The following is a 56,193-nucleotide window of genomic DNA, read 5'->3' on the forward strand; positions in this document are numbered from 1 at the left end:
AATTTGAGTGAGTGTCACAACCAGTCCCGCAGAAGATGTTTGAATTCCCAGGGACTCGCTGATCAAGGCCACCAACGGCTGGGCGTAATAAAGATTCGCTGCAATCACACCGACCGTAAGGCCTAAAAGCAGAGTGATTGTACGAGCGGGAACAGTCGGAGAAGTCGTGTCTTGAGGTTGCATTTCTTGGTTATACTCCTGTTCCTGTTCAGAAAAGACCTTTGATGCATAGCGCATTTGTCCTTTCTGAGGTCCTGAAAGGATGCATGATTGGTGAAAACCTGATAAATCTTAAGGACCTATGACGAATGCAAACACTCCAAAATCGACTCCATATAGTGCAGTAAAACCTGATGTCCAACTTGCCAAGCAAGAAGAGGGCATTCTTGATTTCTGGGATCAGCAAAAAATTTTCGAGCAAACTCTAGATCCTAAGGGTAAAAAAACTTACAGCTTCTATGACGGTCCTCCGTTTGCGACGGGTCTTCCGCATTACGGGCATTTGCTTGCCGGTGTTTTGAAGGACGTCGTGCCTCGTTACTGGACGATGAAGGGCTACACAGTGCCTCGTCGTTTCGGTTGGGACTGCCACGGTCTTCCAGTTGAGTATGAAATCAACAAGACTCATAAAATTGAATCCCGTAAAGACGTTTTCAAAATGGGTGTGGCTGAATACAACGACGCTTGTCGCTCGATTGTTAAACGTTACTCCACTGAGTGGAAAACTACTGTACGCCGCGTAGGTCGTTGGGTGGATATGGAAAATCCATACTTCACGATGGACGTTTCTTTCATGCAGTCTGTATGGTGGGTGTTCCAGGAGCTTTTCAAAAAAGGTCTTATCTATGAAGGCTATAAAGTTGTTCCTTACTCTGTAGGGATCTCGACATCGCTTTCAAACTTTGAAGCGAATCAAAACTATAAAATGGTTCAGGACCCTGCGATCACGGTGATGTTTAAACTCATCAACCAACCAGATACAGCAGTGATGGCTTGGACGACGACTCCTTGGACATTGCCTTCCAATATGGCGTTGGCTGTTGGTTTGGAAATGGACTACGTGAAGGTTCAAGAAAAAGCGACAGGTCGTAAACTGATCCTGGCGCAAGCATTGCTTCCATCCGTGTTCAAAAAACCAGATGAAGAAGTTGAAGTTCTGCAAATGATGAAGGGCACAGAGCTTGTAGGTCTGACTTACGAACCTTTGTTCCCATACTTTGGTGATCGCGCTGAAAAAGGTGCGTTCCGTATTATTTCTTCTGATCACGTAACGACTGAATCCGGTACGGGTGTTGTTCATATGGCCCCGGCGTTCGGTGAGGAAGACTACTATGCTTGTGCTAAAGCGGGCATTCCTCTTGTGAATCCTGTCGACGACGACGGTATGTTCACAGCAGAAGTTCCTGACTATCAAGGTAAGCGCGTTAAAGAAGCTGATAAAGACATCATCGCGGCTTTAAAAGCTAAAGGGAACTTGTTCAAACAAGATACCATCCAACATAGTTACCCATTCTGTTATCGTTCCGACACGCCGCTGATCTATCGTGCGGTTTCTTCTTGGTTTGTTTCTGTTGAAAAAATCAAAGAACAACTGATTGCGAACAACAAGCAAACTCAATGGGTTCCAGATCATCTTCGTGATGGTCGTTTCGGTAACTGGTTGGAAGGCGCTCGTGACTGGGCGATTTCTCGTAACCGTTTCTGGGGTACGCCGCTTCCGATCTGGAGAAATACAGAAGGCGAAGTGATGTGTATCGGTTCCCGTGCGGAACTGGAAAAACTTTCTGGTCAAAAAGTTGATGATTTGCACATTGAATTTGTGGATAAGATCACGATCCCGTCTCCAACTGGCAAGTCTGCGCTTAAACGCGTGGATGGCGTTTTGGACTGCTGGTTTGAGTCTGGTTCTATGCCGTACGCGCAGTGGGGTTTCCCAGATGCGAACGTGGAAGAATTCAAAAAAGCATTCCCAGCGGATTTCATCGCTGAAGGTTTGGATCAAACTCGTGGTTGGTTCTATACTTTGTCGATCATCGGAACTGCTTTGTTCAACCAAGCTCCATTCAAAAACGTTGTTGTGAATGGTCTGGTGTTGGCTGAAGACGGTCGTAAGATGTCGAAGTCTTTGAAAAACTATCCTGATCCAATGGAAGTTCTAAACCAACATGGCGCGGATGCATTGCGCTTGTACTTGATCGATTCACCAGTGGTGAAGGCTCAAGAATTGAAATTCTCTGAAAAAGGTGTTTACGATATCGTTCGTAAAATCCTGTTGAGATGGTGGAACTCGTATTCGTTCTTTGCGAACTATGCGAACATCGATGGCTTCGTTCCAAAGGGCGATGCTAAGAAATCTCCAAACATCCTGGATCAATGGGTTCTTTCTCGTTTGAATGGTTTGATCGCGAACACTCACAAAGAGATGGACGCTTATCGCTTGTACAACGTTGTTCCTCACTTGCTTTCATTCATTGAAGATTTGACGAACACGTACATCCGTTTCAACCGTTCTTTGTTCTGGCAAGAAGGCATGCCTGAAACAAAACGTTTCGCTTACGAGACTTTGCATGAAGTTCTTGTGACGTTGTCACGTTTGATGGCGCCATTTGCTCCGTTCATGTCGGAAGTAACTTATAAAAACTTGTCACAGGTTTTGCCGAATAAAAAAGACTCGGTTCACTTGGAAAGTTTCCCACCGGAAGATCTTTCTATGCTTCGCCCAGAGCTTGAAGAAGCTGTGAAGGCGATGGACACGTTGGTAACGCTGGGTCGTAACCACCGTGAGAAAATCGGTGTGAAGGCGAAAATCCCACTGAACGAAATCAAAATCATCCACAGAAGTGCGGCGTTGCTTGAAACTTTGAAAAAGTTCGAGCCGTTCTTCGTGGACGAATTGAATTTCCGCAAAGTTGTTTACAACTCCAACGAAGACCAATTCGTTCAAGTCACTGCCAAGGCCAACTTCCCAGTATTGGGTAAGCGCTTGGGTCCTAAGATGAAATCTGTGGGTGCAGGCATCATGGCTTTGCCTCTTGAAAGCATCTTGAAACTTGAAACGGGTGGTTCAGTCACTGTTGACGGTGAAGAAATCACATTGGCTGACGTTGAGATCCGCAGAGCCCCTAAAGGTGGCAACGCGAACTTGTCAGTTCACCAAGTGGTATCTATCGAAGTGGATCCAACAGTGACGCCAGAGCAAGAACGTGAAGGTTTGGCTCGCGAAATCATGCGTAAGATCCAAGTTGCTCGTAAAACAGCGGACTTCAAGCTTGATGATAAAATCACTCTTGAAATCGCTTGTGACGGCGCTTTGCTTGACGCTTTGAACGCGCACAAGGACATGATCACGTCTGAAACTTTGACTCACACGTTAAACATCCTGCCAATGTCTGCAACGCCAAAGGGCGCTCACGTAGACGACAGCGATATTGACGGCGAGAAAATCAAAATCGGCGTACAGAACTAGTATGCAAAAGCATGGCGAGAGTTTTGAGTTTTCAGCGATAGGGCATGTGCAAACGCCCTTTCATGATAAGTTTGGAATTCCTCGCCAGCCGGGCCTGGCAAATCCTGCCAAGGGCATTATCAAAATACTTCCTGATCCTGATTTACTGACGGCTCTTCGCTCGCTCGAAGAGTTCACTCATTTGTGGATTGTCTTCGTTTTCCACGAACACGGTGGCAAGAACTGGAAGCCCAGCATTCGTCCACCGCGTTTGGGTGGCAATCGCAAGGTGGGTGTCTTGGCTTCGCGCTCTCCGCACCGGCCGAATCCGATTGGGATGTCTGCGGTAAAAATTGAAAAAATTGATTTCGATGCCAAAAGCGGTCCTGAGATTCACGTTCACGGCGTGGATTTGCTGGATGGGACTCCGGTGCTTGATATTAAGCCCTATATTCCGTACGCAGACTCGATTCCTGAGGCGAACGCAGGGTGGGCCAGTGATCCCATCGAGCGCACAGATGTGGTGTTTTCTGATGAGGCTGAGTCTGAAATCAAAAAACGCGATCCGAAGAATGAAAACAATCTTCGTAATCTGATCATCAGCATTTTGGAGTTGGACCCTCGTCCAGCTTTTCAAAAACGTCAGGATCCGATTTCGGATTCCAAGAGCTGGGGACAGCGCTACGGGTTTGATATTCTGGGATGTGATGTAAAGTATGAGCTTCGCGAAGGTCACTTCTATGTTCATGCAATTATGGACTTGAAATAGGTCCCAGGACGTCAGCAAAATAGAATTTCATCTGTAAACAAGGAGGCTCCTTTGAATTTGAAGGGCGCTATCAATTTCCGCGATCTGGGCGGTCATGTTTCCGTACAAGGTCATAAACTAAAACCCGGTCAATTTTATCGTTCCGGGGCTTTGAATAAGCTGACAAACGAAGATGTGGTGTTATTGCAAACCACAATCGGACACGTCATTGACTTCCGTGATCCCTCTGAGGCCGCTCATGACAAAGATGTCTTGTGGGATGGAGTGGTGTATGAGAACTGCCCGGCAAATCCTGTAGCCTATCGCATGAGCGCGAATCTGGGTTCATTTTTCACCAAAGAACATCTGGAAAATATTCCGCCACATTACATGGAAAAACTTTATCGAACTCTGCCATTTGATAACTCAGCCTATCACCGCATGTTTGCTGTGATGGACGAGATGTCAGGCAAAGGCATGCTTCAGCACTGTGCTGTAGGCAAAGACCGCACCGGGGTTGGTACGGCTTTGATGTTGTTGGGATTGGGTGTGGATGAGGGGCACGTCATGCAGGATTACCTGCAAACGCAGACGGGCCTGGCACCTTTCCGTAACAATCTGATGACCCAGTTTCAGGGGATTTTGTCAGGTAAAGCCATGGAAGGATTTCAGTACATGATGGGGGCTCACGAGAGCTTCTTAAGTGCCGCTTTGGAGGAAATGAAATCCAAGGCCGGTACCGTACAGAAATTTTTACTTAGCGAGTATGGCGTAACCGACCAGCGCCGGGCTCTGTGGCAGCAAAAGTTCTTTGAATCCTAAAGACCTTTGAATCATAGGCGCCGATATGGGATAACCTTGCCATTAAAAACGAGGTTTTCCCATGGCGTCTTTGTCTGATTATATCGACACGGCTTTTGATCTTAGCTATCTGAATTTTCAAAAATTTCCCACAACAGAAATCAAATCCATCGGCATTCTGGGCGGCGGGACGGCTGGTTACCTTGCGGCCTTGGCGCTTAAAAAAATGCACCCTAAAATCCAAACTTCGGTGATTGAATCCAGCAAGATTCCGGTGATTGGCGTGGGCGAAAGCACCACCACAGAAATCGTTCCCTTTTTGCATAGAACTTTGGGGATTGATCCTCAGGAATTTTTCCGGGAAGTACAGCCGACATTGAAACTGGGCATTCGCTTTGATTGGGGCTGCCCGGGGGACTATCACTTTAACTTTAACTTCTTTGCCGGTCACCAGCAGGAAAGTCATTACTACGAGGACTCTATCAACAATGCCAACTGGGCATCGGTGTTGATGGATAATAACAAAATCCCAGTGGTGCGTGAAAAAAGCGGGGAGATGGTGTCCTTGCTTCAAAGCATTCCATTTTCTTACCACATCGATAATAAGAACCTGATCCGCTTCCTGAACAAGACACTTAAACAGCGCCAGATTCCTATCGTGGATGCGGTGGTTGAAAAAGTTCACCTTGATGACAATGAGTTTGTGACTTCGTTGGAAACAGACGACGGGAAAAAGCTGTCTTTTGATTTGTATATTGATTGTTCGGGTTTCCGTTCACGCATTTTGGGTCAGGCTTTAAAAACCGAATTCATTCCATTCACCTCCACTTTGCGCAACAACCGCGCGATCACTTTTGAAACGTCCCATAACAACGTGATCAAGCCCTACACTCAGTGCTCAACTATGGATAGTGGCTGGTGCTGGACAATCCCGATGAGGCACGAGAACCATCATGGCTATGTGCACTCCACAGATTATTGTGATGAAGCTACGGCCTTAAAAGAAATCGAAGCTAAATTTGGCCCGATTAAAAGTCACAAGATCGTGGAATTCCGTTCCGGCCGTCACAAGCAAGCCTGGAATAAGAACGTTTTCGGCTTGGGCAATGCCTACGCATTCGTTGAGCCATTGGAATCCACGGCAATTCAAACCGCTGTTCATAGCATTATGACTTTGTGTAAGTTGATGCCGAATAATATGCAGGACACATCCAGCATCGCAGGGATCAATCAGGAAATTGCCGCCACTTGGGATACGTTCCGTTGGTTCCTGGGAATTCATTATAAATTTAACAAACAATTGGATACGAAGTACTGGCAGGATTGCCGCGCGAATACCAATATCGGCGACGCACAGCTGGTGGTGGATCTTTTCAATCAGCGTCCTCCTTTGAGTGCCAGCAACTTCGGCACAAACTCTCCATACACAGCTTTGGAAGCTTTAGTGTTTAACAGCTACAGCTACGATACCCTGTTGTATGGCCAGAAGGTTCTGGAACGCCCTCCAGTGCGTCCTAAGATGTCGAAGGACGAATATGTGCAACGCACTTTGTCTTACCAAGAGCTGACTAAAAAGGCCCTGACAATGCATGAGCTGTTTACTGAGGACTATTTAATTGAAGGTGGCCTGCTGGAACAGTTGTTCGAGGATCAGGATACCTGGATCGTTGAAACTGAGGCGTAAATTTAAGGCGACTTTTGGGGTGGCCTGAGGTAAGGATGCCCCATCAAAACAAAGGATTAAAAAATGAAATCTGCAATCATCGCATTCACTCTTCTTTTTGCTTCCGTTTCTTTCGCTAACGAGCGCATTTTTGATTGCTCAGTGACTCAGTTGAATAACAAAGCTGAAGTTCCATCTGAATTGGATCTTAAAAGCAATCCCCAAGTGTTGTTCCGCCACGGCCTTAAACAATGGTCTTTGCAAGTGGGCAACTTGAAATTGGACACTCGTGATTTGACGGGTCCGGCTTTGTGGTTGGATGTTGATTCCACTCCATCTTCTGTTGAATACATTTTCTCTGTTGAAGGTTCCACAGAGTTCGAACTTTCCGTAAATGTAAAAGACCACTCTGCTCAGTTGTACTACTGGGGCTTGGGTGAAAAAACGGCTGTTGGCACTTTCGCTTGCGAAGTTGTCGAGCAATAAGGTCGCACCAAGGTACGGACACACTTTGTCCAAAGGGAAAAAGGCTTCTGAATTTCAGAAGCCTTTTTTTTATTTTCTGATCTATTGCTTGTTGCGCAGATCACGAAGGTACGTGAATTGCGATACGGATTTCGCCAGCAGGAATGGATTGACGTTTAATTCAACCGCAAGCTTCAGTGGTACTGATGGCAAGTCCATTTCCCGGCGGGAAAGTAACTGGTTTTCGTACATCTCCAGCTCTTCGCTGTCGCCCGTGATGGGGGAGTTGTCGAGGTTCGATAGCATTTTGCAGAATCTTAAGTTGGCTTCCGTGTACTCGTGAGTGCAGTACACCAGGGTTTCGGAGGGAAGCTTTTTGAATCGCTGCAGACTTGTATATGCTTGATCGTAAGTACCTTCAAAGATGCGACCGCAGCCAAGTCCAAACAGAACATCTCCCGAAAAAAGCCATTTCAATTTTGGCTCCCAGTAGGCAACATGACCCAAGGTGTGTCCCGGGAGTTCCAGCACTTCAAAGTTAAACGGTCCCAGTTTCACGGATTCGCCTTCAGTGACCCAGGTGTCGGCTTTGCCAATTTGATTTTTATTTTTTGCCGGAGCAAAAATCGGAGCCGGGTGTTCGCTGACCAATGCACTCACGCCGCCAATGTGGTCGTTGTGGTGGTGGGTCAGCAGGACGCCTTTTAGTTTTAAATTATTTTCTTTCAGAAATTGCGAAGTCTTTGCGGCTTCACCGGGATCGACAACAAGGACCTCTTGATTGTCTTGATCAATCAAACAGAAGACATAATTGTCTTCAAAGATTGGAATCAGCTCAACGCGAGGTCTGGTGCTGGTCATATAGCTCCTCCGCAAATTGAATGATGCTGCTTGCAAGGTTCTTCTGACTATATTTTTCTATGCCTTCAAGGCCCGGACAAGGGTTGGCCTCTAAAACCAGACTGCCTTTGCGAGTTCGCAATAGATCGACACCAGAGACCTGCAGACCCAAAAGCCGGGTTGTCTTTAAAATCAATTCAGATTCGCCGGGTAAGAGTTCGCAAGACTCTGCTGTGCCACCCAATGCGAGATTACTGCGAAACTCCCCATGTTGGGCAGTTCGCTTCATCACCGCATGAATTTCACCACCGATGACAAAAGCTCTGACATCGGTCCCAAAAGCCTCCGGGAAAAACTCCTGAATGATTAAATGCGCATCGCCAGAGGTTGTGAAGATTTTCTGAATCTCTGATTCGTTGTGCGCTAAGTACACGCCCTCACCCTTGCTTGATTCAAGCTGCTTCACAATAACCGGGAAGGATAACGGACTGCGAATTTCATTGGGTGAAATCAGATATGTGAGGGGAGTTGCGATGCCCTCTGTGGTTAGTGAGTTGTGTGTCAGCCACTTGTTGCGAGCCACCGTGTAGTATTGAGACGGGTTGAGGGTGATGACAGAGCGACTTTGAAGGCCTTCCAGAACTTTTACAGCCTCGCTAAATTGAAAGCTGCTGATGCGGGGGATGATAATGTCTGGCTGGATTTTCAAACGCTCTAAAGGCCATTCCGGATCCCACAACAGTGGTGTGTGACCACGGGATACGATCTCCTCGACCAAACGACGGCTGCTGTAGATTTCAAACTTTCGACTGAGCAGTAGTATTTTGAGATTTAACATAACTGGCCTTGGGGCAAGAGGGATCTTCCTCTAGAATTGTAGCTTATATGAAGATTAAAGTCGAACTCGACGGTCGTGATTTTATTGAAGTTGAAACTGAGGGGGAGGACCCTTCAGCACCTGATAAACCATTGGGCCGAACTTTAAAAGTCTCTCATGTGGGATGTACAGAATTTATGGATATGATGAAGAAAATGCGCCGATCCTTCGGTGCGGATATTTCAAAATGGCCCGTACCAGAAGGGCAGGATCACAGCAGTTTACTTCTGCGTGAGACAGTTCTGCGCCTGCGTGGCGAGTGGCAAGCCGTTGCGCCAGACACAGAGATCTGTCATTGCCGCGGTATTTCTGCGCACACAATTGATCAGGCTATTATTGCAGGAGCCCGTACTCCTGAAGTCGTGACTCGTCAGACCTCAGCAAGTGCTCAATGTGGCACGTGTCGACCGGAAGTTCACAAAATGATTCAGTACCGACTGAATCAGCAAAAAGCGTCGTAGTACTACTCTTTAGTTTTTTTCTCGCTGCCTTCATCCTTCACCGAATTTTTACCCGAAAGATCTTCCTGAATTTTTTCAGGAAACTGACCGGTACTTAGATAGTGATCGAGAAGGGGCGCGAGTTTGCGGCGGCAGGAACCTCCACAGGGGCCAACGCCGGCGGTGGTGGTGTCGAAGATTTCATTCAGGGTCTTGGCACCATCCGTAATGGCTTTCTCAATGGTCGCACGGGACACATTGTTACAGCGGCAGATGATTTCGGTTTTCTTTTTTTGACCCATGAACGTATGGTACGCCTGTAGAATATGCGGCTCAATGCATTATCAAAATGCGGCGCGTCGAGTCTGGGGCGGGGGTGCGGGTTGATAAACTCCGCGAACTCCGGTAAAAGTAATGTCCCTTTAACAGTGGAGATAGACATGTCTGTAGGTACAAACGACAAACTTCCAATGACAGTTCGCGGAAAAGCGCTGCTAGATGCAGAGCTTAAGAAGCTATTGTTAGAGGAAAGACCCACTATTATCGCCGCTATTGAAGAGGCCCGTGCTCAAGGGGATATCTCTGAGAACGCGGAATACGAATCCGCTAAAGAACGTCAGTCCATGATTGAAGGCCGTATTGCTGAAATCCAGGGCAAATTGGCAGGCGCTGAAGTGATCGACGTATCCACTATCAAGGCGGATCGTGTTGTATTTGGTGCACACGTAAAAGCAGTTGAAACTGAATCTGAAGAAGAAGTGAGCTACCAAATCGTGGGCGTTGATGAGGCGGACGTTAAAAAAGGCATGATCTCTGTGCTTTCTCCTCTTGCACGCGCTTTGATCGGTAAAAAAGTGGGCGACACTGTAACTGTGCAAAGCCCTAAGGGTGACAAGGAATTCGAAATCCTTCACTTCGAATACCGCTAATCACGCCGAAGCTTTAGCGAAGGCGGAAGGCGAATTCTCTTGGCGATCTGGACCTTTCGAATAAGAATAGGTCATGGATCGCCGCAATCGCTCTGATAAATATTTGATCTCTGAACAGCCAGGAATGAAAATCTTCTTAACGGGATTGATCCTGGCTTTTTTAATTGGCTACACCACCAGTTCTTTACTTTCTCCTCAACGAATCAAAGCGCAACTGGAGAAAGCTGCAAGCCACATTCACAAAGATATAAAAGTCTCGTTCGATTCGGCGGAGCTAAGTCTTGCGAATGGCATTTTACCGCGCTTCGCAGTTTTGATTAAGCAAGTGCGTATGGAGTCTGATCAGGCGTGCTGGATGTCTCCGGTGCTGGAGATTGATGAAATGCGCCTGCCGCTTTCATTGTGGGGACTGATTACCAAAGAATCCCCGGTGAAGAAAATCAACGCAGACAACGTGGTTCTGACTTTGCGCGGAACGGTGGAGGCGTGTGAAAAAGAGAAACAAAAAGCCTCTGAAAACTATCATCGTCCCAAAGAGGAAACACCGCTGGTGAAGTTGTCGCCGGTGGAGCAAGCGCAGAAGTATCGAAACGACATCAGTGAATTGAATATTCACAGTTTCAAAATTCTTTCAGCGCAGTACCCGCAATATCCCTTTGAACTTTCCAGTTTCAAGGCCCAGGTGAAATCCTTCGAGCCTCGCGTTGTGGAAGTTCATGCGAAGACCAATTTCCTAAAGGATGACACTGTCGGGGATTATCTGTCCCACGCAAATCTATTTCTTGAATATAAGGAAATGCCCGAGCAATCCCTGCAGGCGCATTTTTTCGGGAACTGGCGTGAGGGTCACTACAGCGTGATCACACACTACACTTTGAATGATCATATGCTGAATGTGGAAACCGACGTGAAGCACATTCCACTCAGTCAGGTGCTGCAGGTTTTACAGAAATACGATCTGGTGGCCAAAAATCTGAATGGCAAGCAGGTGTGGGTTTCAGCCAAAGCCCGCATGCGGGGTGAGGCGGAGAAGTTAAAGTCCGCTCCCTTTGAAGTCAAAGATCTGCGTCTGGAAGGTGATCTAGGGGAGATGAGCGTCGACAGTGCCTCGTTCACCTCGGTGGATCCACTTCGTTATAAGCCCTTTCTGATTGATATCCAAAACATGCGCATCGATAAGCTGCTGGCGTTCATCAATCGTCCGCAGAAAGCAAAAATTTTCGGCAATTTGGGAACCTTTACCGGTCAGGCGGAGTTTGTGTCTGAAAAAGACATGCGTATGGTGGGTGAGCATCAGGGCTTGCAGTTTGTATTTTCAAATAAAAGCCGCCGTGAAAATCAAGTTGTGGATCGCATTGCTGGCGAAATTTCCCTTAAAGGCGACACGTGGAATATCGCGGTCAATCGTGCTGAGCCCAAGGGCGGCAGTTTCGTGGGTTCCATTAAAGTAAAAGCCGATCGTGATTTCAAGGATGTGCAGCTAAGCTCCAACATCGACGAAGTCACTTTGGACCCGGCAATTCAATCCCTGATGACCAATGGTGGGGAGATCGGTGTGCTGGGGCTGGATGCGGAAGCTCGCCTGAGTGCAGGCAAAGTTTCTTATCTTAAAGGCTCCGCACAACTGAATACCCTGGATGTTGAAGGTATGACGTTTGGTAAATCCAAAGCCAAATTCGATCTGCGCCAGGGTGAGATCGTTATGCAAGCTCAGGTGCAAAGTCTTGTTGTCGAAGAGGAAACTCCGGGGCATCAGATTTTACAAAACGTAACTCCGACCACCTGGTGGGTGGATAAAGTTTTGAATCTCAAGGACCTGCATGGGGACTTCTATTGGAAGAACAACCAGAATTTAAAATGGCAGGGCTTTGAGGCAAAGGCTGGCAAAGACTCAAAAATTACCACCTCCGGCTCCTGGAATGAGTTTGGTGAGCTATCAGGCACCGTGCAAACCAAAGATGGCAAGTCCACTCGCAAGTATCAAATTGATGGAACTCGCGATGTGCCGACTTTCAATGAGAACTCAGGCAAGGCCACGAGATGATTTATCTGGGTCTGTTAGTTTTCGCTCTGGTGGTTTTTCTTTTGATCAAACATCGGTTTTGGAAAGCAGACCCCTGGCCGGCAAACGCCATCAAGCCTCCGCCGTTTCAAGGTCACCGCGGCTATTGGCAGGCGGGCGCCCAGGAAAACACTCTGGCCGCCTTTAAGGCCGCCAAAGACCGCGGTCTTGAGATGGTTGAAATGGACGTGCGCTTAAGCAAGGACGGGCACGTCGTGGTTTTTCATGATGATGACCTAAAGCGAATATCAGGCGATTCGCGCCGCGTGGATCAGGTCTCAGCCGCAGAGCTAGAACAAATTGCAAATATCCCGACACTTCGTGAAGTGCTGTTAAGTTCCGGCGTGCCAAAGTATTTAAACATTGAGCTTAAAACCAATAAAGCCACCGATCACCGGTTGGAAGAAAAAGTCGCCCGCGTCGTGCGCGAGACAGACTCGTTTCACAGAATTCTATTTTCCAGTTTTAATCCCCTGGCCGTGCGTGAGTTGCATCGCCTGCTTCCGCAAGTGCCGCGGGCGTTACTTGCTACTAAAGAGCAAGATCCGACCAATCGTTGGTATTTAAAGATGCTCTTATTCGCACCCTACATTCACGCCAGCATTCTGCATCTGGATCATCGCTATGTCTCTGTGGCGGATCTTCGCCGTTATGTAAAGCGGGGAGTGCCAGTTAGTTTTTGGACCGTGAATGAACAAGCCCGGGCCGAAGAGTTGCTCGCCAACGGCGCCCAAAGCATTATCTCGGATTGCCTGAGGTAACTGCGCCTGAGGTAACAGGGTTCCCTTTTCGTACTGCGATGCGGAACCGATATCGGTTCCGTTGCGGGTGTGAAAATTTCAGTTATTTGATTGTCTCTGGAAAGATCTTTTCGAATTCTTCAAAAACAATGGGCATTGATTCTTCAAAGTTGAGATCGAGAGTTTCAAATTGTCTTTTATAATATTCAGCATGAACCCTCCGCCAATAATCAAGGGTTCGATCTCCTTCCCCTTCGCGATAGGCCTGAGATTCGGTGATTTCATTAAAGGGAATAATGGAAACTCTGGTTGTTTTGACAATACAAACAGCCTCACCATTGCCGTCGACAACCAGAAAAATACCGCCGACTTCAGGCAATTGAGTACCTGTTTTTTCAAATGCCCAAAGGGCCGGAACCGTTGCGCGCTTGATGCCTTGGTTCACTAATGCAGACAGTTCGGTTGCTTCCATCTTGTTGTCAGAAAATGAGTCGGCGACAATCTCGGGGATCGGAATTCCCGATGCCACATGATAGTCTCGCCACATTTTTATGACCGAATTTGAATGCACCATAAGTTTTTCTATTTCAAATTGGCAGAGATGTCCATACCCTGAGGTAACAGTTCCTTTTTCGTACTGCGATGCGGAACCGATATCGGTTCCGCATGATGTCAGGCGGGGAGTTTGCGTAACTCTCAAAGGCTTTTATTCAGAGCGGAAGTTCAAGAGTATACTGTCTGCGTTCGGGATTGAAATCCGTTTCCCTGAATCCCAGCGAAGCATAAAGTTTCCGCGCAATAGCGTTGTCATGATAAACGCACAGTCTCATTTTATCGACGGGCCGTTGTTTCATAAGCTCAATTCCGCTGACCAAGGTCTTACGCCCAAGTCCCTTGGATCTAAACTCAGCTTCAATGAAGAAGTCATAGATGAAAGCTTCTTGTTTCTTTGGTTGAATCTGAATCCAAATAAAACCGACAGGTGAGTCCTCAGAATGAATCACGTACCAGAGATCATTTTCGGAAGGGCGATTTGGTGGGTCACCGAATTTCGCTCTTAAATCCTCGATGCTTTGTCCTGACAACTTGGCAGTATCGTTCAAGAACTTCTCGAATGAAAACTTGCTGTAGTGGTTCAATTGATCTGCTGTCATGGGTTCAAGGCGAATCATGGGGTAAAGCTATCCATTAAAGCGTGATCCAATATCGGCGGATCATTTCATTATCTTCATCGTTCCAAACTCTATCTTCAAGTTTGCCACCGAATCGCTCGATAACCTTCCATGATGGAGTGTTTGAATCTGAGCAGGTAACCATAATCGATTGAAGCCCCAATGATTTGCAGTAGTCCAACGCCTGTCGGGCCATATCAGTTGCATAACCTTTATTTCGAAATTTCTCGGCAACTGAGTAGCCTATGTGACCGCCGCGATGGCGAAGACGTTCATTAAGTTCGTGGCGAACACTGACTCGTCCGATGATTTTCCCGTCCATAAACCCATAAAGCATGGTATGCGGAACTCGGTCGGGTGCTATATCAATACCCGCTTTTTCTTTTTTTAGAATTTCAAGCATTTGTGAGAAGCTCATTCCGTCTCGCCAAGCAAATGTATACCAGCTAAGCTCGTCAACTTTCCACTCTTTCATTCCTTCGAAAAAAGCTTTCTCATCCAACATAGTCAGTTGTCTTAGTTCAACCGTCATGATTTTTAGTCAGTGCTTTCTGATGCTATGATTGTCCAAGTTATAAGGGGTTTATTCAGGCAAAAGACTCATCGAAAAATGCGTTTCGGATTCGCCATCAATTTTAAACCCCAAGGCTTCATATAAACATTTTGCGCGGGTATTAATTTTAAAGACTCCAAGCTTTAGCGGAACACCCTTAGCACCATATTTTACAATAAGATCCTTGATGATCGCCGATCCTAGTTTACGATTTTGGAACTCTGGAAGGATCAAAATGTTAACGATAAAAAGAGTGCCATTTTCCTCATTTAGCTGCAGGTAGCCTACTAATTGATTAAAAGCTCGAAGCAATTGAATCTGTCCGGATTCAAAATCTTCCTTGAAAAATGCGTCCTGCCTTGTCTCTTCCCAACCCCATATTTTTTCGACATGCGGTTTTAAAGTAATGTGATGTACATTCTTCAGAAATTCATAGTCAGTGAGATTTGGTTTAACGATTTCATACAAAGACATAATTTAAGTTTATCCATAAGACGGAGGGTGGTCATTAAACAAATAGTTCAAAGTCATTCAGTGGCTAAAAACTCAGAGTCAAGGTGGTCAAAGGCGTTAGCAGAGCATTCACTCCGTCGCGCTGCCGCACCCGTAGCGGGTGTGGAAATGAGGTTCGTGCAATAAAAAAAGCCTTCTGGGATTCCCAAGAAGGCTTTTTGAAAAACTAAATTTGCAGCTAACAATTAAGAGTTGTGTGGCTCTTTGTTAGTTTGTGTTTGGTTCACTTGCTGACCTTGTTGCTGTTGGTGAGACACTTGTTGCGCCTCTTTAACATCTTTTACGTCAGCGTCGATTTCGTTCAAACCTTTTTTGAAGCCACGGATTGCTTGACCCAAAGATTGACCCAATTGAGGCAATTTGCTTGGACCAAAGAAGATCAAGAAAACAAGAGCGATTAATAGTAAGTGTGTAAGACTCAATGAACCCATTTTATTCTCCCGCAACTCTTATGAGTTGTGTGTTTCTTTCTGGCTTTGTGTTTGATTAACAGATTGATTTTGTGATTGCTGATTTTGATGTTGCACTTGTTGGTGCGTATCTTTGATGTCTTTTGGATCCACATCAATTTCGTTCAAACCTTGTTTGAAACCACGGATCGCTTTACCCAGGGAAGAACCCAATTGCGGAAGACGGCTTGGACCAAAAAATACCAAGAAGATCAAAGCCAATAATAGTAGATGTGTAACGCTGAACTCACCCATGAAAACTCCTCCCAGAGCTTTATTAAAGTCTACACGTTTTAGACCGCTCAGGGAGGAAAATCAATACAAGACTGGGGCTTATTGGGCTGTAGTCTCGCTAATTTCGTTCTGGTCCATCAAGTCGCTTTCAACACCTAGCGGCACGTCGTTGGCTGGCTTCAGGGCTACCACTGGCTCCTCAGAAACCGGAGTGATAACTGGAGTCGCCTCAGATTGAGTCACAGTCTTCGTAGGAAGCTGTTTTGCGACTGTAGAAGGGGCTTTTGGTGTGTTTGCAGTGTTATTCGCATTCACATTTGCTGGGCTGCCTTTTTTAAGGGCCTTCAACTTCTTATCGTACTTGGCTTTCACTGCAGCCAGGTCTTTTTGGTAGGCTTCACGGATCGCATTTACTTGGGCCGTGTTGTATTCATTCATGCAACCAGCATATGTGGAAGCCGCAATTTCCTTCGCTTTAGAGCGACACATAAGTTCGCCGGATGCAGGCACCTGGCTGGAATTCGCTGCCGCTGCAAACGTGTTATTGGCAAAAAGAATGGTGAAAACAAAAGACAAAACCGTTTTCATAAAGTCTCCCATGGAAAATCTGGAATTTCCTATTCCAAGTTCCATGCCTGGGGGAAAAGCCCCAGATTTGAGGAGGGGGCGGTGGTCGGGTGTTTTTTTCAGGGGTGAACAGCAAATTGGCAGTCGTTAGTAGGGCAAAAAAAAGCCCCCGAAGTCGGAGGCTTTTGAAATTAACGACGAACGGAATTTGGATCGAGAGCGTCTTGCAGGCCGTCCCCCAAGTAGTTGAAACTGATCGTGGTCATCAGGATCAGAATACCCGGCAGGATTGCTAGGAACGGAGCTTGGTAAATCAGCTCTTGAGCGTTGTTTAGCATATTACCCCAGCTTGGTGTTGGCGGCATGATACCTAAGCCCAAGAAAGACAACGCGGCTTCAAACAAGATGGATTCGCCCACACCTAAAGTGATGGATACCAGAATCGGTGCGATCACGTTCGGGAACATGTGGCGCACGATGATTGTGCTGTCTTTGGCGCCGATGGTTCTTGCAGCCAAAATGAATTCACGCTCGCGCAGGGAAAGAATATTTCCGCGCACCAGGCGGGCTACAGTCATCCATGAGAAGATACAAAGAATGATCACCATTTTGAATACAGACTCATTCTGAGTACTGACGATGGCGTTTAAAACCGGCAACTTTGTAAAGTCGATGGCTGCCATTACGATCAGGACCGGAATTGTGGGCAAGCTCAATAGTGAGTCTGTCACACGCATCAGAACCGTATCAATCCAGCCGCCGTAGTAACCAGCGATACTGCCGATCAAAAGGCCGATAAAAGCAGAGGCGATAGCCACCAGAACACCAACACCCATGGAAACACGAGTGCCATAAACCAGACGGATGAATACATCGCGGCCCAATTCATCGGTGCCGAACAAGTGGAAGGTGTCAAAGCTGCTGAAAGTTTTCAAAAGCTCTTTGGTTTCCGGGATGTCCAGGGACTTAAAGACTCCGATGGCTTCAGGAATTTCCTTGGCACCAACTTCATAGATAGAATCGATTTCTGGAACAGTGACCAGACCTTTTTCAACCAGGGCTTTTTGGATTTTATCAGCCGCTTCAGGATTCGCATTGATGAATTTCTCGATTTCAGTTTCGCGTATATCGGGTCCTGCTTGAGTGGATGTGAACGGTGCTACATAGCGATTCGCCACATTTTGCGCGTTCGGATCCAAACCTGTGATGGATTCAATTTGATTTGCAAAGATCGCAATCAACATAAAGAAAATAATAACAACGGCTCCAGCCACAGCCAGGCGGTGGCCTTTAAATTGGCGCCAGACCATTTTCCACATCGGCATGGCTTTGTCGATTTCGGCGCGGTCCTTGTCTGTTAATGTTGAGGCTACATTCACTTTATTCATAGTTAGTTCACTTCCTGACATCTTCAGACCTACTTGTAAGCGATACGCGGATCAGCGAAGCCGTACATAATGTCAGCCACTAAGTTCATCAATAAAACCATGCTCACTGAGATCACGAAGGAAATCATCGCAACGTTGTAGTCGTTACCGATGATGGAGTCGTAAACCAATTTACCAACGCCTTGGTACGCAAACACTGTTTCAGTCAGCAATGCGCCCGAGAATAAAGTTGAAATACTCAAAGCCAGGATGGTGATCAACGGAATCAAAGCATTGCGGAAAGCATGTTTCCAGATAACTGTTTTGTTGCTAAGGCCCTTGGCGCGCGCGGTGCGAATAAAATCATTGCGCATGGCTTCGGTCATTGCCGAGCGAGTGAAGCGCGAGAAACGACCAATTTGTTGAATGGACAAAGAAAGCACCGGAAGTACCAGGTACTTCGCACGGTCCATCACCTCGGCCCAGAAGCCCATATTTTCAACACCAATGGTTTGAGTGCCGCCGGCAGGGAAGATTGGGAATTTAACCGCGAAAATAATAATCAAAACGATCGCAAGCCAGAATGAGGGAATGGAAATCCCCGCGAAAGAAAACAAATTCATAAAGTAATCTGTTTTGGAGTTTGGTTTCAAAGCTGAAACCACACCCAGTGGAACCGCGATCAAAATAGACAAAGTCAAAGACGCTGCCGACAGGATGAAGGTGTTCCACAAACGGGGACCCATCAATTCCTGAACCGGCACGCGGTAAGTACGGCTGTAACCCAAGTCACCAGTCACAACGGATGCCATCCAGTTGCCGTAACGTTTGTAGATCGGTTGATCCAAACCATACAAAGACTTCAGACGGGCTACGTCCTCAGCTGTGATTTTGGGATTGGAGGCCACCATCATGTCCACCGGATCGCCGGGCATTAGGCTCATAAGTACAAAAACCACGTAGGATAGAACAGCTATCACAGCGAGTGTTTGCAAAATGCGACGAGTGATAAAAGTAGTCATGGGTAGCCTCTCTTAAATACGAATTACAAAGACCAATCTTCGATATAGTTAGTTTCGTAGAATTGGTGGCCGGACATTTTATAGTTCTTAAGGTTCTTAGGAACGATGGAAATGTCAGAGCGGTAGTACAACGGAAGTACAGGAACATCTGTCGTGTATTGTTTCAAAATATCATGAACCAAAGCCGTGCGTTTTTTCGCATCAAACTCCAGGTCCAAAGAATCCAGATCTTTATCAACCTGTGGATTTACCCAACCCATGTAGTTTTGACCAGACCAGCCGTTTTTATCAGAAGGAATAGCTTTTGAAGAAAGAGTGGAGCGCGGGGAGTTTTCCGGAGAAGAAACCCAGGCAAACAACGCCAAACCTTCAAACTTACGCTTCGACATAGTGTCACCGAAGAACACGCGTGCTGGTTGATTTTTAACCAGAACTTCAATGCCGTTTTGTTTCCATTGGTTTTGCAGGTAAACCTGAACCAACTCACGAGTTTTGTTGCCCGCAGTCGTTTGGAACGTCAAAGAAAGGCGTTTGCCATCTTTGGAGCGGAAGCCATCAGCACCCATTTTCCAGCCAGCTTCATCCAACAATTTACCAGCAGTACGTTTAGAGTACGGGTACAAAGTCACAACTTTTGGATCTTTGGTGAACCAAGGATCTTTAGGGGAGATATTGTGAACAGCTACTTCTTGGCGTCCTTCGAACAAAGCTTTTACCAAGTCGTCACGGTTGATGGAGTTCAAAAGAGCTTTACGAACGCGAACGTCCTTCAAGATTGGATTGTCCAGGTTCAAATCGATGTGTTCATACGTTACAGAAGGAACGAAGGTCACAGCGAAAGGAAGGCTTTCTGCTTTTACTTTCTTTTCGAAAGCCAGTGCCTGGTCGAAGTCCATACCCAGTACTGAAACCATGTCGATCGTGCCAGAACGAAGATTTGCTTCCATTGTTCCAGTTGAAGCGATCAATTTCACGATCACTTTTTGAATCACAGGTTTTTTGCCATAGAAATGTGGATTCGGTGCAAATGCCACGTGAGAACCCAATTTTACTTCCGTGATCACATAAGGACCGCTGTAAAGACCTGGGTTGGTTGGGTTACGAACGTAGTTAGAGTTCTTTTCGTAACCTTCTTTGGCTTTGCTGTGCTTTTCATACACTGGAAGTTCCAAGTGCGCTGGCACCGGGAAGAACTGAGCCAGTTGGTAGAAGCTCCAGATGGCTTTGTCGTATTTGAAAGTACATTTTTTTGGATTTTTTGGATCAACGTCGATTTTCTCAACCTGTGTCCATTGTTCTTTTTCGCCCACCGCTACGTTCGGGGAGGTTGCGATTTTTTGAGAAGCGATGAAGTCAGCACAGATAACTGGTTTGCCGTCGCCCCATTTAGCGCCGTCGATGATTTCCCAGTTAGCGACGATTTTCTTTTTGCCGCCTTCTTCGATGATTTTAGCAGTGCCTTTTTCAAGGGAAGGGATTTCCTTCGCCAATTGTGGAACCCATTTTCCATCCGGAGTCAGGTTCACCAAGGAGCGACCCACCATGCGGTACATGTAAGCAGAAGCAGACATGGACATGATGATCGGGTTCATGGTTTCAAATTCCTGAGAAATACCGATTTTAAGTTCGGCATTTGAAGGTGCTGCTACAGCTTGGGCGCTCAAACCCAACGCAGCTCCCAGCAACAATCCTTTTGCAAGTTTATTCAACATTCATTTCTCCTTGTTGATTTCTAAAACCGAGGGGCCGCAAACCTTAAAGGAAGCGGCGAGTTTCCAATTCTTCAACGATCGACAGAGCGCCTTTTTTCATCGCTTTGCCCAAAACACCTGTCAGCTTGTCGCTGATGGATTGTTTTTGTTCAAACTTCACTTTGATCACCTGGTGTTTATCAGCCAAGGTCATCAAATAATCATCGCTGGTACGAATTTCATCCACCAGACCTTTAGTGATTGCCTGTTCGCCGTACCAGTATTCACCAGTGGCAACTTCTTCCAGATTCAAGTTAGGGCGGAATTTGGATACGAAGCCTTTAAACAGAACGTGAGTGTCTTCAAGCTGTTGTTTGAATTTCTCTTCACCTTTTGGCGTGATTTCGCCCAAAAGACTGACCGTGCGTTTGTATTCGCCGGCCGTGTATTCTTTAAAGTCCACGTCGTGCTTTTTTAGAACGCGGTGAAGATTTGGAATTTGCGCCACAACCCCGATGGAGCCCACGATCGCAAATGGAGCGCACAAAATCTTGTTGGCTGTCACAGACATCAGGTAGCCACCGCTGGCAGCGACTTTGTCGACGCAGACTGTAAGAGGAATGTTTTTTTCACGGACGCGCAACAGTTGGGATGCTGCCAGGCCGTAACCATGAACCACGCCGCCCGGGCTTTCCACGCGAACCACAACTTCATCTTGTGGAGTTGCGATGGTTAGAATCGCAGTGATCTCTTCACGCAGGTTTTCAACTGCTGAAGCTTTCACGTCGCCTTCAAAGTCCACCACGAAGATCTTTTTCTCGTGTCCTTGCGCCTTTGAATCGTGAGCTTTACGTTCTTCTTTAAGTTTTTTCTTTAGCTCTTTGCGTTCTGCTTTAGAAACGGTGTGAGCTTTAAGGAGATTGCGGAAACCCTTGTATTTCTTATGTAAAAGCTCCACTTCAACTTCTGTTTTGTGGCCTGCTTTAGCTGCGAGGATGGCGATGACAATGATGACCGCCAAAATAGCAAAGAGGATAAGAAAGGTCTGTGCTGCGAAGATTCCGATGCTCTGCATTGCGTCCATTGTGACTCCTTGATGCAAGGGCTTACGTTATTAAGTATTCAGACAAAGGTCGAGCATCTTTTTTTGTTTGCTCAAAAAAAAGGAAGCATCCTGATAGACTGGGTCAAGAATGAATCCTCCTCGTAGTCTTCTCATTATTTTGTCCCTCACTTTATCTGCGACTCTTGCGCATGCCTTGGATGCTGAAGAGACTCGTTTGCGTGGTTTTGCTGAGCATCAAAAACGCCAGTCGCGCTTCGAGGAAGCTCGTCAGGGTTCCAAGCTTTCCTATCAGGAAGAAGAAGAGCAGTGGTTGATCGAGAAGGATCGCGAGCGCGAAGCCTATATTCGCAATAAACCTAAAGCGATAACGATGGATGAGAACTCTCCCGAATACCGAGCGTGGGAGCGCGAGAGAAAATCCGAAGAGCAGGCCTACAATCAGGCTCGCAACGAATACAGCGCGAAAATGCACAAACAGGAAAAGTTGGATCGTGAAGCCAAGGGGCTGCCAACACTGGCGCAAGAGTTGGGTTTGGATGAGGAGCGTCCGCGTTTTGATTTCGCAAAGCGTAATTTTGGAACGAAGAGTGCTTCATCTGGCTCCGGATCGGGGCGAGGTTCCAGTTTTGGTGGGGGAGGTTCTTCATTTCCGCCGCCGCCAACATTTGACGACTTCAGTGATGGCTACGTTCCGGCTCCAAACATTCAACCCGAAGACTTCGGCGACGTGCCGCCACCACCTCCGCCACCGATGGTGCCAGATTTCGATGGCAACTTCAGCAACGGTAGCGAGTTCATTCCACCACCGCCGCCACCTCCGGGAAATTTCGACGGGGATTTCTAAGGACAACAGTTCCCTTTTTGTACTGCAGCGCAGTTAGGAGTTCATAAGTTCTTCGGTGGTAAGACCGGAGTGCTTTTTAACTCCGTTCATTAAATACCAAAAGATACCCATCAGGAAAATCATCGAAGGCACCATGATGATCGCCATCGACCATGTGGTCATCTTGGCGATTTGCTCATTCAGGATCACTGATTGTGCATCGGCGGTCAGTGTGGTGTCGATATCCAGGAAGATGGATCTAGCCAGGACAAAGTTAAGAACGGCACTTAAAGCGAACGATAATGAAAGCAACATGGTGGATTTTCTCATGTGCTCGTGGAACTCGGCTTTCTTGCCGTGCTCGGCCAGTTTTTGCTCAAGCAAATCAACTTTCATCACATTCGGATTCAAGAAAAGACTTTCGATGAATGGCTTTTTGGTAAACGCCGAACCAAATACGAAAATACCTACCAAGGCAGGAAAGGCAGCTTCTTTAACTGCAAACCAGAATCCATGAATGCCGACAAATGCCAGTCCGCCGGTTAAGCCCACATTCAGAAGACCCAAAATAGAAAACGCATTCACTTTGCGGCGTTTGATCAGATCATAGATTCCGTAAATAAGCGGGAAGGCCAAAGCCAAAATCAGAGCGTAGCCCGGTCCGATATGCTTCGTAAGTTTGTTTAAAATCAAAACCGGCAACAGGATATTAAAAATCAGGTTCAGCCAGCTGTTTTCAGGTTTTGTTTGTGCTTTGGTGTCAGTCATCGGGAACCATCTTTGTCGGCTTCGCAGCAAAATGCAAGCACAGGCGCCTGGCGCTTTTTTGATACACACTGCGAAACCGATGTCGGTTCCGCAGTGCGACAGTATCTTTTGGTTAAGCGTGGTCGTACATGCGATCTTCGAAAGCCGCCAAGGCAGCTTTCGCGCCTTCGCCCATGGCAATCACGATCTGCTTGTACGGAGTGGTCGTCACGTCGCCGGCAGCGTAAATGCCTTTCACGTTCGTGCGGCACTTTTCATCGGTGATGATTTCGCCAAACTTTGTCAGCTCCACGGTGCCTTTTAGGAATTGGCTATTGGGAACCAGACCGATTTGTACAAACACACCATCCAGATCCAGTTTTTCCAATTTGTTAGAGGTGCGATCTGTGTATTCCAGTTGATGAACCTTCGCGCCATCGCCGACAACTTTTTCAGTTTTAGCTCCTGTGATGACAGAAACGTTGGCTAGGGATTTTAGCTTATCAACCAAGATGCGATCCGCTTTTAGTTCGTTATTGTATTCAATCACAACCACTTCGCGAACGATGCCGGCAAGGTCAATGGCCGCTTCAACGCCAGAGTTTCCTCCGCCGATAACCGCAACTTTTTTACCTTTATAGAATGGACCATCACAGTGCGGGCAGTAAGCCACACCGCGACCCATGTATTCCTTTTCGCCTTCAACACCCAGTTCGCGCCATTTCGCACCAGTGGTCACGATGATGGAGTCCGCGACAAGATGCTCGCCACTTTCAAGCTCGATCGTTTTGATCTTGCCCTCAGTTTTGATGGATTTCACACGGCGATTTTCAAGTACGCGTACCGGGTAGCTGGAAACGTGTTGATTTAACTGCGCCGCCAGTTGAGGGCCTTCAGTGTAAGTCACGCCGATCAGGTTTTCGATACCTTTGGTTTCTTGAACCTGGCCACCGATTTTTTCAGTGATCATCGCAGTGCTAAGGCCTTTGCGAACGGAATAGATCGCAGCAGAAGCCCCTGCAGGACCACCGCCAATAACCAATACGTCGAAGTGACCCAGGTTTTTGTTCACAGGTTCGGAAGGTTCAGTGGAGGCGTTTGCATCCACACCGAATGTTTTTTCAAGCTTTTCAATTAAATCCAAAACCGAGATGCGACCGGAGTGGAACATCTTGCCGTTGCCAGCCAAACTTGGAACACCTTGGATGCCCAGTTTTTGAACTTCGTCCTGCACATAGCCACCATCGATCACTTCGTGCTTCATGTTTCCATGAGCCAATGTGATCAAATTCAGCGCCTGAACAACCTCAGGGCAGTTTTCGCAAGTCAAAGACATGAACGTTTGCACGGTGATGCCTTTGTTCAAACGGCGAACGCGATCCACCAGCAAGCTATCAAGCAGTTTGCCTTTGCCATCGGTATTCAGGATGGCCAGGATCAGTGAAGTGAATTCATGACCGCCGGGAATACCTTTAAAAGAGATGCCCGTCGGCTTGCCTTGGTAAGCGATGTAAAATGACGGAACCGGGGAGTTGTTACCGGATTCTTTAACTGTGATGTTTGCAGAAGTCTCGGCCACGTCATTCAACATTTCAAGAAGGTCTTTGTGATCGTCATGAGTGCTGTTGTCGATGATGAGTTCAACTGGATTTTCAAGTTTGCCAAAAACTGAAACAAGTTGTTCGCGGAGTGAAGAGTCTAACATAAGTGCCTCCTTATAAAAAAACGACTTTAAAGCTGCCATCCAGAAGCTGAATAGTACCTTTAAAATCGCCACATGGAGAGCTGGTGCGGAGGAGAGAGTCCGCCGCACCAACCGTCAAAAACGTTCAGGTTAAAACTTAGATTTTACCAACTAGATCCAAGCCAGGTTTCAAAGTAGATTTACCTGGAGTCCATTTAGCTGGGCAAACTTCGCCTGGGTTCGCAGCGATGTATTGAGCCGCTTGAGTTTTGCGGAACAATTCATCAGCATTACGGCCGATGCCGTTGTCTTGAACTTCAGCCAAAACGATTTTACCTTGTGGGTTGATCAAGAAAGTACCACGGTAAGCAAGACCAGCTTCTTCAATGTGAACACCGAAAGCGCGAGTCAAAGTACCAGTTGGGTCAGCCAACATTGGGTATTTGATTTTTTTGATAGTTTCAGAAGTATCGTGCCAAGCTTTGTGTGTGAAGTGAGTGTCTGTAGAAACACCGTATACTTCTACGCCCAATTTTTGGAAATCAGCATATTTATCAGCCATGTCACCCAATTCAGTAGGGCATACGAATGTGAAGTCAGCTGGGTAGAAGAAGAAGATAGCCCATTTACCTTTAAGGTCAGCTTGAGAAACAGTTTTGAAACCGTTGTTGTGGTAAGCTTCTACTTTAAAGTCAGGCACTTGTGTGTTGATCAATGTTTGCATTTATTCTCCTCAGAATAATGGTGTGTTAATAGGGAATCCCCTGGGGGATCAATCCTTGGTACTTGGTTAGACTAGAAGATCTGAGAAGATTAGTAAAATAGATTATAAATATACCTTGATAGATTTTCTCTATTGACCTAGAATCCTTATAAGACAAGGGGTTTATGGTGAAATTAAAGGTGAACTTTTCTTTGACGCAGCTCGAATATGTTATGGCTGTCCATAAGTATGGACACTTCGCCAAGGCCGCAGAAGCCTGTTTTGTAACCCAGCCCACTCTGAGTATGCAGATTCAGAAGCTCGAGGACGAGCTGGGTGTTGTTATTTTTGATCGTACCAAGAAACCCATCTTGCTGACGGATGCTGGTAAAAAGCTGATTTCTCAAATGCAGACGGTTCTGTTTGAAGCGCGCAAAATTGAATCAATTCTTTTGGAAGGAACCAAAGGGTCCCGCAAGGGGATTTTAACTGTGGGAGTGATTCCAACGGTGGCGCCTTATCTATTGCCGCGTCTTTTGCCGGTGTGTGTGGAGACTTTGCCGGATCTGGAGTTGAATATCAAAGAAATGCAAACGGATCATATCATCGAAGCGCTTAACAAAGACGAAATCGATGTGGGTGTGCTTGCGACTCCGACAGAGGTGGCGACGATGTTCGAGTATCCACTGTACTACGAACCGTTCTATGTTCTGTGTGATAAGAATCATGATTATGCCCAGCAAAAGAAAGTCAAATATCAATCCCTGGCTATGGATGACATCTGGCTTTTGGAAGAGGGCCATTGTCTGCGCAATCAGGTTTTGGATTTGTGTTCAGTGAAAAAGAAAAAAGGCATCGAGCGCAAATACAAATTTGAAAGTGGCTCTTTGGAAACACTTAAAAATCTTGTGGATCTGTATGGCGGCTACACGCTACTGCCGCAACTTGCAACTCACACCATAGGCGAGCGCAGCCAGGTCGTGCAATTTGAGCGTCCGATTCCCGCACGCGAAATCGGCCTCGTCTGCCGCCGCGAACATTACAAATCCGAACTAGTAGAAGCTCTCGGCGAAGCCATCGTGAAAGCCATCCCCGAAGAACTACGCAAAATAAAACAAAAAGACCTCGACGTCCTCCCTATCACCTAAACGCACCGCTCCGTCCAAAAGGCGCCAGCCGGTTTTTGGGAAGTTGCTATTTTAGAGTTGTTCACTGAACATGATTTGGTTGAGCTAATTAAACCAAGGAGTCTTCGGTGAAAGCATTCGGATTGATGGTAGGGATCTTATTTGCAACTTCAACTTCTTTTGCAGCGGCGGCGTATCGTTGTCAGATTACGAAAAGTGATTTGGGCACGGCAGAGACCGTGACCCTGATTGAGGATTGCAAAGATGGTCTGACCATGAAGATCACGGGGGCCGGCGAGACTCTGGTTTCAAAAGAAGTGAAGTACGATTGGCGCCATTCTGATGAGAATGTGAAGCTGTTTAAATCTGCGGATCGCAAAACGCTAGTATACGTGCAAAAGCATAACGTGGGTCTCACGGCCGAAGTTCATGATGTTAACTATATGATTAGAACAAACTACTGCCAGCAGATCGCTTGGTAGATCGCAATTCGTCTAAAGTTTAAACAATCAAGTAAGCATTGCATGGACCTCAGGGGGAACTCTGAGGTTTTTTTACACTGTGGTATAAGGTAGACGGTTTGTTTTTCTAACTTACTGTCGGAGTGGCCTTATGAATACAGTGAAATCGGTTCTTTCGGTGATGATTTTGTCCCTTGCTGTTGTCGGTTGTGATTCCAATTCCAACAATGGTGGCAACGCGGCTCCTTATCCACAACCGGGTGTGATCGGGCCTTACGATCAAGGTCAAATGCCTCCAGAGGGACAGTACGGTCAACCAGGCCAGCCTCAAATCAATCAACTGACAATCCAGCCGGGTAAATACCAGGCGACAATTCGTTGTGAGAACCAAGTCTCTCAAAAACAGATGCAGGATGTGACAATCGAGATCAGCTTCAAACGTGACGGCACTTACGTGCAGGATATCAGTAGCAATGACTATCGTTGCAGACAGAATTGCCTGATGGTTGCAGAAGGCAGTTACAGTTCTAATTCTGGTGCAGTTACATTGAATCAGACGAGTTTGATCAATGAGTATGGCAACATGTTGCAAGGTGCGCGTAACAACAATTTGCGTATCGAATCTGTGGTTCAAAATCCAAAATCCAGAAAAAACCCGGATGTTGTACTAAGAGATGGTGGCACTGATAACGTGTGTGCAGGTCCATTCAAAATGTTCCTTAAAAAGCAAACTGCGCGTTCCCGTCGCTAGTTTCTCTGCTGTTCCGGCGTGTTCCCCCTGAACACGCCAAGGGCCTATTACGGTCAGGGTGTCTATTCCCTTTACAGGTAAAATCTATAGGGGCCAAATTAACATATTTTAGGACTGGGCCAAGCCTTGCAACTGCATCGTTAGAATAATCTAACGTGGAGTTTACCTTATGAAAACGGTAGCATCGGTGCTATTGATTTTGAGCTTTAGTCCCGCACTTTTTGCCCAAGAGGGCGGAATTGCCTCTGCCTATTCCTTTGGTGGAGCATGTGCCTCCCAAGGGGTGTGGACCCAGTCGGCTCTTTCAGCCACGCAAAATCTGCGTAAAGTGACTCTGCAATTAAAAGACGATCCAAACTGTAAAGCCTTGGGCAACTCTGTTCAATCAGCGATTACCAGCCTGGAGAATGCTGTTCAAGGGGCTTCCGACACTCCGGCGAGAGTCAGTCGCTTGTCGCAATTACCTCAGGAAATCAATGCTCTTCGCACTTTTCTAAACAGTGCTCCCGATATGAAGCAACAAATTCTGCGCACGATGATGGATAAGTCCATCGAGAGCGCCACCCTGGGAGCGCAAGTGGGTCAAAGTCAGTCGAATATGGCGGTGAGTGATGTCTCCCAAAGTATTGGTGATTTTGGATCGCGTTTACAACGTAGCACTCAGACAGGTCTGTCCATGTTGAATCAGGTTGTGGATTCAATTCCACAATTGGATCAATGTTTAACTGGTGACAACCAGATGGTTATGGGAAACCTGATCAGCTCCGCGGTGAAAATCGCTTCGTCTTTTGCTTCATCCGGTCAGGATATGACGGGCAGTCAAATCGCCACGACAGTGTCTAAATTGACAAATCTGACTCGTGAAAGAAAGTACACAGCAGTTCTAAGAAAATTGAATCAGCAGGAGTTCATGTCCTCCATGGCCTGCTTGATGGAAGTGACAAGTGAGTCCTACTGTCAGGCTCGCGATGGTATGAGACTTTTTCAAAAAGGCATGAACGATCTTAAAACTCAAAAGAGCGGTAAGTTGGATGCTGACTCCGGCAATCCTTTTGTGGGCTACTATGTTTTGAATACGCATGTTCCGAATATCACCAAGTGGTTGCAAAAAATCCAGATCGGTGTGGATCCAAAACTTCCAACGGATGCGACTTTCCAAAATAAAATTCAGCAGGAAGTTGTGGACTTCTATAAGGGTGTAAAAACCTTGCTGGGGGATTTTAACTCCAGCGTTGCGACAATCCGTACTCTTCCAAATTTGCAAGCCAAGCAAAATGCGGTGTTGAAGCTGTTGATGCAAACGACCAGCTCCATGGTCGGTAATCAGGGCTTTGGGCGCAATGAAGACGTCATGAACTTCTTCCTGATGAGTACGAACTCCATGAAGATTCCTTTTGCTTTGTTGGGGATTCCTGTTCCAGATCAGGTTTCCGGTAAAGCGATGCCAATCATGTCCTATGACGAGTGGTTGCGCGCCAATATGGAAAGCATTCCCAGTTTCAATGACCCTGTGGCTTTGACGGAAACTATCGGTCAAAACATGCAGGAGATCATTCGCACGGCAAATATCTCTGCAATTGAGTACTTCAATCGTTGGTATATCGTTGATAAGGCGGCGTTGGTGAATGAATCCACGATCGATATCAACTACACCGTTCAAGACAGTTTGAAGGCGATCAATCAGTATTTGGAAGCACAAAAAGGTCGTATCGCACAATATAACAGCAATGTGAATGTGGTTCCAACCATCCTGGATACACAGATGCGTATTCAAAAGGTTTTGAAAGCTTATGAAAATCTGGAGAATATCGGCCGCGGTGCCCTTATTGATACGAAGAATGTGACGGCATCCCAGGAAAGTCTGCAGGCGACGGCGGATGCCTACGAGAAATTGGTAACTACAGTTTACGAGCAGTTCAACGTGATGTTGTCACGCTCGGGATTCCTTGCGAATCGTATGGTGAACTTTGTGTACCAGGACTACATCATGCTTCTAAAAAACAAGGTGGACTTCACGCCTTACCAGGAAGACCTTTTCTCTGCATCAGGTATGGCGATGCTGGATAAGATGCTGGCGATGTACAACGGGAATCCTTCCAATATTCAAACCGATTTGAATATGGCTCTAAGAATCAACAAAGGAAACTTGGAGGCCCTGGATGGCTTGATTAAAGACAATGTCATTGGAACGATCTCCAATTTGAAGCAAATTGAAAATGGCGAGAAGGTCGGTTTGATGTCTCGTGTGGACCGCATGTTGGGCGATAGCTCTGAAGACTGGGTTTCAACGGCTAAAGATAAAAATCCGACGGTCAGAAAAGTGCTAAAATTCCTGCATAAGTATTCATTGACGAATTTGATTGGCGGATACTTCTACGGTAGCAAGCATTCGGATCGTTATGGCAGCGAGTTGGATCCAACAACGGCTCCACAAAGTGAATTCGACGATGCGGAAAATGTGCGTGCTCAGTTGTGTATTCAGGCACTGGCTTTCAACAACCAAAACGGTCTTAGCAACTTGTGCCGTGGTGTTGTATTGAAATCGCCACTACCTTCAACGATGAAGGGCATGAATGTCGCTTACGATCAAAAACTGAATTCTTACTTGAATGACAAATCAATGAACGTGCAGAAGCAGCAGTCGTTCAATCACTCGGAACGCATCTGTGCTTTCCGCGATTTCAATATCCGCAATATGGCGGTGTTCATGTCCTTGAACCAAGGTCAGAAATAAAAAAAAGCCCAGGAGAGATCCTGGGCATTTTGCATTTTAAAGCAGAACTATTTAAAGACTATTTAAAGACGAATGCCTTCAGCCGCCACAGCTTCTTTCACTGCGGGGCGCTCGGCCATTGTCGTCATGAACTTCTGTAGGGAGGCGTGTTGAGTCATGTCAACGCCAACCAAGCCAGTCCAGCGCAGAACATTGTAAGCGTAGGCATCTGCCACAGAGAAATTCTCACCAAGAATATACGGATTGGCATCCAAGTGTTGATTCAAAACCGCAAGACGCAAACCAAGCTTCGCTTTGATTTGTTCTTTGGTTTCTTCGTTCATAACAGCTCCACCAAACAAGGAGCCCAGGCCTTTATGGATTTCAGTGGCAATAAAGTTCAACCACTCCATGGCTTTGTAGCGTTCCATCGTGCCGAATTTTGGAAGAAGGTTTTTGTCTGGTGCCTGGTCTGCGATCCATTGCAAGATGACCGCACCTTCAGTCATCAAGTGACCGTTGGGCAGTTGTAGAGCGGGGATGTAACCCTTGGGATTGATTTTTTTGTAGTCGCCACCAGCGTATTCTTTGGCTTTAAGGTCCACTTTAACCAGTTCGAAATTCAAACCGGCTTCGCGAAGTGCAATTTGAGATGCAAGGGCGCAGGCGCCTGGGGAGTAAAATAGATTCATATTGAAAATTCCTTTGTTGAGGGACGCCGCTATAATGTAACAATGTTAGGTACTATAGTAAAGAGCCTAGGACCAATAATAGTAAGCGACGCCGCACAACAAGGCGCCGACGACATAGGTATAAAGAGTGCTGCTCACAAAAAGCGGATAAAGCATCAAACCGACACCCACCCAGATGTTCGGTGAGTGGGATTCGCGACGTCCTTTGCGAAATAAATAGATTCCAATGATTCCAAAAATCGTCCCGCCGATGAGGGCGGCAACGCTATAGTCAAAACCAAGGGATTGCATCAATTCTAAAGGTGAAGGCGGCTGTGAGAATTCATCCATACGTGGATATTATCACAGCAGCCTCCCGGTTTCGGCAAGAGAGATTAGTTGTGCTTGGAGCAGCCTGTGTCCCAATAGGCCTGAAGGCTGCATTGGGTTAAGCCATTTTTTGGATTTGGGGTGCAGTTGAGTCCAAAGACCGGGTAAATCAATTTATCACGTTCCAATACTGAGTGTCTCGCGATACCAATTTCTTCCAGAGTTTCGATCACTCGTTCAAAGGATTGCTCTGATAGTTTGGGAGTGAAGTTACAAAAGAAAAAATCAAAACCCTGGAGGTTTATTCCAGTGCGACATTCAAAGTCACCCATGCTGACGGGTTTGGTGAGTTTTGTTCTGGCAGGTTTTTCCAAAATCGCGTTAATCAAAGTGTCGGACTGTTGGGGGGGCAAAGTGCGCTTTTCTTTGCAGGCCGGGCGGTACCCCAGGTCCCAATTAATGCCGATGTACGCCAAATTCATAAGTTGCTGGGAAATCTTATATTGAGTGTCGGCCACTCGGGCCAGACCCAGAATCTCATGCAGGACGAGTTGATGTTTCTGTTGTTTTGACTGTCGGTCCCAGGACTCACCATAAAATTCAATTCGATTCACGTCCGGATAGTTGATTGCATCCACCAGCGAACCGTCTAAATGAAGCTGTTTGTCGGAAACAACGATTGTTGTTTTCTTAAATAGTTCGACCACTGGTTTTACGACGAAAATCTTACCCGTGGAAAGTGGGATTTCTTTGCGAAAATTAAGGCGATCCAGAATTTGCACGCCGATATCAAAGAATTCGGATGCCTGGGAGTTGCCACCGTTGCGCGTGCCGAAGGAATCGTCGCCACCGGCCATGGTTTGCAAGGGCAACAGATACAAAAACAGAATCAGAAGCAGGTTTTTCATTTTAGGTCCTCAGTCAGACGGAACAATTGGATGCCCATATGATAGACGTGTTTTTTCTCCGGGCGGGTTGCGGCAAGACGAATGATTTTTTGAAAGCACTCTTCCATGATCTCTGCGGCCTTGGGCAGATCCTGCTCATCAAAAGCTAAAGTTTCAGAACCCACAAATTTTTCCAGTGCGGTTTGTGTCTCCAACGATTTAATGGCTTTGTTGATCATTTGGCTGTGGAATTTGCGTAGGGCTTCGTGCTTGGGCACATCAGCGACTATTTGGGGAGTGCCGCATTTTGGATTTCCGTTTTCATCATTAATCAGCAGTCCCAGTCTGAATAATCTATCGACGGCCTCAGTAGCTTGCGTTGTGGTGATGCCCAATCTTTTTGCGATGGTTTCAGGTGTGATCTCCGGCGTCGTCGTCTTGGTCATCTTCATGATGGCCACATGGTACCAGTCAGAAATAAGATTGAAGATATCCATATCAATCTTTTGCGGTTTTTCCGAAGGAGCAAGGGAGAAAATTGTTTCCAAAAGTTCTGTGCGGGCATCATCGGACTTTACAGAGTCTAATTGTACCAACGCCATGAAGTAGTCGGTTTTCTTTTTGTTGAATTTAAGCCCTTTGGCGATTTCCAGCGCACGTTTTCCGGAAAGATTTCTTTTTCCGTTCAAAATGGACGAGAGCATAGCTGAGGAAAGGTTTAACTGCTTTGCCATGGCACGCATCGAGTATTGGTCGTTGTCCTTGATGCGCGCGTCAAGTTCCTGTTTTATGAGCTGTCTATAAGTGATAGTAACCATGCCCAGTGCATAACAAAGGCAGTTTAAAGATTCATCTCAAAAGCGAAATGAACTTATAGTAATGCGAGGCGCCTTTCTGCTCACAGATGTAAACGAAGTTCTAATACCTGAAATTTAAATTGTTTGCTAAAAGCCCCCTTTACGAGGGATTTTTTTTAGAGGAGTGGTTATGCCGGAATTGCCAGAGGTTGAGGTTGTTCGCCAAGGACTTGAAAAGATCCTGAGCAAACAACCAACACTTGAAAAGATTGAACTGAAGCGTCCTGATTTGCGTGATCCTATTCCTTTGAAGCAATTGAAGACTCTAGTAGGTCAGAAAATTAAGAAGGTTGAGCGTCGTGCGAAGTATCTTTTGTTGTGGACCGACAAGGGCGGAATGCTTTCGCACTTGGGGATGACCGGTACCTGGCGCGTGGCCCCATCAGGGGATGAGCGGCTGCATGATCATATATATCTTCATTTTTCCGGTGGCTTGCGCTTGGCCTACCGCGACCCGCGTCGTTTCGGAATTTTTGACTTTGTGCCGGCGCACGATGTTGCTGCGCATCCAAGGTTGCGTGTTTTGGGACCCGAACCCCTGAGTTCTGAATTTTCAGGCGAATCGTTGTGGCAAAGTTTGCGCAACAAGGAAGTCGCGTTGAAGGTTGCGATCATGGACCAGAAAGTTGTCGTAGGGGTGGGGAACATCTACGCCAGCGAGGCACTTTTTGCGGCAAAAATTAAGCCTTCTTTGTCGGCAAAAAAACTCTCTCTTGAGAGAGCAAAATTGCTAGTTAAGGAGATCCGTAGAATCCTTGCTGACAGCATCGCAAAAGGTGGTTCTTCCATTAGTGATTTTGCTCAAACTTCAGGCGAAAGTGGTTACTTTCAAAATACCTTCAAAGTCTATGATCGGGCGGGTTTGCCCTGTGTTGTTTGCAAACAACAGATCAAGTCCAAGGTTATGGGTGGACGAAATACTTTTTGGTGCAGCCACTGCCAGAAATAATTTTTAAAATTTCGTTGCTAAGCCATAATAATTTTGTGTAACTTAGCCCTTAGTCGAGATTAACAAAAAAATCAGATAAGCCAATTACGGTGAGTCTGGAATTTATTTACGAAGGGACACAACAATGAAAGCTATCGTTATCGCAGCTTTGCTAGCACTTTCTTTCACAACTGGTTTCACTTGCTCTAAAAACCAACCAGCTGAAACTACAACTACTGAAGCAGCTCCAGCTACTGAAGCTACTCCAGCTGAAGGCACTGCAGTTCCAGCAGCTGACGCTACTGCTACTCCAGCAGCAACTGAAGCAGCTCCAGCAGCTCCAGCGGGCGAAACTAAGTAATTAGTTTTTCTCTAGTTGAGAACGAAAAAGCCAACCTTGCGGTTGGCTTTTTTTTGCCTTGTGGGCTGATGAAAAAGGCCCATCTCCTTCGTTGTCGGGTGCGGTCCTCGCTCCGACGTGCCTGGGGCACGCCTGCGCTGCGGTTCGCCCCCTCCGCCTCGGATCTGGACCTTTTTGATCAGCCCTCGTGTTTGTCTGTTTTTTGGCTGGCCCTTTGGGCGCCGCTTTCTTCTGGCTGGCGGTCGCCTTTGGCGACTTCGCGCCGCTGTGGGTGCGGGTTTGGGGGCTTTTGCCATTGCCTGCGGCGGGCGAACTAGTGGGGGTATCGGTCAGAATTTGCCGAGGGAATCTCTTGAGAGTTGGTTGTAATTAGAGTTGGGGCTCTGGTTTTGACAGTACTTAAGCCCGCGTATTTGTTAGGAATTATTCGAAGTTCTCTTGCTTGCCCTCGGATTTAGGAGTGTAATTAATGGGGTAAGCAATAATAAGGAGAATCATCGTGGATTCAATCAACTCGTTGTATGGGTATTTCTTAGAGTGTTGCACTTGGGCTTGGGTTTTGGGCTCGATTGTGGCGCTTTTGTTTGTTGGCTTCTTTGGAAGTCCTTTGATCGTGTGGACGATCGTTTTGGCGGCTATCATGGTGGGCTTTGCGGCTCCGATGTGGCTTTGGATCGTGTTCGCTGTTGTGGCAGTGATCTTTAACGTTCCGCCGATTCGTACAGCACTTGTTACTTCAGGTGTGTTTGCGATCTTTAAAAAGTTCCAGTTTTTGCCAAAAATTTCTGACACCGAGAAAGCCGCTCTGGATGCGGGTGTGGTGTGGGTGGAGAAAGATCTTTTCTCTGGTAAACCAAACTTCCAAAACTTGATGAATGAGCCTTACCCGGATTTGACGGCTGAGGAAAAAGCGTTCATGAACGGTCCGGTTGAAGCTCTTTGTAAAATGATCGACCACTGGGAGATCTACAAAACCAAAGATATTCCTCAACCAATTTGGGACTATATCAAAAAAGAAAAATTCTTGGGGATGATCGTACCTAAAGAGTACGGTGGTCTTGGATTCTCGGCGCTGTGTCACTCTGAAGTGATTATGAAGCTGTCATCACGTTCTATCGCGGTTGCGATTCAAGTGATGGTTCCAAACTCATTGGGTCCTGCAGAGCTTTTGGCTCACTACGGTACTGATGCTCAGAAAAATCACTGGTTGCCTCGTTTGGCTGAAGGTAAGGAAATCCCTTGCTTCGGTTTGACAGAGCCAAATGCAGGTTCTGATGCGGGCGCGATTGTTTCCACTGGTGTGCTTTTCAAAGACACTGATGGCAAAATCAAAATCAAATTGAACTGGAACAAGCGTTGGATCACGCTGGCTGCGATCTCTTCTGTGATCGGTCTTGCGTTCCGTTTGCGTGACCCGGAAAATCTTTTGGGTAAAGGTGAGGACCTGGGCATCACTTGTGCTTTGATCCCTTCCAATACACCAGGCGTGGTTCTTGGTAAACGTCATGATCCTCTAAATACTCCGTTCTACAACTGTCCTACACACGGTAAAGACGTGGTGGTTGACGCTGAAGACGCTATCGTTGGTGGTCTTGCTAACGCTGGTAAAGGTTGGATGATGTTGATGGAGTGCTTGGCTGCAGGCCGTGGTATCTCTCTTCCAGCTCAGGCAACAGGCGGAACGAAATTGGCGGCTCGCGTGACTTCTGCACATGCAGTGGTTCGTCGTCAGTTCGGTGTTTCCATCGGTAAATTCGAAGGTGTTGAAGAGCCTTTGGCACGTATTGGTGCTGCGGCTTACACACTTGAAGCGATGAGAAAGTACTGCTTGGGTGCTCTTGATAAAGGTATCAAACCAGGCGTTATCACAGCGATGCAAAAATACTATACGACTGAAATGGGTCGTAAAGTGATCATCGACGCGATGGACATCATGGGCGGTGCGGGTATCTCCATGGGACCTCGCAACGTACTTGCTGAAATCTATATCGCAACTCCAATCGGTATCACGGTTGAAGGTGCAAACATCATGACTCGTACGTTGATCGTATTCGGTCAAGGTGCTCTTCGTGCGCATCCGTTCGCGTATGCTGAAGTAAAAGCTTACGAGGCTAATGACCTTAAAGGATTCGACCGTGCATTCTTCGGTCATATCGGTCACATCGTTCGTAACACGTGCCGCGCGATCTTGTTGTCATGCTCTCGCGGTTACCTTGCTTCCACTCCGGATTGTCATCCAGAGATGAAAGTATACTTCCGTCGTATGTCCTGGACTTCCGCTACTTTCGCATTGCTATCTGATGTGGCAATGGGCGTATTGGGTGGTTCTTTGAAAATGAAGGAAAAAATCACAGGTCGTTTCGCGGATATCCTGGCTCATATGTATATCGCAACTGCGATCCTTCGCCGTTTCGAAGCAGAAGGTCGTCGCGAAGAAGACTTGGCATTTGCTCACTACAACTTGAAAATGTGCATGGTTGAAATCCAAAAAGGTTTCGACGGTATCTTTGACAACTTGAAGATCCCAGGTCTTCGTTGGTTCTTCAAAGGTTGGATCGGTGCTTGGTCTCGTATCAATTCCATCGGTTCCCAGGCTTCTGACGGTTGGACTCACGCTATCGCTGCTGAAATGATGAAAGAAGGCGGTATTCGTGATCGTTTGACGGATGGTATCTACCTTCCAAAAGAACGTGATCAAGCCATCGGTCGTTTGGATTACGCATTCACAGTTTCTTTGCGTGCTGAAGCAGCTGAGAAGAAAATCAAAAAAGCGATCCGTGACGGCGTTCTTCCTAAGAAGAAAGCAAACATGCTGATTGACGACGCTTTGGCGAAAAACGTGATCAATGCTGAAGAAGCTGGCTTGATGAAAGAAGCTGATGCTGTACGCTACGACGCGATCCTGGTGGATGAGTTCACTGAAGAGCAATACCATGCTAACAAAGTGATCCGCTAGTTACCAAGATAACTGAAAAAACGAAAAACCCCGGTCTATAAAACCGGGGTTTTTTATTTAGAGAGAGTGGGATCTTAGCGTGCTGCTTTTTTAGACGTCTCTTTTACGTCGATGGACGCATTGATTTGGCCGTCGCAGAAGTCGTAGCCGCAAGCTTCGCGCATTTTGTGGTCTTGAACATAAAGTTCAGTTGCGTCGATGGTTTTAGTAACTTTCAGCATGCCACCTTCGTCTCTGTAAGTTACATAGCTGATTTCAAAAATTCCTGGAGCAACACGTTTAGCTTCCAGGTTGTGGAAAACATCATCAGCTACAAGGAAAGAGGCTGAAAGGTTGCCCATCTCGGCGTTGCTATTATAGGTAAGATAAACTGTGCTGCTTGGGCTTATGTCAGTGCTCATGCCAAGATCAGTTACAACAACAGTCACTTTTCTGCGTACGCTGTCTTTTCTGGTGTCAGCAAGGCGGATTGCCTGGTCAACGAAGTCAGGGGTGATTTTGTCTTCAGTAGGTGCAAGAGGTGCGGCGTGAGAAGTAGTGGCTGCGGACAAAGCGATTAGGAACATAACGATCTTTTTCATTTGAAACTCCTTAAGTTAAAACAGTGTTCTTGATATGGGCCAGTTTGTAGCAAAGTATTTTTCAGAATGAAATAGGGTGGTGACCAGTGGGCACCACTAAGCAATTAACTGTGACGGAATTTTAAGAAACGCTGATTGGTGACCGATTTAATTCGAATTGGACTGAGTTTACACACTGGAAAAACTTCATGAATGATTGTTGGCAAGGGCACTGGAGTGCGCCCCGAAAGCTCATTAGGATTGTATCTTTATCGGAGGTGCTAGGATGGTGGATTTGGCGAAGGTACTTATGATGGTTTGTATTTTATTTGTGGCGGGGCAGGTAAAAGCAGATCTGCAGGTTACGGCAAATACCAACGTTTGGGCTGTGCCGTCGACCTCGAAAAGCTGCAAAGCATGGAAGCAGAATAAGGAAGAGAACGACGTTCCATCCAAGTACATCAACCTCGGTAATCTTAGTTTTCTATGGTCAGACAGTGATCTGGATTTGCAAATCAAAGAAATCAGGGTGTCCTTGCGGGATCCAGTTTTGAACGGTGGAGAGTATCTTTGCCGGGTTTCAGGAGAGGATCTGAAATTCCTGGGGGAGGGTGATTGGATGACTGTCAGAAAAGCCGCCAGTCATCAGTACACTTATGTCGCAACAGACTGCCCGATGTTGTGTGGTGGTATTCAATTCCAAAAAGACGTGGCGGCAACGATCAACGGAAAGATCGAAGTCATTGGTGACGTTGAAAAGGATGGAAGATTGGAAGAGCGCGTTTACGGTCTCACCATCTCTGTCGATAATCTGGAGTTTTAGCGGTGCACCGGCATGATGTTGAAACCTTTTGGGCGTAACGACCAGCAAACATGCCAGATGATTCCAATGGCAATATAGTGCGGATCATAAACATAAGACAAAAAGCTTAAAACCTGTGGGTTTTGGTAATACCAAACTCCGACAACCTGAATGGGCACCCAGAAAGCGGCAATCTCCAGCGCGGCTCGTTGGGGTCCCTTGCTTGAGTTTCTGACGGTGTATTCGTACCAGTCGAAAAAATGCACCAATGCAGTATATGTGATCAGCGCACTGGCCCGGGTTTTAAACTCTCCCATGAAAAGTAAAACCGTCAGCAGGGTCAGAAAAAGCAAATGCTTTTGAAAGCGGCTGATTCCAATCTTGTGAAGTGCCAGAGCGCTTAATAGTGCCAATGTGGCGCAGCCCAAAAATAAGTATCCCCACAATCCAAAGTCGGCCAAATGCAGGGCTAAAAGTGCCAGGGGTAAAACCAAAATTTCCGGCAGACGCTTCAGTGAATAGGGTGTGTTTTCAAAAAAGAGTTCATCCAGGGCAAAGTGAATCACAAACAATATTTGGGAGACGGTGGCGACGATCAACTGGGTCCTTGTGCCTGCGGGGCCAAGCAATAACAAAAGTGCCAGAAGTCCAAGTAGGGCCATTGCTACAAACAGTGGCTTGCGGTTGGACTGTGCACGTTTGTAGAAACCGTGAATGCCGTGCGCGACAATAAGCGGACCGCCAATCGCTGAGAACATCACATTGGGCGGCAGCAGAAAAACAGCTGCCAGGGCCAAGAGGCGTGTTAGAAAAAATATCCAAGTATTCTCGAGTTTCATTCAATCATTCTGTGTTGCTCTATCGTTGCAGTCATTGCTGTTGTTGATTTCGCAAATTTAAAACGTGGTTGTCTTTAAAATTGAAAAATGAACGCAGCCAAGAACAACGCACAGCAGGGTTGTGTTTCCCAGCATAAATGGAAACAATCTAACTTCAAAAGAAATTTTAAAGCGATAGGTTATTCGGTATGTTTTGGATTTTAATACCTTTGCTCTTTAAGAGCCTTTTTGTATTGGCGCAACCCACCTACAATACGGGAGCCTTCTGGCGCGCCATCGATACGGCGAACCCCACTTGCACAATTTCATCAGCACTTTCTGGTTGGCGCAGTTTTTCAGCGGAGACCATTAACTTCAACTGTACCGATGATTATCGTGTTGCCAAAGCCGAGTGTCGCCTTAATGGAGGCGCTTGGGCTAATTGCACATCTTTGACTTCTTATACTTCTCCGACCTTGGCGAATGATACAACCTACACCTTTGAAGTGCGAGCTACAGATTATTTCGGCAAACTGTCGTCAGTGGGGGCAGGGCAAACTCGTACCTGGTCCGTGGATTTAGGAACGCCATCAGTCAGTATTACCAGTTGGACGGGAACCAATACGGGATCATCCCGGGTTTACTTTTCAGGCACCGACAATGAAAGCGGCGTCGCGAGCTATCAATGTTCCATTGATACGGGCACAGCATCTTGGGCGGCATGTTCTGGTTCTTACCTTGAGGCCACTGGTAGCGCCGGTGTGACATATTATTTTCGCGTGATCGTCACTGATAACGTAGGTCGGGTCAGTGGACAAGTGACCACCAGTTGGCGCAATGGCAATTGGGGTGGCTGGAGTGGCTGTTCGGTTTCCTGTGGCGGGGGATCCATGACTCGCGCTTGTAACAATCCTTCTCCGTCAGGAAGTCCTCCGGGGATGGGCTGTAGTGGTATTTCCTCGCAGGCATGCAATACCCATTCTTGTTGTACGGCTGCCAATAACACTTCGAACATGTGTCCTGGAAATTACTATACGCTGCAAGCTTACAACAACTCGAACCCTTCTTGCCCAACGCCTTATACGCAGCCAGCAGACGGCACCGGTGCTGCAAAAGTTGATTCAGATCCGGCAGTACCAGCGGGTGGAGTTGTTTCTTGTGCCAGCGGTTCCATATCTCGCTCCAATTTGCAGTCTTCTGAGGTCTGTGCTAAAGAGTGCACAACTTGGTATACTGCAACGTGCAGATGTAATTAGGTGGATTATGTACGAAGCGGTAGAGGTTACCTTCAGTTATGCTGGAAATCGCGATTACCTGGATATCACCCAGATTACGGGTGTGATTTGGGATGCGCTTTTTCAGAAATATCAGATTCAAAAAATTCAACAGGTGCACTTTAAACTTGTCAGTCCGTTGTTTCGGCAAGGGCGTTTGGAGGAGATTGATCCCTTGTTAGCGCCGAAAGATGCTGCTGTGACTTTACGTTTTATCGACGATGAAAATAGACAACGGCATTTTGTCGTCTATGCAGATCGCACACCGATTGTCGCGCGTTTTCCTGAGGAATTCAATGAGGACGACCATTTTCAAATTTCCAAGGATTCTGTCAGATACAACGGCGGATACCACCATTCCAATCGATTGGTATATTTAATTACCAAAATGTGTCGTGCCCATGTTGTTCGCTATCTGCAAGCAGTCAGGCCTCAGGCCGTGCAGTTTTTTATTCCCACATACGATTTAAAAAAAGATCCCGTTGAAGAATTCATTTTTGAAATTCGCCCCAATGGAAGACCACGCAATGGATTCCAGCGCTATAATTTTACTCGCGACGGACAGGACTACGGCTATGGATACGCGAGGTTCCAGACGTGATCAGGTCTCAGGGACGTGTCATCTTTTGGCTTTTACTGATAGCAGGTCTTTGGCGAATTGCCTTGCAGTTTGTTTTGCCCCAAGTGGAATCCAGGCGGGTGGCAGTGGGGCCGTTTGCCCATGCATTTATTGGTGATGGTCATTTTCAGAAAATTCACTGTGAGGTACAAACACCCCGCGGAATGGAAGTCGTGTCCTTGGAAGAACTCAACAATAATCGTTCCCTGTTGTTGAGTGAAATTACCATGCGGAGCTATTGGGCCGCGGTCGAGGGATTTATTTTACCTCCTGAGCGACAGCGTATCCTTAAGAAAATGTTTTGCGATGAAAACATCGCGTCTCGACTAAAGTTACCGGAAGGAATTCAAAAAGTTTCCCTGTGGAAGGAAGCCCGCAGTCTATTTCCAGAAAGGTTAGAGCAAATTGAAATACAGTGCCTCTAATATCTTTCTAACCGGGAAGTGTTTTTTAAGTTTTGCGCTGCTATGGGATTTTAGCAGGGTGTTGGCGGATCATGCCAACTGGGTGCTATGGAACCACCCAACTGTGTCTTTGCTTTGTGCAATGATGGTAGTCTTGGGCAGTGTCGCATTCTTATCGGAATCGCAGCGAAGAGTGATGGGGCTTCTTTGTTTTCTGGGCTTTATAGTTTTTTATTTTCTAAATCCGGCGTCGATCTCTGTGGCGACGGGAATGGTGGGCTGGTTACTACTTTGGATCGTCGCTCAACCCCTAAATGCCAAGTGGGATGATTCTTCATGGAAGTTTCACCCGTGGTCTCAAGAGATTCTTTGGATTGTGATGGGTATCACCTACGCTGATGGCGGAGTGGCAAAACTGCTTCAACCACTATGGTACCAGGGACAGGCATTAGAGACGATTGCCCAAGTGGGACCTTCTATGGTGCCGGGGTTTGGCAGAAAGATTTTGGCGGAAAGCAGTCTGGTCGCAAAAGTGGCGACTTGGTCTGCGATAGCTGTGCAGTGTGGGGCGGTTTTGCCTATTTTTTGGAAACGAAGTCGGGTTTTTTTCTGGTGGGCGCTAACATTGATGCATCTATCAATTGCCGGGCTGTTTGTGTTGCAAGTGTTACCGGTTTACATGCTGGCCTGCCAGGCGTTGATGTTTGATTATAAATTTCTTCCTGAATTGAAAGCAAAGAGAGTTTTGGCGTGAAAAGTATAATTTTGGTTTTATCGAGCGTTTTGCTATTGAGCTCTTGTTCCTGGTTTCACAGAACCAAGATGATTTCAATTGGTATTGCGAACCTTCCTGAAACGCTGGACCCGGTTCAATATAGCATTAATCCTGAAGCCAGTATTGTCAGACTATTGCATCGGGCGCTTTTCACCTTCGCAATGGATCCCAAAACCGGGGAGTATCGTATTGAATCTGCTGTCGCGGAGCTGCCGGTGATTCAGGGGAAAAAGATTTCAATCAAAGTTAAGGATGGCGCAAAATTTAATTTCCTGTCCGGTGATCAAAAAATCGTCAGGGATATTGATTCCGAAGATATTGCTGCAACAATTTTGCGGGTTGCCGACCCTGATTCGCATTCTGTTGTGAACCAGGACTTGGACGGCATTGTGGGGCTTCAGGAATGGAAAAAGCTTTCTCCGGAAAATCGTCGTACTAAATATCCAACAGGTATTTCTTTTCCGGATAAAAAGACTGTGCAAGTGGAATTAAGAAATCCAAATCCATTTTGGCATCAGAATCTGGTGAAAACACAATTTCTGATTCTTCCTAAAGAGGCTTATCAAAATAAAGAATTCACCTCCTGGCAAAAAGGCACAGGGGAATTTCACATCCTCACTCAGGATGCAATATCTTTGACGATTGTGAAAGATGGCCAAAATTTGAAGCTTTTGTTTATGGGTAAGTTGTCTAATTCTCAGCAGCTTTTTGATGCCGATAAAATCAGTGTCTTGTTTGTTCCTGATGGTGTTCGTCTGGGGGATTTCAAGTTTTCCGTTTTCACCAAAGAACTTGAACGGCAGAAGGGTGTATTGCTGGTCGGTCCCGCTTTAAACCTGGGATACTTAAGACTGTCTTCACAATGGATGAAGAAAAATCCTGATGGTAAACTGCGCGTTTCACAGGGCTTGCGTCGTGATGAGATTGTCAGTGCATTACTTCCGATGACCGGAAAACCGATGCTGGAAATCGTACCCGGAATCACCGCACCTTCCGCTGCTGAAAAGACGGTTACAAATGGTAAGCCATTGAACCTGCGCTTGGGCTTGCCGGATATTAGTGAATCACGGTCGTTTGCTGATGCCATCACGGGGCAGTTGTCGCGTCACGGAATCACTGTGCAAACTCAGTTTTTGCAACCTGAGATTATGGAAAAGGAATTTTCACTTGGACGGTTTGATTTGATTTCCCAGTATTGGGTGATGGATGCACCGGACTGGACGGGCTTTATGAATTTCCTGGCTGACGGATCGACAGGTGTGACTACCAAGTGGAATCAAGCCGTTTCCAAGGGGTCTTTGCCAGAAGCTTTGCAATCCATGAATAGTTCTCTGCAAACAAACTCGGGATGGATCCCCTTGGTTTCTTCAGGCCGCATGGTGATTCACAAAAAAAATATTCAGGGGCTCCGCTTTGATGGGTTGTTTGTGGACTTCAGTCAGGCACGAATTGAATAGATGATGAAGTGGATCTTAAGTATTCTTATTCTGATTTTCTTGGTGGTCGCTGGCGACCAGGTATTGTTGCGTTGGTTGAAACAGGAAAGCCTGGATAAAGCCATCGTCGACTATCAGAATCTTTTGCTGGATTCTGAAAAGTCAGATGTTTCAGGAGTTATTTATAAAAGACAAATGATTCTGGCCAAGAATGGCCTGACCAATCAGTTTCGGGAAAACTCTTCGAAAGAACCGGGCGAATACCGGATTTTATTTATGGGTGGTTGGCCCGTTTTGGGGTTGGGACTAAAACCCTGGGAGGGCTTGGCAGAAAGTTCGGCTTTCACATTAAACCAGTCCTTGTCGCAAGTTTCTTCAAAGTATCCACTTAAAAAGATAACGATCTTAAGTGTTGCTCGTGGAGGCGTTTCTTTACAGGCACAGGTTGCAGCCTTTGAAAAGCTGCAAGGCGATTTTCAGTTTGATCAAGTGGTGTTTGTGCTGTCACCGGACCTGTTGATTAAACAAAATATCCCCCAGCAAAAAATCGAATTAAATCAGACCAGCGGTCTTCTGATGACTTGGCAATTGATGAACCTGAATCGCCAACAGATTTTAGTCCCCATACAAACCACGGCCGAGTTATTTACCGATCAAAACATAAAAGTTTTACGCGATACCTTGGCGCAGTTTAAGGGCGAAATCGGGCCACGACTTCAAGTGGATTCTGTGGTGCTGATCGCGCCCATATTCGGAGTAACAGCGAGTTTGGAAGATGCCATGCAAAGGGCCTTCGTTCGCAGTGCTGATGAGGCAGGCTATCTGACCGGGGCATTGTCGCTAAAAGGCGTTGTAACCCCAAGCTATGATAAAAATATTTTACTACCGACGATTTCAGCATCACACACTTTTGCTGAGCAAATTAAAAACTACATCATTCGAAGAGGGATTCGTCAGTGAATAAGTTTAAAGAGTATATTCCAAAAAAGCAGTGGATGATGGGGTTGATTTTTTTGGGCGGAATGCCGAATCAGCCGCAGTCGCATTTTTCTTCAAGTCCCATGGCGGCGTTAAGTATTCCGGGGCCTTTGACGGCGCAACCGGTTTTCTCCAGCAAGACTGCGGAAATTTACCTGTCACGAATGAATCTTGCGCAAAAGCTGTTTTCCGTAGCTTCCGCCGTTCCTTCAGGGGTGGATGCTGAAATCACACCGTCCCTATATCGCTGCATGACTCAGCAGACGCGGGAATTGGGTATGATGATCGAACTTGATCCCAAAAAGCTTTTACCACGTAGAATCTTTATGACCTTTGTGGAAACCTTTGACGAGGCCGGTGCTGCGAACTGCATCTCGATGACCAATCGAATTGATAAAAATGCCATTCAGTTTTTGGTTTGCTTTGATCACTCCCGCATGAACAGCTGTCGTGCATTGACTGTGGAAGACTTCAAAAAAGAACTTAAAAATGTTGAGACCCAGACTGCGGAACGTGAAAGCGCCCATGGCGAATTTGTGAAAGCCATGGATACGCTGCTAAATAAGGTTTCAAACTGATTTATTTTTTCTGTGAATCAGGTAAAGGCAGATCAGATTGAAGACCGTGATTAAAATCGGAATCGGAAAGAACGCACCAGCGTCTTTGTACATGCGAAGGGCAATATAGGAGTCATTCAGTCCGGTCCATAATAAAAGGACCAAAAGCTGCCACCAGATTTTGCGGGTGGAATTTTGCGAAGCGGCCTGACAAAGAAAATACCAGGCGCCAGCAAACCCGATGAGGGTTGAGACATTCAGATGAACGGAGAAAAGCACTCGGTAAGGGAGCGGCTGAGGTAGATAGACGGCTCCCAGATAGATCGCAGAGAAAAAGGGTCCTAAGGCAGAGTACCCCATCCAGGAATAAAGTCTTTTCGCAGTCAGAGTGTTTTTCATTGTTTTAGTTTAGAGAGAATCAGAAGAAAGTGCAAAAATGAATTTTAAATGGAAAGAAAGTTTGAAGGGACCACTGATCGCCATTGCCATTTTGGGGGTGGGTTTCTTTTTATTTAAGCACAGACTGACGATCCAAACTGCCAATGCCCGGGATGACGTTCCTTTAAAGGCCCTTGATAACTCCTGGGCCCAAGGGTGGCATCCGCAAAAAGCCCAAGTTGATTGGAAGGTAAAGCACGTTGCTGCCTACTTAAGCTCTGGCGGAACTTCCGTCGCCGTTGCCGACGTGAATGGGGATGGTTACCTGGATCTTCATTTTACGGATCCGGGCGGGGATCCGGCGGGTAAGCTGTATCTAAACAATCAAGGTAAAGGGTTTACCTTGAATAACGAACGCATTCATTTATTACCGGAAAAGTCCGTGATCAACAGATCTGCATTGTTGGATTTGGATGATGACGGTCATTTGGATTTGTTTTTACTGGGATTCTGCCCACGTATTGCCTGGGGTGAATCCAATGAAGGCTTTAAAGAATCTGAAACTCAACCATTGGGATGCGGTACATTTGGAACTGGCTTTAATTTAGCGGATCTGGATGGCGACGGGCAGTTGGAAATTCTAATTGCCCCTTATGTGGATTTGGATTTCTTTGGTGATCTGCAAGACACTAATGTCATGCCCACAAACTTCAGTCATGCGATGAATGGAACAAAGCCTTCGGTGTTTCGCCGATCTGGACGTTCTTTTCAGCGCATTGAGACTCCGATACAACATCGGGGATGGGCGCATTCCGTGGCCGTATGGAAAATGCCAGACTCCAAAGACACCCTTCTTTGGTTTGCCAACGACTACGGGATCGATAGAACTTATTTTGTCGGTCCTCAAGGAGTGATGAAGGAAGTTTCTGATTCTATGATCACCGATGCTTTCAGTCGCAACGGCATGAATTCAGAAATCGTGGATATGGATGGGAATGGGCGTCCTTCTGTTTATGTCAGTCAAATTTATCTGGGGGCGCAAAAGCTTGCGGGCAATATGTTTTGGCGCTGGTCCGGGGGCCACGAATTCGTAAATAAAGCATCCGAGATGGGAATTCATCGTTGTGGCTGGTCTTGGGGCGCAAAATTTTTTGATTTGGAAAATGATGGGGATCTGGACCTGTTTGTCGGGAATGGTTTCTTTGCCGGAGAAGTCCCAGGTAAATCCTACTGGTATTTTTTAAACGTGATGGATGCAGCTGATAAGCACGTATTGAGTGATGCCCTTCGCTGGCCCGCGATCGGCGGTGGTGCACTTTCCGGAGAAGAAAGAGCCTGTCTTTTCGTTAAAGACCATGGTCAGTATAAAAACCGCAGTCAGGACGTGAAAGACTTAGCCGACTTTACCGCCAATGAGCGCGGTGTCGCCCTGGTGGATCTGGATAATTCCGGCAGACAAGCCTTAGCAACAATCAGTTGGGAGCAAGGCCCCCGCATCTATCGCTGGGAAGGTGCCTTCGGATCCTGGATAGGCTTTGATCTTCATCAAGCCGCCCCCAACAGAGACGCCTGGGGAGCGTCAGTCATTTTGAAACTGGCTGATGGCAGAACCTTGGGACGACAAAAACAGCCCTTAAATGCTTACGCTGCCCAATCGGACGCGCGCTTGCACTTTGGTTTAGGAGCAGGTGAGTTCCCTGAAGGGGTAACAGCTTTGATAACCTGGCCGGATGGAACTCAAATGGAACTTAAAAACCTTAAAGTGGGTGAATATCATTCGGTGGTGAAGCCATGAAATGGTTTAATCTAAAAGACCCGCGTCTTCCTATTTTGATTTTTCTTCTAAGCTTTGTTGTCTATGCTTTGCAATCTCCAGGGTTTGTCAGAACGCCGTGGCAGTTTGTGGGATCCTTGGTGACTTCTTTGGCTGTTGATTATGCATTGATTCGCTTTTACAAGAAGGCGAACTTCTTTCCCTTAAGCGGATTGATATCTTCATTGGGTTTCTTTTTACTTTTGGACAGTCCCTACGTGTGGCCATATATCGTTGGTGCCGCCTTGATGAATATCTCCAAACATTTTTTTACCGCTTATGGCCGCCATATTTTTAATCCGAATAATTTCGGTCTGGTTGTGATGGTGTTTTGTTTCCCAATGGCTGCGACCACGACGGCGGGTCGCTGGGGTGGGGGGACAGAGCTTGCGTTCATACTCATAGCTTTGGGTTTTTTTGCCGCCTATCGCGCGCAGCGCTGGGTGTTGTCAGTGACGTATATCTCGGTATTTTTTCTAGGCGCTTTACTGCGGGCTCATCTGCTAAAATTAAGTCTGGCACCACTTCTGGCTCCCATGACCGGCGCGGCGTTTATTTTGATTTCTTTCTATATGATGACGGACCCTGCGACCTCGCCAAAAAGCAAGAAAATGCAGGTTCTACAGGGAGTGTTTATTGCTTCTCTGGATACTTATCTGCGCATGCAGCAGTTTAAATACGCACCTTTTGTGACGGTGTTTGTGGCTTGTGCTCTGTATTCAAGTCTGCGCTTTTTAGATCAACCAAGACGGGAACTTGCAAAGCCGTGAAGAAGATCATCGTCCGCTTTCTTCATCCGGCTGTGTTTTTAGTTCTATTATCGATGGGAAAAATCGAAATAGAACTTTGGCCGTGGACTTTGCTGGCATTTTTCTTGTTCTATGTAGTGGGTCTTGAAATAGGAATGCATCGCTACTATTCCCATCGAAGTTTTGAAATGGCGCCTTGGAAGCTCGCTGTGATTACTGTTTTAGCTTTGGGCGCAGGGACGGGAAGTCCCATGGTTTGGGCGGGCCGCCATCGCAAGCACCATGATAAGTCGGATACTTCCGAAGATCCCCATTCCCCCGAGCATCTTGGGTTTTTCAGAGTTCTGACCTTGACGGTCTTTGGAACTAAAATTGAAGGTCGTTACGTTCGGGACTTTGTTAAGGATTCCCGCCAGCAGTTCCTGCATCGCTATTACACGGAGATCTTGGTTGTATCCGTGGTGTTGTGGGCGATTCTGGCCCCGGTCAGTTGTGCCATGCTGTACTGTCTGCCGGTAGAGCTGGCACGTCTTGCATCGGGTGCCATCAATGCGTTTGCCCACTCGCCTAAGTGGGGATCGGTGTTTTATGATCGCAGCGATCGCAGTCGCAACTTAAGTGGAGCGATAGGAAATGCCTTCGGAATCGGGCTGCATCACAATCATCACGAAAGACCCCAAAGTTATCGTCAGAATCATCGTGAAGGTGAGTACGATCTGAGTGGCTGGATTATCGAAAGATTTTTAAAATCCAAATAGATAAGCAAAATATTCCAGCGGAGACGCTGTGGCGCCGGTGTTGTGCAGGGTCAAAAATCCATACATCAACACGGGAGTTAAAAACAAACTTGCCACGAATATTCTTAAAATCCCCAAAATTCGGGGCACGGAATTTTTCTTGGATGGTCTAAGGAAAAGCATCGTCAAAGAGAAAGAAACCACCAGGCATAGGTAGACAGAGCGATTTGCCACAACATGGTAAAGACTTGTTCCCGGAATGGTCACATCACGATTGATGATATACATCAGCCCAAACAACGGCACACTGAAAGAGATGGCGCAGGCGGTTCGCAGCTTACGATGTTTGATGAAGGAAAAACTTTTGATCAAAGGTCGATAAAGCAGAATTAAAATCAACCGATTTAAGTAATGCATGATTTTGGACCAGCTTTCGGCAAGCTTTGCATCTGTAAATACCATGGCCCCTAAAGGCAGATGATATCCACTTAACCGGGCAAAGCCCACGGCCGTATTGGCGATTCCTGCGGTCTTAATAAACATCCAATAAAGTTTTGCGATCAATGAAGCCCAGCGCATGGGAACGGACATTTCGGCATGAATAAATTCAGTCATTTTAATTGGAAACTTCATGATGGGAAGATGTTCTGTCATGTCGGCAATCCAAAGACACAGAATGCCACTGGCCAAGATCAATAATGACTTTCGGGTGGTGCTGTCATTTTCAGGAAGGTCCGAGTAGACCGAATTCAGCTCCTGCGATCCGGCTCCGATGGGAAGGCCTCCGAATAGTTTTACATTCCAGGCTGGACTGGAAAGAACACTTTCGGTGAAAATATTTTTTGTGGCAGGAAATATCGATATCCATAAAAAAGGCCAAAGCAACCATTGCAGATTCACAGCGATGGGGATGGCATTGTTACGGAACAAATAGATGACTGATTCAAATAGCGCAAAGATAAATAGAACGCGCCATAGAGGTTGGCGAATTATTTGTCTTGCCACCCATAAGATGGCCGTCGCGATAAGCAGGGAAGCCGCATAATACCCAATGGTAAAAACCGTTTCAAACTGGGCAGGGGTTTGCATTAAAGCGGCGGGGGCCGCAAGGTAAAAACAAGAATGCCCAAAGGAGGCAATCAGCAAACTTGCGAATTGTTTTTCCCGCCAGAAGAAATAAGAAAAAATCGGAATTAAAATCCACGGTGAACTAAGGGCCGAGCCGGGCCATTTGATGAATATGATAATCCACAGGCTAAGTGTAATTAGAAAGAATAAAATTCGGCGGCCAAGGCTCATGCCTTAATTAGTAACCCGTTATCCAGGTCACGTAAACTTTATTTCCTGCGCGCAGCAGGGTGAAAACAGTTTCGCCATTTGTGTTTTGCAATGTCGGTACGAACTTAAAGTCACCAGCAGCCAATGCCGTCGGTGAGGCTTGGGAGAAACTGCACATTGCTGGAGTGGTGCCACGCACTATTAAAGTATAAGAACCACCGTCATACATATTGGAAAAGCTGAAGCTTCCACAGTTGGCCGTGGTGTACTGCAGATTTCCATTGTTCCAGTCAATCGTGGTTGCAGCACCCGCATTGTAAACCTTGGATAGGACTTGTCCTTGCACTTCGATGGTAGCGTTAGTGGTCGAAGTTGTGTTGGCGATCATTCGGTCTGCGACCACGTTGCCTGTAGCTGTGATGTTGCCAGAAGCAGTAACGTTACCGCCACTGACGGCCAATTGATTGGTTCCAACAGTTAAACCATTTGCCGGCAAATTCAAAGTCCCAGTCATGGTGTCACCAGCTTTATTTACTGGCGTATAACCCAAACCTGTTGTCACGTCAGAGCTTGAAAGGTTGACGTTACCTACCACGCGACCTTTGCTGTCGACAGTTACTTTTGCATAGGAACCAGCAGTCACTGTGTCAGGAAGACTGACCACGCCGGCCGCGACGGAAAGGCCCGCGCCGACTTGCAATACACCTTGCACTGTTGTTGATCCCACCGGGAAATCCGTGCAGGCAAAAGCGTCGGTAGTCGAAGACCAAGATAGATACTGATTCGCAAGGCAGCTTGTCGTGGGCCATGGGCTGAGTGCTGTGTTATTTATTAGATCCGTATAGCGAAGCTTCGTAATTTCCCAGGTCGTGGTTGAGTTATTCCAACGCAAACCCTGGCCTGTGATAGTGCCGGAGCCAATGGCGATATTCGGAGTGTTGTAAGTTCCGTACTTCACCAGAGGAGAGATTGCAGTCAATCCCACCATAACATTGTCTGATAGAACAGAATCCAGAATACGACCGCCCGAATCCAACTGCACCAGATTTCCCGGAGCAGTACCAGCATCCAGTGTCGCCGAGTTGCCCAACCCTAAGTTGTCGCGGGCATCTGCGGGGCTTGCGATATCCGAAAGATTGCTGTTTGGATCCAGCGGGATCAAAGTAAATGCTTCCCAGGAAGCTCCAGTCCAACGGTATGTTTGGTTCGCGCTGAGTGTTGGCAGCGGTGCTTCGTTCAATTGATTTGGCTTTTCGTAGCGATCATAGGTGCCGGCTAGCAAATGCAGGAACTTATTGTAATCATCACTATCCATTTCATTGGTGGTCACATCAGGAGAAAAACGCAAAAGCTGTCGGGGCTCGTAACCGCCGACTTGCATGGATTCAACGGTGTAAGGAACATAAGACAGGTTTTGATATTCAAGGGTCTGCACACCCATACCGTCGTTGAAGGAAATAACTAGCCTACGATTTCCACCAGGTGTTGGAGTGAATGTTTTTGAAGAAATGATGGATACATGTGTGACCGGGTCGATCTCCTCACAAAATGGAAATGGCCCCAGGACTGCCGGGCGATTGGAGAAAATTTCTGAAAACGCCACGCCACCGTCGATGCCGGGATCTGATCTAACACCAGAGCCGATATCGATGTTGAACACACCCTTGGAGTTGACCATGTTCAGAGTGTGCATCTCTTCGTAAAGCAGACAGTTTTCAATACCGGAGGAACGAATTTGCACTTTCAACATTACGCTGGGTGAATTCACGGGCTTGCCATCAGGTCGGATGATGCGACCCTGATAGCTCATGCTGTTTACTCCAGCAAATGCTGAAGGAGTTCCTGCGATCAACGCAGAAAATAAAAGTGCAAGCCTCCAAAGAAAGTTCATGACTCGAGCTTTCATGGTGTCGCCGCCGGCAAAGAGTGGGAGGTGTGGAAATCCAATACGAACTGATCTTCAAATAAAGTTCCTTGAAAGCTGGTCATGACCGTATAGCCGGAAACTGTACGTGTTGCGATACGATCGTTAAGCATGCTGATGGAAACCTGACCGGTGTATCCGTCTTCTGTAATGACATTTTGATTGCTTAAAGGGGTCATGCCCAAGGCTGTTGGGAAGCGACTGTTGTCACCACGAATAGTCACGTCCATTGAGCATCCTGTCAGTGTGGATGCCAAAAGAAGTGCTATGAAAAGTGTCTCAAACAAAGACGTTCCAGTTGTTTCCATTTTCATATTAACTAAATCGGAATAAAGTTACGGGACCTTAAGTTCTGGCCTCCTTTTTGGAAACACCAAATGGAATAATGACGATATGAGTGGTTACAAAAGCAAAATTATCATCGCAATTTGTATTTCAATTTCAATCGCGACCATGGTCTATCTGATTTCGAAGAACTATCATTTGTTCGTTTCAGAGGTTGTGAGTCCCTCTCAGGGACCCTCTTGGAACTGGTGTCCCTTGGATGTTGTTGAAATCAGAAATTTAGAGGAAGGATCCTTGACCGCGGAGCCGAAGGATCTTGCTTTGCTGTGTGATGTGGTGATGGACGAAGAATCAACGGGCCAGCTTGTCGGGATGAAATTTAAGCCTCTCTTAATGGCTCGGGGTAAGTCCGCATCCAGCAGTATATTGGAAGCGGCTGAGGATAAAGATCACTTCCGTGTTGATGGTCAGGTCTTCAAGTCGCGTCGATTGCAGGCAGTTTTGGTCAGAACAAATTTTAAAAAGCCATAATTCCCACAATGAAGGACAGACTGTAGGCAGCGCTATGTCCGTCCACATTGCGATCTGAAATTATCACGGGAACCTCGCCGGCCATGCCGATTTCAGTTTGCTGTTTAAGTTCATGATAGGCGAAGGTGATTTCCGTAAACCACACCTGTCCTTTGGTGGTCATATGTAAAGTGCCCAATGCGCCTCCCACCAGCGGGCCGTCCCATTGAATGCGATCCACATTGCCATTGTCGACTTTGCTATGATCGCCATTTAAAAACATCACTGTCGGTGCGCGACCAATGAACAAGCGACCGTAAGGCTGACCCAGTTGATATTGCGTCAAACTTGGCAGTGGGGTGCGCACGCCAACAGTGAAAAGGGTGTCCCACAGCAGGTGATTGCCCACTCGGTTGAAGCCGACGGCGGACCCAATTTCAATTGCCCAATTTTCATTCAAAAAATATGTGACGTCGGTCTTAAAACTCAGACCTAATCCGCCATCATAGGTACCTTCCTGATCAGTGAAGAGGGAGGAGTTTGCACCAATGCCCGCAAATAAATGCATGCCTTCCGTCCAATTGTAAGGAAAGAATTCTTGCGCCTGCGTGCTTAGGCTGGTCAGAAGTATGATTACAGTCACAAGGAGTGTTTTCTTCATAATCAAAACCCCCACGAAACCATCATGCCGACACTGTCGTTGTTGATCAGTGGCATGGAGGTCATCTTGCTATCGTGGCTTTTCAATAATTCAAAAGGATTCAGAATATAACCGACGACGTGAGCCACGCGGGATTCTCTTTCCAAAAAGTAGCGACTGGCGCGCTCAGCTCCCATGCCCAGCAGTGTTCCGTATATAGGGGTTTGATACATATCCTGAAAGCTGGGGCGCTCGGTGAAGCTTTCAATTGCAAACTCAAAGGCCAAAGAGGAGAGAACGGTCCATTGAAAGGCTTCGACCTCGGTGTATCCCCGGGAGCGGTAAAACAAGTAGTAGTAATTTCCAGAGAGGGCGTGTTTTACGATGTTGTAGTCAAAGCTGTCTTTATCAAAATCCGGGCGCAGGGGATAACTTAGGAAGTTATCCCAGGAACCGTGTTCCTTGATGGTTTCGTGTTGGGTCAGAAGGTAAACGGTCCATTGGGCTCCATACATCATTCCAAAATTGATGGCGAGTTCACTGGCAGATCTTTGCGGAGGTGGGGGATATAGCTTTTGCTGAAGCTGTCTGAGTTCTTCCACCTCAGTGGCAATTTGGCTTTCAAGTTCCTTTTGCCGGGCTTTTAGTTCTTCAAGCTCCTGAAGGTGCTGCGGAAGTTGTGATGCGACCAAAGGTGCCTGGGGCACCTGCGCCACGGCGATGGGCTGCGTGCTTAATGTGATTGTGAGTATAATTAGTGAAATTCCAAGTAAGTTCATAAGTCAGATACTTTCTGTATCTAACTTATCGCCTGTTTTTGATTGTATTATGAGGGGACACTAAGGGAAATCATTGTTCCATTTAAGCAACAATGATCCTGCTTAAATTCTGCGGCGGGATTTCGAAGCCAATAGCTTCTTAACGAAGCCGTCATCGTCTTCGTCGAAAATATCCCCGATGATTTCTTCGAAGATATTTTCCATCGTCACTAGACCTACGATATTGGCACGCTCATAGATGATGGCCATATGGGATTTTTGCTGCTGCATTTGCATTAGAATGCGGAACAGCGGCTCGAAGGCCTTGAATTTCAAGACGGGACGGATCAGTGTCTGCCAATTCACGTTCTTGTATTTAAGGGCCGTGAAAAATTCCTTGGAGTTGATCAGGCCCACGATCTCGCCGTCTTGCATGACCGGAATACGTGTGTGTCCAGAGTTGACGATGATCGTCTCAACGTCTTCGATGGCATCATCTTTACGAACAAAGACCACCTCTTCCCAGGGAACCATAATGTCCCGGGCCAGCATCTTGTCTGCGCTGACCAGGTTCATCACGTATTGTTTGGTGTGATGGGGGAGGTCTTCAATTTCAATTTCCTGATCAGTGGTGCTGTGGGTGTGAGAGTGCCCAAATATTTTCAAAATCCAGTGTGTGGATTTTTCCAGCACATAGACAAATGGCGAAAGAAACTTTTCACTCGCCGACAATCCACGTGCACTCCATAAAGCAATGCCTAGTGAGTTTCGCAGCGCTAGGGTCTTTGGAACCAGCTCTCCGATGACCACGCTTAAATAAGTGATTGGCAAGACTACCGAAGCAATGGCAAGGGCGTCAGCGGTGTTCGGAGATACTTTGAACAAATCGATGTAAATCGGCGAAAGAGCTTCCTCGGCTCCAGCACCACCCACTGCGGCCGCGATGGCGCCTACGACCGTGATACCGATTTGAATGACGGACAGGGTGCGCTCGGGATTCGCTTTAAGTTTTAAAAGGATTCTTGCGCGACCGTCTTTACTGGCAATCTTTTGCAGCTGCACTTTTCGTACAGTTACAAAAGCCATTTCGGCTCCAGACAGCAACATGTTCACAAATAGACAAAGAAGTACGACTATCAACTCAGCCATTTAGACCTTCAAGGTTAAAGATCAAAACGGTATTCATCAGGGGCATGGGTAAGGGATCAGGATTCATAGATGTTGAATCTACCAAAAAACGAACCCGATTCAAAGA

General features: G+C 46.7%; 60 protein-coding genes (1 of these 60 cut by a window edge). 29 read left to right on the forward strand and 31 right to left on the reverse strand.

Features of this window, described 5'->3' with window-relative positions; translation table 11 throughout:
- Positions 1-183, reverse strand: the 5' portion of a protein-coding gene (locus AAAA73_RS05150) for an MFS transporter (RefSeq protein ID WP_445292024.1). Its footprint begins 1,029 nt before the window's first position; only the first 183 of its 1,212 coding nucleotides appear in the window; the start codon lies at positions 181-183; its stop codon lies beyond the left edge, outside the window.
- Between the two features lie 118 nt (positions 184-301).
- Here AAAA73_RS05150 and ileS point away from each other — a divergent pair, with 118 nt between their 5' ends.
- The 5 genes from ileS to AAAA73_RS05175 all read left to right on the forward strand — a co-directional run bounded on the left by ileS (position 302) and on the right by AAAA73_RS05175 (position 7,143).
- Entirely contained in the window at positions 302-3,466 is a 3,165-nt protein-coding gene (gene ileS, locus AAAA73_RS05155; RefSeq protein WP_340597114.1) for an isoleucine--tRNA ligase, read from the forward strand.
- Position 3,467: 1 nt separating this feature from the next.
- On the forward strand, positions 3,468-4,214 hold the full coding sequence (gene tsaA / locus AAAA73_RS05160) for a tRNA (N6-threonylcarbamoyladenosine(37)-N6)-methyltransferase TrmO (RefSeq protein WP_340597115.1): 747 nt from the start codon (positions 3,468-3,470) through the stop codon (positions 4,212-4,214).
- Between the two features lie 51 nt (positions 4,215-4,265).
- Positions 4,266-5,015, forward strand: a complete 750-nt coding sequence (locus AAAA73_RS05165; RefSeq protein WP_340597116.1) for a tyrosine-protein phosphatase — start codon at positions 4,266-4,268, stop codon at positions 5,013-5,015.
- A 61-nt stretch (positions 5,016-5,076) separates the two neighbouring features.
- Positions 5,077-6,678: a tryptophan halogenase family protein gene (locus AAAA73_RS05170; protein WP_340597117.1), complete on the forward strand. Its 1,602-nt coding sequence runs from the start codon at positions 5,077-5,079 to the stop codon at positions 6,676-6,678.
- Between the two features lie 63 nt (positions 6,679-6,741).
- Positions 6,742-7,143 (forward strand): hypothetical protein, encoded by a 402-nt coding sequence (locus AAAA73_RS05175; protein WP_340597118.1) that lies wholly within the window; start codon positions 6,742-6,744, stop codon positions 7,141-7,143.
- Positions 7,144-7,224: 81 nt separating this feature from the next.
- Here AAAA73_RS05175 and gloB read toward each other — a convergent pair whose 3' ends face one another.
- Positions 7,225-7,983 carry a hydroxyacylglutathione hydrolase gene (gene gloB, locus AAAA73_RS05180; RefSeq protein ID WP_340597119.1) on the reverse strand — a complete coding sequence of 253 codons (759 nt, stop codon included), beginning with the start codon at positions 7,981-7,983 and terminating at the stop codon, positions 7,225-7,227.
- Positions 7,958-8,800, reverse strand: coding sequence for an ATP-grasp domain-containing protein (locus tag AAAA73_RS05185; protein ID WP_340597120.1), 843 nt, complete (start codon positions 8,798-8,800; stop codon positions 7,958-7,960). The genes gloB and AAAA73_RS05185 overlap by 26 nt, the downstream gene beginning before the upstream one ends.
- A 47-nt stretch (positions 8,801-8,847) precedes the next feature.
- Here AAAA73_RS05185 and AAAA73_RS05190 point away from each other — a divergent pair, with 47 nt between their 5' ends.
- Positions 8,848-9,300: a (2Fe-2S)-binding protein gene (locus AAAA73_RS05190; protein WP_340597121.1), complete on the forward strand. Its 453-nt coding sequence runs from the start codon at positions 8,848-8,850 to the stop codon at positions 9,298-9,300.
- A gap of 2 nt (positions 9,301-9,302) precedes the next feature.
- Here AAAA73_RS05190 and AAAA73_RS05195 read toward each other — a convergent pair whose 3' ends face one another.
- Complete coding sequence (locus AAAA73_RS05195) at positions 9,303-9,581, reverse strand: (2Fe-2S)-binding protein (RefSeq protein ID WP_340597122.1); 279 nt, start codon at positions 9,579-9,581, stop codon at positions 9,303-9,305.
- Positions 9,582-9,719: 138 nt separating this feature from the next.
- Between AAAA73_RS05195 and greA the strand changes: the two genes are divergently transcribed.
- From greA to AAAA73_RS05210, 3 genes are all read left to right on the forward strand, one after another.
- Entirely contained in the window at positions 9,720-10,208 is a 489-nt protein-coding gene (greA, locus tag AAAA73_RS05200) for a transcription elongation factor GreA (protein ID WP_340597123.1), read from the forward strand.
- A 73-nt stretch (positions 10,209-10,281) separates the two neighbouring features.
- Positions 10,282-12,252 carry a hypothetical protein gene (locus AAAA73_RS05205; RefSeq protein ID WP_340597124.1) on the forward strand — a complete coding sequence of 657 codons (1,971 nt, stop codon included), beginning with the start codon at positions 10,282-10,284 and terminating at the stop codon, positions 12,250-12,252.
- Positions 12,249-13,031 carry a glycerophosphodiester phosphodiesterase gene (locus AAAA73_RS05210; protein ID WP_340597125.1) on the forward strand — a complete coding sequence of 261 codons (783 nt, stop codon included), beginning with the start codon at positions 12,249-12,251 and terminating at the stop codon, positions 13,029-13,031. Before AAAA73_RS05205 ends, AAAA73_RS05210 begins: the two co-directional genes overlap by 4 nt.
- A gap of 82 nt (positions 13,032-13,113) precedes the next feature.
- Here AAAA73_RS05210 and AAAA73_RS05215 read toward each other — a convergent pair whose 3' ends face one another.
- The 11 genes from AAAA73_RS05215 to sohB form a co-directional block, all read right to left on the reverse strand.
- Positions 13,114-13,710 carry an ASCH domain-containing protein gene (locus AAAA73_RS05215; RefSeq protein ID WP_340597126.1) on the reverse strand — a complete coding sequence of 199 codons (597 nt, stop codon included), beginning with the start codon at positions 13,708-13,710 and terminating at the stop codon, positions 13,114-13,116.
- A 10-nt stretch (positions 13,711-13,720) separates the two neighbouring features.
- A complete protein-coding gene (locus AAAA73_RS05220) occupies positions 13,721-14,182 on the reverse strand; it encodes a GNAT family N-acetyltransferase (RefSeq protein ID WP_340597127.1) in 462 nt (153 codons plus the stop codon).
- A gap of 16 nt (positions 14,183-14,198) precedes the next feature.
- Positions 14,199-14,714, reverse strand: a complete 516-nt coding sequence (locus AAAA73_RS05225) for a GNAT family N-acetyltransferase (RefSeq protein ID WP_340597128.1) — start codon at positions 14,712-14,714, stop codon at positions 14,199-14,201.
- 51 nt (positions 14,715-14,765) lie between these two features.
- A complete protein-coding gene (locus AAAA73_RS05230) occupies positions 14,766-15,209 on the reverse strand; it encodes a GNAT family N-acetyltransferase (RefSeq protein ID WP_340597129.1) in 444 nt (147 codons plus the stop codon).
- Positions 15,210-15,433: 224 nt separating this feature from the next.
- A complete protein-coding gene (locus tag AAAA73_RS05235) occupies positions 15,434-15,679 on the reverse strand; it encodes a Sec-independent protein translocase subunit TatA/TatB (protein ID WP_340597130.1) in 246 nt (81 codons plus the stop codon).
- A gap of 18 nt (positions 15,680-15,697) precedes the next feature.
- Complete coding sequence (locus tag AAAA73_RS05240; protein WP_340597131.1) at positions 15,698-15,952, reverse strand: twin-arginine translocase TatA/TatE family subunit; 255 nt, start codon at positions 15,950-15,952, stop codon at positions 15,698-15,700.
- A gap of 78 nt (positions 15,953-16,030) precedes the next feature.
- Entirely contained in the window at positions 16,031-16,519 is a 489-nt protein-coding gene (locus tag AAAA73_RS05245) for a hypothetical protein (protein WP_340597132.1), read from the reverse strand.
- Positions 16,520-16,689: 170 nt separating this feature from the next.
- Entirely contained in the window at positions 16,690-17,886 is a 1,197-nt protein-coding gene (locus AAAA73_RS05250) for an ABC transporter permease (protein WP_340597133.1), read from the reverse strand.
- 29 nt (positions 17,887-17,915) lie between these two features.
- Positions 17,916-18,887, reverse strand: coding sequence for an ABC transporter permease (locus AAAA73_RS05255; protein WP_340597134.1), 972 nt, complete (start codon positions 18,885-18,887; stop codon positions 17,916-17,918).
- 23 nt (positions 18,888-18,910) lie between these two features.
- A complete protein-coding gene (locus AAAA73_RS05260) occupies positions 18,911-20,599 on the reverse strand; it encodes a peptide ABC transporter substrate-binding protein (RefSeq protein WP_340597135.1) in 1,689 nt (562 codons plus the stop codon).
- A gap of 43 nt (positions 20,600-20,642) precedes the next feature.
- Positions 20,643-21,662: a protease SohB gene (gene sohB / locus AAAA73_RS05265; protein ID WP_340597136.1), complete on the reverse strand. Its 1,020-nt coding sequence runs from the start codon at positions 21,660-21,662 to the stop codon at positions 20,643-20,645.
- A 109-nt stretch (positions 21,663-21,771) separates the two neighbouring features.
- Here sohB and AAAA73_RS05270 point away from each other — a divergent pair, with 109 nt between their 5' ends.
- On the forward strand, positions 21,772-22,488 hold the full coding sequence (locus AAAA73_RS05270) for a hypothetical protein (protein ID WP_340597137.1): 717 nt from the start codon (positions 21,772-21,774) through the stop codon (positions 22,486-22,488).
- A 33-nt stretch (positions 22,489-22,521) separates the two neighbouring features.
- On the opposite strand, the gene AAAA73_RS05275 is transcribed toward AAAA73_RS05270, so the two are convergent.
- From AAAA73_RS05275 to ahpC, 3 genes are all read right to left on the reverse strand, one after another.
- On the reverse strand, positions 22,522-23,235 hold the full coding sequence (locus AAAA73_RS05275; protein WP_340597138.1) for a VC0807 family protein: 714 nt from the start codon (positions 23,233-23,235) through the stop codon (positions 22,522-22,524).
- Between the two features lie 112 nt (positions 23,236-23,347).
- Positions 23,348-24,919 carry an alkyl hydroperoxide reductase subunit F gene (ahpF, locus tag AAAA73_RS05280; RefSeq protein ID WP_340597139.1) on the reverse strand — a complete coding sequence of 524 codons (1,572 nt, stop codon included), beginning with the start codon at positions 24,917-24,919 and terminating at the stop codon, positions 23,348-23,350.
- A gap of 136 nt (positions 24,920-25,055) precedes the next feature.
- Positions 25,056-25,622, reverse strand: a complete 567-nt coding sequence (gene ahpC / locus AAAA73_RS05285; RefSeq protein WP_340597140.1) for an alkyl hydroperoxide reductase subunit C — start codon at positions 25,620-25,622, stop codon at positions 25,056-25,058.
- Between the two features lie 164 nt (positions 25,623-25,786).
- Between ahpC and AAAA73_RS05290 the strand changes: the two genes are divergently transcribed.
- The 4 genes from AAAA73_RS05290 (at position 25,787) to AAAA73_RS05305 (ending at position 30,674) form a co-directional block, all read left to right on the forward strand.
- Entirely contained in the window at positions 25,787-26,749 is a 963-nt protein-coding gene (locus AAAA73_RS05290) for a hydrogen peroxide-inducible genes activator (RefSeq protein WP_340597141.1), read from the forward strand.
- 107 nt (positions 26,750-26,856) lie between these two features.
- Positions 26,857-27,210, forward strand: coding sequence for a hypothetical protein (locus AAAA73_RS05295; protein WP_340597142.1), 354 nt, complete (start codon positions 26,857-26,859; stop codon positions 27,208-27,210).
- Positions 27,211-27,340: 130 nt separating this feature from the next.
- Positions 27,341-27,940, forward strand: coding sequence for a hypothetical protein (locus tag AAAA73_RS05300; RefSeq protein WP_340597143.1), 600 nt, complete (start codon positions 27,341-27,343; stop codon positions 27,938-27,940).
- 169 nt (positions 27,941-28,109) lie between these two features.
- Positions 28,110-30,674, forward strand: coding sequence for a hypothetical protein (locus AAAA73_RS05305; RefSeq protein WP_340597144.1), 2,565 nt, complete (start codon positions 28,110-28,112; stop codon positions 30,672-30,674).
- A gap of 62 nt (positions 30,675-30,736) precedes the next feature.
- Here the strand turns inward: AAAA73_RS05305 and gstA are convergent, their stop codons facing one another.
- From gstA to AAAA73_RS05325, 4 genes are all read right to left on the reverse strand, one after another.
- Positions 30,737-31,345 (reverse strand): glutathione transferase GstA, encoded by a 609-nt coding sequence (gene gstA / locus AAAA73_RS05310; protein WP_340597145.1) that lies wholly within the window; start codon positions 31,343-31,345, stop codon positions 30,737-30,739.
- 66 nt (positions 31,346-31,411) lie between these two features.
- Positions 31,412-31,675, reverse strand: coding sequence for a hypothetical protein (locus AAAA73_RS05315; RefSeq protein WP_340597146.1), 264 nt, complete (start codon positions 31,673-31,675; stop codon positions 31,412-31,414).
- A gap of 44 nt (positions 31,676-31,719) precedes the next feature.
- Positions 31,720-32,562: a hypothetical protein gene (locus AAAA73_RS05320; RefSeq protein WP_340597147.1), complete on the reverse strand. Its 843-nt coding sequence runs from the start codon at positions 32,560-32,562 to the stop codon at positions 31,720-31,722.
- Complete coding sequence (locus tag AAAA73_RS05325) at positions 32,559-33,359, reverse strand: TIGR02147 family protein (RefSeq protein WP_340597148.1); 801 nt, start codon at positions 33,357-33,359, stop codon at positions 32,559-32,561. Before AAAA73_RS05325 ends, AAAA73_RS05320 begins: the two co-directional genes overlap by 4 nt.
- Before the next feature lie 169 nt (positions 33,360-33,528).
- Between AAAA73_RS05325 and mutM the strand changes: the two genes are divergently transcribed.
- The 3 genes from mutM (at position 33,529) to AAAA73_RS05340 (ending at position 37,643) form a co-directional block, all read left to right on the forward strand.
- On the forward strand, positions 33,529-34,347 hold the full coding sequence (mutM, locus tag AAAA73_RS05330) for a bifunctional DNA-formamidopyrimidine glycosylase/DNA-(apurinic or apyrimidinic site) lyase (RefSeq protein WP_340597149.1): 819 nt from the start codon (positions 33,529-33,531) through the stop codon (positions 34,345-34,347).
- 124 nt (positions 34,348-34,471) lie between these two features.
- Positions 34,472-34,687, forward strand: coding sequence for an acylneuraminate cytidylyltransferase (locus AAAA73_RS05335; RefSeq protein ID WP_340597150.1), 216 nt, complete (start codon positions 34,472-34,474; stop codon positions 34,685-34,687).
- A 499-nt stretch (positions 34,688-35,186) separates the two neighbouring features.
- Positions 35,187-37,643: an acyl-CoA dehydrogenase gene (locus AAAA73_RS05340; RefSeq protein WP_340597151.1), complete on the forward strand. Its 2,457-nt coding sequence runs from the start codon at positions 35,187-35,189 to the stop codon at positions 37,641-37,643.
- A gap of 74 nt (positions 37,644-37,717) precedes the next feature.
- Here AAAA73_RS05340 and AAAA73_RS05345 read toward each other — a convergent pair whose 3' ends face one another.
- The gene (locus AAAA73_RS05345; protein WP_340597152.1) at positions 37,718-38,224 is read right to left on the reverse strand and encodes a hypothetical protein; all 507 of its coding nucleotides are present in this window, start codon (positions 38,222-38,224) and stop codon (positions 37,718-37,720) included.
- A gap of 274 nt (positions 38,225-38,498) precedes the next feature.
- Here AAAA73_RS05345 and AAAA73_RS05350 point away from each other — a divergent pair, with 274 nt between their 5' ends.
- Positions 38,499-39,026, forward strand: a complete 528-nt coding sequence (locus AAAA73_RS05350) for a hypothetical protein (protein WP_340597153.1) — start codon at positions 38,499-38,501, stop codon at positions 39,024-39,026.
- On the opposite strand, the gene AAAA73_RS05355 is transcribed toward AAAA73_RS05350, so the two are convergent.
- Positions 39,023-39,802, reverse strand: coding sequence for a hypothetical protein (locus AAAA73_RS05355; protein ID WP_340597154.1), 780 nt, complete (start codon positions 39,800-39,802; stop codon positions 39,023-39,025). The genes AAAA73_RS05350 and AAAA73_RS05355 overlap by 4 nt on opposite strands.
- A 230-nt stretch (positions 39,803-40,032) precedes the next feature.
- On the opposite strand from AAAA73_RS05355, the gene AAAA73_RS05360 reads away from it, so the two are divergent.
- From AAAA73_RS05360 to AAAA73_RS05390, 7 genes are all read left to right on the forward strand, one after another.
- Positions 40,033-41,079: a thrombospondin type-1 domain-containing protein gene (locus tag AAAA73_RS05360; RefSeq protein ID WP_340597155.1), complete on the forward strand. Its 1,047-nt coding sequence runs from the start codon at positions 40,033-40,035 to the stop codon at positions 41,077-41,079.
- A gap of 7 nt (positions 41,080-41,086) precedes the next feature.
- A complete protein-coding gene (locus AAAA73_RS05365; protein WP_340597156.1) occupies positions 41,087-41,698 on the forward strand; it encodes a hypothetical protein in 612 nt (203 codons plus the stop codon).
- A gap of 62 nt (positions 41,699-41,760) precedes the next feature.
- Positions 41,761-42,141 carry a hypothetical protein gene (locus AAAA73_RS05370; RefSeq protein ID WP_340597157.1) on the forward strand — a complete coding sequence of 127 codons (381 nt, stop codon included), beginning with the start codon at positions 41,761-41,763 and terminating at the stop codon, positions 42,139-42,141.
- Positions 42,142-42,262: 121 nt separating this feature from the next.
- Positions 42,263-42,874, forward strand: a complete 612-nt coding sequence (locus AAAA73_RS05375; protein WP_340597158.1) for a hypothetical protein — start codon at positions 42,263-42,265, stop codon at positions 42,872-42,874.
- Entirely contained in the window at positions 42,871-44,352 is a 1,482-nt protein-coding gene (locus tag AAAA73_RS05380) for an ABC transporter substrate-binding protein (protein ID WP_340597159.1), read from the forward strand. The genes AAAA73_RS05375 and AAAA73_RS05380 overlap by 4 nt, the downstream gene beginning before the upstream one ends.
- Positions 44,353-45,291 carry a hypothetical protein gene (locus AAAA73_RS05385; protein WP_340597160.1) on the forward strand — a complete coding sequence of 313 codons (939 nt, stop codon included), beginning with the start codon at positions 44,353-44,355 and terminating at the stop codon, positions 45,289-45,291.
- Positions 45,288-45,887 (forward strand): hypothetical protein, encoded by a 600-nt coding sequence (locus AAAA73_RS05390; RefSeq protein ID WP_340597161.1) that lies wholly within the window; start codon positions 45,288-45,290, stop codon positions 45,885-45,887. The genes AAAA73_RS05385 and AAAA73_RS05390 overlap by 4 nt, the downstream gene beginning before the upstream one ends.
- Here the strand turns inward: AAAA73_RS05390 and AAAA73_RS05395 are convergent.
- Positions 45,879-46,265: a hypothetical protein gene (locus tag AAAA73_RS05395; protein ID WP_340597162.1), complete on the reverse strand. Its 387-nt coding sequence runs from the start codon at positions 46,263-46,265 to the stop codon at positions 45,879-45,881. The genes AAAA73_RS05390 and AAAA73_RS05395 overlap by 9 nt on opposite strands.
- 37 nt (positions 46,266-46,302) lie before the next feature.
- Here AAAA73_RS05395 and AAAA73_RS05400 point away from each other — a divergent pair, with 37 nt between their 5' ends.
- From AAAA73_RS05400 to AAAA73_RS05410, 3 genes are read left to right on the forward strand one after another with little or no spacing between them, the layout of a single operon-like run.
- Positions 46,303-48,039 (forward strand): FG-GAP-like repeat-containing protein, encoded by a 1,737-nt coding sequence (locus AAAA73_RS05400; RefSeq protein WP_340597163.1) that lies wholly within the window; start codon positions 46,303-46,305, stop codon positions 48,037-48,039.
- On the forward strand, positions 48,036-48,827 hold the full coding sequence (locus AAAA73_RS05405; RefSeq protein WP_340597164.1) for an RnfABCDGE type electron transport complex subunit D: 792 nt from the start codon (positions 48,036-48,038) through the stop codon (positions 48,825-48,827). The genes AAAA73_RS05400 and AAAA73_RS05405 overlap by 4 nt, the downstream gene beginning before the upstream one ends.
- The gene (locus AAAA73_RS05410) at positions 48,824-49,564 is read left to right on the forward strand and encodes a fatty acid desaturase (RefSeq protein WP_340597165.1); all 741 of its coding nucleotides are present in this window, start codon (positions 48,824-48,826) and stop codon (positions 49,562-49,564) included. Before AAAA73_RS05405 ends, AAAA73_RS05410 begins: the two co-directional genes overlap by 4 nt.
- Here AAAA73_RS05410 and AAAA73_RS05415 read toward each other — a convergent pair.
- The 3 genes from AAAA73_RS05415 to AAAA73_RS05425 form a co-directional block, all read right to left on the reverse strand.
- Entirely contained in the window at positions 49,550-50,548 is a 999-nt protein-coding gene (locus tag AAAA73_RS05415) for a hypothetical protein (protein WP_340597166.1), read from the reverse strand. The two genes, AAAA73_RS05410 and AAAA73_RS05415, sit on opposite strands and share 15 nt — an antisense overlap.
- A gap of 301 nt (positions 50,549-50,849) precedes the next feature.
- The gene (locus tag AAAA73_RS05420) at positions 50,850-52,712 is read right to left on the reverse strand and encodes a hypothetical protein (protein ID WP_340597167.1); all 1,863 of its coding nucleotides are present in this window, start codon (positions 52,710-52,712) and stop codon (positions 50,850-50,852) included.
- Between the two features lie 11 nt (positions 52,713-52,723).
- Positions 52,724-53,059: a hypothetical protein gene (locus tag AAAA73_RS05425; RefSeq protein ID WP_340597168.1), complete on the reverse strand. Its 336-nt coding sequence runs from the start codon at positions 53,057-53,059 to the stop codon at positions 52,724-52,726.
- Positions 53,060-53,138: 79 nt separating this feature from the next.
- On the opposite strand from AAAA73_RS05425, the gene AAAA73_RS05430 reads away from it, so the two are divergent.
- Positions 53,139-53,561, forward strand: coding sequence for a hypothetical protein (locus AAAA73_RS05430; RefSeq protein ID WP_340597169.1), 423 nt, complete (start codon positions 53,139-53,141; stop codon positions 53,559-53,561).
- Here AAAA73_RS05430 and AAAA73_RS05435 read toward each other — a convergent pair.
- The 3 genes from AAAA73_RS05435 to AAAA73_RS05445 all read right to left on the reverse strand — a co-directional run bounded on the left by AAAA73_RS05435 (position 53,548) and on the right by AAAA73_RS05445 (position 56,087).
- Positions 53,548-54,201: a hypothetical protein gene (locus AAAA73_RS05435; protein ID WP_340597170.1), complete on the reverse strand. Its 654-nt coding sequence runs from the start codon at positions 54,199-54,201 to the stop codon at positions 53,548-53,550. The genes AAAA73_RS05430 and AAAA73_RS05435 overlap by 14 nt on opposite strands.
- Positions 54,202-54,203: 2 nt before the next feature.
- The gene (locus tag AAAA73_RS05440) at positions 54,204-54,959 is read right to left on the reverse strand and encodes a DUF3943 domain-containing protein (protein ID WP_340597171.1); all 756 of its coding nucleotides are present in this window, start codon (positions 54,957-54,959) and stop codon (positions 54,204-54,206) included.
- A gap of 102 nt (positions 54,960-55,061) precedes the next feature.
- Complete coding sequence (locus AAAA73_RS05445) at positions 55,062-56,087, reverse strand: hemolysin family protein (protein WP_340597172.1); 1,026 nt, start codon at positions 56,085-56,087, stop codon at positions 55,062-55,064.
- Positions 56,088-56,193: the final 106 nt, after the last annotated feature.

Source organism: Bdellovibrio sp. GT3 (genome assembly GCF_037996765.1).
Taxonomy (GTDB): Bacteria; Bdellovibrionota; Bdellovibrionia; order Bdellovibrionales; family Bdellovibrionaceae; genus Bdellovibrio.

Excerpts from the sequence above, each read along its gene's own strand:
- AAAA73_RS05425 (WP_340597168.1), bottom strand. The coding sequence starts at position 53,059 with ATGAAAATGGAAACAACTGGAACGTCTTTGTTTGAGACACTTTTCATA.
- AAAA73_RS05400 (WP_340597163.1), top strand. The coding sequence starts at position 46,303 with ATGAATTTTAAATGGAAAGAAAGTTTGAAGGGACCACTGATCGCCATT.
- AAAA73_RS05445 (WP_340597172.1), bottom strand. The coding sequence starts at position 56,087 with ATGGCTGAGTTGATAGTCGTACTTCTTTGTCTATTTGTGAACATGTTG.
- AAAA73_RS05335 (WP_340597150.1), top strand. The coding sequence starts at position 34,472 with ATGAAAGCTATCGTTATCGCAGCTTTGCTAGCACTTTCTTTCACAACT.
- ahpF (WP_340597139.1), bottom strand. The coding sequence starts at position 24,919 with ATGTTAGACTCTTCACTCCGCGAACAACTTGTTTCAGTTTTTGGCAAA.
- ileS (WP_340597114.1), top strand. The coding sequence starts at position 302 with ATGACGAATGCAAACACTCCAAAATCGACTCCATATAGTGCAGTAAAA.
- AAAA73_RS05260 (WP_340597135.1), bottom strand. The coding sequence starts at position 20,599 with ATGTTGAATAAACTTGCAAAAGGATTGTTGCTGGGAGCTGCGTTGGGT.
- AAAA73_RS05170 (WP_340597117.1), top strand. The coding sequence starts at position 5,077 with ATGGCGTCTTTGTCTGATTATATCGACACGGCTTTTGATCTTAGCTAT.
- AAAA73_RS05235 (WP_340597130.1), bottom strand. The coding sequence starts at position 15,679 with ATGGGTTCATTGAGTCTTACACACTTACTATTAATCGCTCTTGTTTTC.
- AAAA73_RS05230 (WP_340597129.1), bottom strand. The coding sequence starts at position 15,209 with ATGTCTTTGTATGAAATCGTTAAACCAAATCTCACTGACTATGAATTT.
- gloB (WP_340597119.1), bottom strand. The coding sequence starts at position 7,983 with ATGACCAGCACCAGACCTCGCGTTGAGCTGATTCCAATCTTTGAAGAC.
- AAAA73_RS05290 (WP_340597141.1), top strand. The coding sequence starts at position 25,787 with ATGGTGAAATTAAAGGTGAACTTTTCTTTGACGCAGCTCGAATATGTT.
- AAAA73_RS05300 (WP_340597143.1), top strand. The coding sequence starts at position 27,341 with ATGAATACAGTGAAATCGGTTCTTTCGGTGATGATTTTGTCCCTTGCT.
- gstA (WP_340597145.1), bottom strand. The coding sequence starts at position 31,345 with ATGAATCTATTTTACTCCCCAGGCGCCTGCGCCCTTGCATCTCAAATT.
- AAAA73_RS05395 (WP_340597162.1), bottom strand. The coding sequence starts at position 46,265 with ATGAAAAACACTCTGACTGCGAAAAGACTTTATTCCTGGATGGGGTAC.
- AAAA73_RS05210 (WP_340597125.1), top strand. The coding sequence starts at position 12,249 with ATGATTTATCTGGGTCTGTTAGTTTTCGCTCTGGTGGTTTTTCTTTTG.
- AAAA73_RS05245 (WP_340597132.1), bottom strand. The coding sequence starts at position 16,519 with ATGAAAACGGTTTTGTCTTTTGTTTTCACCATTCTTTTTGCCAATAAC.
- AAAA73_RS05405 (WP_340597164.1), top strand. The coding sequence starts at position 48,036 with ATGAAATGGTTTAATCTAAAAGACCCGCGTCTTCCTATTTTGATTTTT.
- AAAA73_RS05175 (WP_340597118.1), top strand. The coding sequence starts at position 6,742 with ATGAAATCTGCAATCATCGCATTCACTCTTCTTTTTGCTTCCGTTTCT.
- AAAA73_RS05375 (WP_340597158.1), top strand. The coding sequence starts at position 42,263 with ATGATGGTAGTCTTGGGCAGTGTCGCATTCTTATCGGAATCGCAGCGA.
- AAAA73_RS05305 (WP_340597144.1), top strand. The coding sequence starts at position 28,110 with ATGAAAACGGTAGCATCGGTGCTATTGATTTTGAGCTTTAGTCCCGCA.
- AAAA73_RS05360 (WP_340597155.1), top strand. The coding sequence starts at position 40,033 with ATGTTTTGGATTTTAATACCTTTGCTCTTTAAGAGCCTTTTTGTATTG.
- AAAA73_RS05225 (WP_340597128.1), bottom strand. The coding sequence starts at position 14,714 with ATGACGGTTGAACTAAGACAACTGACTATGTTGGATGAGAAAGCTTTT.
- ahpC (WP_340597140.1), bottom strand. The coding sequence starts at position 25,622 with ATGCAAACATTGATCAACACACAAGTGCCTGACTTTAAAGTAGAAGCT.
- AAAA73_RS05320 (WP_340597147.1), bottom strand. The coding sequence starts at position 32,562 with ATGAAAAACCTGCTTCTGATTCTGTTTTTGTATCTGTTGCCCTTGCAA.
- AAAA73_RS05325 (WP_340597148.1), bottom strand. The coding sequence starts at position 33,359 with ATGGTTACTATCACTTATAGACAGCTCATAAAACAGGAACTTGACGCG.
- AAAA73_RS05365 (WP_340597156.1), top strand. The coding sequence starts at position 41,087 with ATGTACGAAGCGGTAGAGGTTACCTTCAGTTATGCTGGAAATCGCGAT.
- AAAA73_RS05185 (WP_340597120.1), bottom strand. The coding sequence starts at position 8,800 with ATGTTAAATCTCAAAATACTACTGCTCAGTCGAAAGTTTGAAATCTAC.
- AAAA73_RS05315 (WP_340597146.1), bottom strand. The coding sequence starts at position 31,675 with ATGGATGAATTCTCACAGCCGCCTTCACCTTTAGAATTGATGCAATCC.
- greA (WP_340597123.1), top strand. The coding sequence starts at position 9,720 with ATGTCTGTAGGTACAAACGACAAACTTCCAATGACAGTTCGCGGAAAA.
- sohB (WP_340597136.1), bottom strand. The coding sequence starts at position 21,662 with ATGGACGCAATGCAGAGCATCGGAATCTTCGCAGCACAGACCTTTCTT.
- AAAA73_RS05250 (WP_340597133.1), bottom strand. The coding sequence starts at position 17,886 with ATGAATAAAGTGAATGTAGCCTCAACATTAACAGACAAGGACCGCGCC.
- AAAA73_RS05195 (WP_340597122.1), bottom strand. The coding sequence starts at position 9,581 with ATGGGTCAAAAAAAGAAAACCGAAATCATCTGCCGCTGTAACAATGTG.
- AAAA73_RS05275 (WP_340597138.1), bottom strand. The coding sequence starts at position 23,235 with ATGACTGACACCAAAGCACAAACAAAACCTGAAAACAGCTGGCTGAAC.
- tsaA (WP_340597115.1), top strand. The coding sequence starts at position 3,468 with ATGCAAAAGCATGGCGAGAGTTTTGAGTTTTCAGCGATAGGGCATGTG.
- AAAA73_RS05205 (WP_340597124.1), top strand. The coding sequence starts at position 10,282 with ATGGATCGCCGCAATCGCTCTGATAAATATTTGATCTCTGAACAGCCA.
- AAAA73_RS05190 (WP_340597121.1), top strand. The coding sequence starts at position 8,848 with ATGAAGATTAAAGTCGAACTCGACGGTCGTGATTTTATTGAAGTTGAA.
- mutM (WP_340597149.1), top strand. The coding sequence starts at position 33,529 with ATGCCGGAATTGCCAGAGGTTGAGGTTGTTCGCCAAGGACTTGAAAAG.
- AAAA73_RS05220 (WP_340597127.1), bottom strand. The coding sequence starts at position 14,182 with ATGATTCGCCTTGAACCCATGACAGCAGATCAATTGAACCACTACAGC.
- AAAA73_RS05345 (WP_340597152.1), bottom strand. The coding sequence starts at position 38,224 with ATGAAAAAGATCGTTATGTTCCTAATCGCTTTGTCCGCAGCCACTACT.
- AAAA73_RS05440 (WP_340597171.1), bottom strand. The coding sequence starts at position 54,959 with ATGAACTTACTTGGAATTTCACTAATTATACTCACAATCACATTAAGC.
- AAAA73_RS05385 (WP_340597160.1), top strand. The coding sequence starts at position 44,353 with ATGATGAAGTGGATCTTAAGTATTCTTATTCTGATTTTCTTGGTGGTC.
- AAAA73_RS05255 (WP_340597134.1), bottom strand. The coding sequence starts at position 18,887 with ATGACTACTTTTATCACTCGTCGCATTTTGCAAACACTCGCTGTGATA.
- AAAA73_RS05240 (WP_340597131.1), bottom strand. The coding sequence starts at position 15,952 with ATGGGTGAGTTCAGCGTTACACATCTACTATTATTGGCTTTGATCTTC.
- AAAA73_RS05420 (WP_340597167.1), bottom strand. The coding sequence starts at position 52,712 with ATGAACTTTCTTTGGAGGCTTGCACTTTTATTTTCTGCGTTGATCGCA.
- AAAA73_RS05270 (WP_340597137.1), top strand. The coding sequence starts at position 21,772 with ATGAATCCTCCTCGTAGTCTTCTCATTATTTTGTCCCTCACTTTATCT.
- AAAA73_RS05435 (WP_340597170.1), bottom strand. The coding sequence starts at position 54,201 with ATGAAGAAAACACTCCTTGTGACTGTAATCATACTTCTGACCAGCCTA.
- AAAA73_RS05430 (WP_340597169.1), top strand. The coding sequence starts at position 53,139 with ATGAGTGGTTACAAAAGCAAAATTATCATCGCAATTTGTATTTCAATT.